General features: G+C 40.8%; 42 protein-coding genes and 2 pseudogenes (1 of these 44 only partly in view). 34 read left to right on the plus strand and 10 right to left on the minus strand.

Annotation, left to right across the window (positions count from 1 at the left end):
* Window positions 1–425, plus strand: partial view of a thiazole synthase gene (locus H9647_RS08955; protein WP_191799473.1) — the 3' portion only. Its footprint begins 343 nt before the window's first position; only the last 425 of its 768 coding nucleotides appear in the window; its start codon lies beyond the left edge, outside the window; the stop codon is at window positions 423–425.
* Window positions 422–1498, plus strand: a complete 1077-nt coding sequence (locus tag H9647_RS08960) for a thiazole biosynthesis adenylyltransferase ThiF (protein WP_191799377.1) — start codon at window positions 422–424, stop codon at window positions 1496–1498. Before H9647_RS08955 ends, H9647_RS08960 begins: the two co-directional genes overlap by 4 nt.
* Window positions 1499–1563: 65 nt before the next feature.
* Here the strand turns inward: H9647_RS08960 and H9647_RS08965 are convergent, their stop codons facing one another.
* Complete coding sequence (locus H9647_RS08965) at window positions 1564–2208, minus strand: thiamine diphosphokinase (RefSeq protein ID WP_191799378.1); 645 nt, start codon at window positions 2206–2208, stop codon at window positions 1564–1566.
* Window positions 2209–2354: 146 nt separating this feature from the next.
* Here H9647_RS08965 and H9647_RS08970 point away from each other — a divergent pair, with 146 nt between their 5' ends.
* Complete coding sequence (locus H9647_RS08970; protein WP_191799474.1) at window positions 2355–3014, plus strand: trimeric intracellular cation channel family protein; 660 nt, start codon at window positions 2355–2357, stop codon at window positions 3012–3014.
* 15 nt (window positions 3015–3029) lie between these two features.
* Window positions 3030–3490, plus strand: a pseudogene (locus tag H9647_RS08975) (low molecular weight protein-tyrosine-phosphatase).
* Between the two features lie 89 nt (window positions 3491–3579).
* Here H9647_RS08975 and H9647_RS08980 read toward each other — a convergent pair.
* Window positions 3580–4314 carry an alpha/beta hydrolase gene (locus tag H9647_RS08980; RefSeq protein WP_191799379.1) on the minus strand — a complete coding sequence of 245 codons (735 nt, stop codon included), beginning with the start codon at window positions 4312–4314 and terminating at the stop codon, window positions 3580–3582.
* Window positions 4315–4571: 257 nt separating this feature from the next.
* Here H9647_RS08980 and pdhA point away from each other — a divergent pair, with 257 nt between their 5' ends.
* The 8 genes from pdhA to H9647_RS09020 all read left to right on the plus strand — a co-directional run bounded on the left by pdhA (window position 4572) and on the right by H9647_RS09020 (window position 15460).
* Window positions 4572–5639 carry a pyruvate dehydrogenase (acetyl-transferring) E1 component subunit alpha gene (gene pdhA, locus H9647_RS08985; RefSeq protein ID WP_191799380.1) on the plus strand — a complete coding sequence of 356 codons (1068 nt, stop codon included), beginning with the start codon at window positions 4572–4574 and terminating at the stop codon, window positions 5637–5639.
* Window positions 5640–5790: 151 nt separating this feature from the next.
* Window positions 5791–6771, plus strand: coding sequence for an alpha-ketoacid dehydrogenase subunit beta (locus H9647_RS08990; protein WP_191799381.1), 981 nt, complete (start codon window positions 5791–5793; stop codon window positions 6769–6771).
* A gap of 30 nt (window positions 6772–6801) precedes the next feature.
* Window positions 6802–8103 (plus strand): dihydrolipoamide acetyltransferase family protein, encoded by a 1302-nt coding sequence (locus H9647_RS08995; RefSeq protein ID WP_191799382.1) that lies wholly within the window; start codon window positions 6802–6804, stop codon window positions 8101–8103.
* A gap of 4 nt (window positions 8104–8107) precedes the next feature.
* On the plus strand, window positions 8108–9523 hold the full coding sequence (gene lpdA, locus H9647_RS09000; RefSeq protein WP_191799383.1) for a dihydrolipoyl dehydrogenase: 1416 nt from the start codon (window positions 8108–8110) through the stop codon (window positions 9521–9523).
* Window positions 9524–9723: 200 nt separating this feature from the next.
* Window positions 9724–10518 carry a thymidylate synthase gene (locus tag H9647_RS09005; protein ID WP_191799384.1) on the plus strand — a complete coding sequence of 265 codons (795 nt, stop codon included), beginning with the start codon at window positions 9724–9726 and terminating at the stop codon, window positions 10516–10518.
* A gap of 25 nt (window positions 10519–10543) precedes the next feature.
* Complete coding sequence (locus H9647_RS09010; RefSeq protein WP_191799385.1) at window positions 10544–11029, plus strand: dihydrofolate reductase; 486 nt, start codon at window positions 10544–10546, stop codon at window positions 11027–11029.
* A 387-nt stretch (window positions 11030–11416) separates the two neighbouring features.
* Window positions 11417–12904 (plus strand): glutamate synthase subunit beta, encoded by a 1488-nt coding sequence (locus H9647_RS09015; RefSeq protein ID WP_191799386.1) that lies wholly within the window; start codon window positions 11417–11419, stop codon window positions 12902–12904.
* Between the two features lie 255 nt (window positions 12905–13159).
* Entirely contained in the window at window positions 13160–15460 is a 2301-nt protein-coding gene (locus tag H9647_RS09020; RefSeq protein WP_191799387.1) for a type IA DNA topoisomerase, read from the plus strand.
* A 62-nt stretch (window positions 15461–15522) separates the two neighbouring features.
* Here H9647_RS09020 and H9647_RS09025 read toward each other — a convergent pair whose 3' ends face one another.
* Window positions 15523–16278, minus strand: a complete 756-nt coding sequence (locus H9647_RS09025) for an HAD family hydrolase (RefSeq protein ID WP_191799388.1) — start codon at window positions 16276–16278, stop codon at window positions 15523–15525.
* Between the two features lie 36 nt (window positions 16279–16314).
* Window positions 16315–17232 (minus strand): winged helix-turn-helix domain-containing protein, encoded by a 918-nt coding sequence (locus H9647_RS09030; RefSeq protein ID WP_191799389.1) that lies wholly within the window; start codon window positions 17230–17232, stop codon window positions 16315–16317.
* Between the two features lie 217 nt (window positions 17233–17449).
* Here H9647_RS09030 and H9647_RS09035 point away from each other — a divergent pair, with 217 nt between their 5' ends.
* The 6 genes from H9647_RS09035 (at window position 17450) to H9647_RS09060 (ending at window position 23468) form a co-directional block, all read left to right on the plus strand.
* Complete coding sequence (locus H9647_RS09035) at window positions 17450–18622, plus strand: MFS transporter (protein ID WP_225229138.1); 1173 nt, start codon at window positions 17450–17452, stop codon at window positions 18620–18622.
* Between the two features lie 90 nt (window positions 18623–18712).
* A complete protein-coding gene (locus tag H9647_RS09040) occupies window positions 18713–19438 on the plus strand; it encodes a phosphonate ABC transporter ATP-binding protein (RefSeq protein WP_191799390.1) in 726 nt (241 codons plus the stop codon).
* Window positions 19438–20799 (plus strand): hypothetical protein, encoded by a 1362-nt coding sequence (locus tag H9647_RS09045; RefSeq protein ID WP_191799391.1) that lies wholly within the window; start codon window positions 19438–19440, stop codon window positions 20797–20799. The genes H9647_RS09040 and H9647_RS09045 overlap by 1 nt, the downstream gene beginning before the upstream one ends.
* A complete protein-coding gene (locus tag H9647_RS09050) occupies window positions 20796–21491 on the plus strand; it encodes a response regulator transcription factor (protein WP_191799392.1) in 696 nt (231 codons plus the stop codon). Before H9647_RS09045 ends, H9647_RS09050 begins: the two co-directional genes overlap by 4 nt.
* Window positions 21491–22921, plus strand: a complete 1431-nt coding sequence (locus H9647_RS09055) for a sensor histidine kinase (RefSeq protein WP_191799393.1) — start codon at window positions 21491–21493, stop codon at window positions 22919–22921. The genes H9647_RS09050 and H9647_RS09055 overlap by 1 nt, the downstream gene beginning before the upstream one ends.
* A gap of 19 nt (window positions 22922–22940) precedes the next feature.
* Window positions 22941–23468 carry a GNAT family N-acetyltransferase gene (locus H9647_RS09060; protein WP_191799394.1) on the plus strand — a complete coding sequence of 176 codons (528 nt, stop codon included), beginning with the start codon at window positions 22941–22943 and terminating at the stop codon, window positions 23466–23468.
* Window positions 23469–23562: 94 nt separating this feature from the next.
* Here H9647_RS09060 and H9647_RS09065 read toward each other — a convergent pair whose 3' ends face one another.
* The gene (locus H9647_RS09065) at window positions 23563–24771 is read right to left on the minus strand and encodes a glucose-1-phosphate adenylyltransferase (RefSeq protein ID WP_191799395.1); all 1209 of its coding nucleotides are present in this window, start codon (window positions 24769–24771) and stop codon (window positions 23563–23565) included.
* Window positions 24772–24969: 198 nt separating this feature from the next.
* Here H9647_RS09065 and glgB point away from each other — a divergent pair, with 198 nt between their 5' ends.
* Both glgB and glgA read left to right on the plus strand, forming a co-directional pair.
* Window positions 24970–27012, plus strand: a complete 2043-nt coding sequence (gene glgB, locus H9647_RS09070; RefSeq protein WP_404822605.1) for a 1,4-alpha-glucan branching protein GlgB — start codon at window positions 24970–24972, stop codon at window positions 27010–27012.
* Window positions 27013–27060: 48 nt separating this feature from the next.
* Window positions 27061–28494 carry a glycogen synthase GlgA gene (gene glgA / locus H9647_RS09075; protein ID WP_191799397.1) on the plus strand — a complete coding sequence of 478 codons (1434 nt, stop codon included), beginning with the start codon at window positions 27061–27063 and terminating at the stop codon, window positions 28492–28494.
* Between the two features lie 98 nt (window positions 28495–28592).
* Here the strand turns inward: glgA and H9647_RS09080 are convergent, their stop codons facing one another.
* Window positions 28593–29759 (minus strand): M20 family metallopeptidase, encoded by a 1167-nt coding sequence (locus H9647_RS09080; protein ID WP_191799398.1) that lies wholly within the window; start codon window positions 29757–29759, stop codon window positions 28593–28595.
* 218 nt (window positions 29760–29977) lie between these two features.
* On the opposite strand from H9647_RS09080, the gene H9647_RS09085 reads away from it, so the two are divergent.
* From H9647_RS09085 to H9647_RS09095, 3 genes are all read left to right on the plus strand, one after another.
* The gene (locus H9647_RS09085) at window positions 29978–31432 is read left to right on the plus strand and encodes an ABC transporter substrate-binding protein/permease (protein ID WP_404822601.1); all 1455 of its coding nucleotides are present in this window, start codon (window positions 29978–29980) and stop codon (window positions 31430–31432) included.
* A complete protein-coding gene (locus H9647_RS09090; protein WP_191799399.1) occupies window positions 31419–32141 on the plus strand; it encodes an amino acid ABC transporter ATP-binding protein in 723 nt (240 codons plus the stop codon). Before H9647_RS09085 ends, H9647_RS09090 begins: the two co-directional genes overlap by 14 nt.
* A gap of 207 nt (window positions 32142–32348) precedes the next feature.
* Entirely contained in the window at window positions 32349–32999 is a 651-nt protein-coding gene (locus H9647_RS09095; protein ID WP_191799400.1) for a 3D domain-containing protein, read from the plus strand.
* A gap of 54 nt (window positions 33000–33053) precedes the next feature.
* Here H9647_RS09095 and H9647_RS09100 read toward each other — a convergent pair whose 3' ends face one another.
* On the minus strand, window positions 33054–33929 hold the full coding sequence (locus H9647_RS09100; protein ID WP_191799401.1) for a polysaccharide deacetylase family protein: 876 nt from the start codon (window positions 33927–33929) through the stop codon (window positions 33054–33056).
* A 266-nt stretch (window positions 33930–34195) separates the two neighbouring features.
* Here H9647_RS09100 and H9647_RS09105 point away from each other — a divergent pair, with 266 nt between their 5' ends.
* From H9647_RS09105 to H9647_RS09120, 4 genes are all read left to right on the plus strand, one after another.
* Entirely contained in the window at window positions 34196–34864 is a 669-nt protein-coding gene (locus H9647_RS09105) for a PspA/IM30 family protein (RefSeq protein ID WP_191799402.1), read from the plus strand.
* A gap of 136 nt (window positions 34865–35000) precedes the next feature.
* Window positions 35001–35405 (plus strand): DUF350 domain-containing protein, encoded by a 405-nt coding sequence (locus H9647_RS09110; RefSeq protein WP_191799403.1) that lies wholly within the window; start codon window positions 35001–35003, stop codon window positions 35403–35405.
* A 38-nt stretch (window positions 35406–35443) separates the two neighbouring features.
* A complete protein-coding gene (locus H9647_RS09115; protein WP_191799477.1) occupies window positions 35444–35950 on the plus strand; it encodes a DUF4178 domain-containing protein in 507 nt (168 codons plus the stop codon).
* 12 nt (window positions 35951–35962) lie between these two features.
* Window positions 35963–36712 (plus strand): DUF4247 domain-containing protein, encoded by a 750-nt coding sequence (locus H9647_RS09120; protein WP_191799404.1) that lies wholly within the window; start codon window positions 35963–35965, stop codon window positions 36710–36712.
* A gap of 47 nt (window positions 36713–36759) precedes the next feature.
* On the opposite strand, the gene H9647_RS09125 is transcribed toward H9647_RS09120, so the two are convergent.
* Complete coding sequence (locus tag H9647_RS09125; protein WP_191799405.1) at window positions 36760–37068, minus strand: HNH endonuclease; 309 nt, start codon at window positions 37066–37068, stop codon at window positions 36760–36762.
* A gap of 167 nt (window positions 37069–37235) precedes the next feature.
* Here H9647_RS09125 and H9647_RS09130 point away from each other — a divergent pair, with 167 nt between their 5' ends.
* Window positions 37236–38498, plus strand: coding sequence for a molybdopterin molybdotransferase MoeA (locus H9647_RS09130; protein WP_191799406.1), 1263 nt, complete (start codon window positions 37236–37238; stop codon window positions 38496–38498).
* A 122-nt stretch (window positions 38499–38620) separates the two neighbouring features.
* Here H9647_RS09130 and xerS read toward each other — a convergent pair whose 3' ends face one another.
* Window positions 38621–39700 (minus strand): tyrosine recombinase XerS, encoded by a 1080-nt coding sequence (gene xerS / locus H9647_RS09135; RefSeq protein ID WP_191799407.1) that lies wholly within the window; start codon window positions 39698–39700, stop codon window positions 38621–38623.
* 166 nt (window positions 39701–39866) lie between these two features.
* On the opposite strand from xerS, the gene H9647_RS09140 reads away from it, so the two are divergent.
* From H9647_RS09140 to H9647_RS09150, 3 genes are all read left to right on the plus strand, one after another.
* Window positions 39867–40331: a GNAT family N-acetyltransferase gene (locus tag H9647_RS09140; RefSeq protein ID WP_225229139.1), complete on the plus strand. Its 465-nt coding sequence runs from the start codon at window positions 39867–39869 to the stop codon at window positions 40329–40331.
* A gap of 304 nt (window positions 40332–40635) precedes the next feature.
* Window positions 40636–41883 carry an MDR family MFS transporter gene (locus tag H9647_RS09145; RefSeq protein ID WP_191799409.1) on the plus strand — a complete coding sequence of 416 codons (1248 nt, stop codon included), beginning with the start codon at window positions 40636–40638 and terminating at the stop codon, window positions 41881–41883.
* On the plus strand, window positions 41884–42609 hold the full coding sequence (locus H9647_RS09150) for a Type 1 glutamine amidotransferase-like domain-containing protein (RefSeq protein WP_191799410.1): 726 nt from the start codon (window positions 41884–41886) through the stop codon (window positions 42607–42609).
* A 192-nt stretch (window positions 42610–42801) separates the two neighbouring features.
* Here the strand turns inward: H9647_RS09150 and H9647_RS09155 are convergent, their stop codons facing one another.
* On the minus strand, window positions 42802–43914 hold the full coding sequence (locus H9647_RS09155; protein ID WP_191799411.1) for a WG repeat-containing protein: 1113 nt from the start codon (window positions 43912–43914) through the stop codon (window positions 42802–42804).
* Between the two features lie 310 nt (window positions 43915–44224).
* On the opposite strand from H9647_RS09155, the gene H9647_RS25715 reads away from it, so the two are divergent.
* From H9647_RS25715 to H9647_RS26365, 3 genes and pseudogenes are all read left to right on the plus strand, one after another.
* Entirely contained in the window at window positions 44225–44572 is a 348-nt protein-coding gene (locus H9647_RS25715; protein WP_225229140.1) for a TetR/AcrR family transcriptional regulator, read from the plus strand.
* A gap of 60 nt (window positions 44573–44632) precedes the next feature.
* Window positions 44633–44884 (plus strand): hypothetical protein, encoded by a 252-nt coding sequence (locus H9647_RS25720; protein ID WP_225229141.1) that lies wholly within the window; start codon window positions 44633–44635, stop codon window positions 44882–44884.
* Between the two features lie 87 nt (window positions 44885–44971).
* Window positions 44972–45397 (plus strand): annotated as a pseudogene (locus H9647_RS26365) (DUF4097 family beta strand repeat-containing protein); the annotation flags it as partial.
* Between the last annotated feature and the right edge of the window lie 242 nt (window positions 45398–45639).

Below are 45639 nucleotides of genomic sequence, written 5' to 3' on the forward strand. Positions count from 1 at the left end.
AAGCATGTGAAATCTTGCTTGCGGAAGGCTTTATCGTCCTTCCGTATATATCGGATGATGTCATTCTTGCAAAAAGACTTGAAAGGATGGGTGTTCATGCGCTTATGCCTGGAGCGTCACCAATCGGTTCTGGACAAGGCATTAACAACCCAAGAGCACTCGAATTCATTATAGAACAAGCGGCTGTCCCTGTTATCATTGACGCAGGAATACGTTCACCTCGCGATGCAGCGTATGCCATGGAACTAGGTGCAGATGCGGTGCTTCTAAATTCAGCAGTATCTGGCGCAGGAAATCCGATCGTGATGGCAGAAGCAATGAAATATGCAGTCTGGGCAGGAAGGAAAGCATACGAGTCCGGGATGATTCCCGTGAAACGGTATGCTGCAGCAAGTAGTCCGCTGGAAGGGATGTTTGAAAATTGAACAAAGAAGTTTCTTCTACTCATAAAAACGAAGAAAAGATAGAAGCTCAGCATCATGAACGATACTCAAGGCAGGAGCTTTTTGCTCCGTTTGGAGCCGAAGGACAGAAGAAATTAATGGACAGTCATGTGCTTATTATCGGTGCGGGTGCACTAGGCACAGGGATCGCAGAGACGCTCGCAAGAGGAGGCGTAGGTCATCTTACGATCGTGGACCGCGATTATGTGGAGTGGTCTAATCTGCAAAGACAGCAGCTGTATAATGAAGATGACGTAAAGCAGAGGCTTCCAAAAGCGGTGGCCGCCCAGAAACGGCTGCAGGCGATTAACTCTGAAATTACCATTGATATTCATGTTATGGATGCAGGGATTGATGAACTAGATGAATTGATCGAGGCTGCAGACTTAGTTATGGATGCGACTGATAATTTTGATACAAGACTCATTATTAACGACCTGGCTGTGAAATATGGCACTCCATGGATTTATGGAGGCTGTGTTGGCAGTTACGGAATTACTTATACTTTTATTCCCGGCAAGACGCCGTGTCTAAATTGTCTGCTAGGGGAAGTTCCGCTTGGCGGGGATACATGTGATACTGCGGGGATCTTACCTCAGACAGTACAGATGGTAACGGCTAATCAGACAATGGAAGCCTTTAAATGGCTGAGTGGGAATGTTGATGCTATGCGTAAAAAGTTATTATCTTTTGATATGTGGCGTAATGAATATACATCGATTGGTGTAGATCGAGCTAAGAATCCAGCATGTCTTTCTTGCGGAGCGAAACGCCAGTATCCTTATTTAAATGCCGCTAATAACGATAGGTCTGAGGTGTTGTGCGGCCGGGATACGGTACAAATACGACCTGCTCGTAAATTAGAGTGGGATCTGGAGCAGGTTGCAGAGCGCCTTCGCAGACTGAATCAAGGCAAGGTAGAAGTTAATCCTTTCTTAATTTCTTTTCAACTTGATGCACAGCGAATGGTTATTTTTAAAGACGGGCGGGTTCTCGTACACGGTACAAAAGATAAGGCAGCAGCAAAAACGTTGTATCATCGCTATTTCGGCTAATTCTTATAAAAATCATTCATAAAAAAACCATTCACGAATGAAGTGAATGGTTTTTTGTTCTGTCATTACTCATCTCTACTCTCAATAACCAGGAGTAAACCTTCTTTTATGGTTATTGTTCCTGTTTCATGTAGCAGCCGATTACTGATCCCAAGAGATTCACCAATAGAGAGTACGGCATCATGAAGTGGATACATAAATCCTTCGAGCGTAATTCCGGTAACCTCATTCGACAGAGGGATGAGTGATACATAAGGAAAATCATTACACTGAACGATATAAACCGAATCGATTAGTGATATACGGTTATGTTGATTTCGGATAGAACATGAAATTTCACGTCTCAGTACCTTAGACATAATCTGAATATTAGCAAGCGTATGATCCATTCTTGTTCCGATTGCACCGTAAATAATAATTTCTTGAGGTTTCATTTTAATTGCATATTCTAAAGCCAATTCAGTATCAGATAAATTCTTGTTAATCGGGTCACAACTAACAAATTGTTTGCTGTTTTGCTGTATTTTACGAAGCTGGTCTTCTGTAACTGAATCAAAGTCCCCTGCAGAGAGATCCGGTGTAATTCCATGCTGGACTAGAAACCATGCACCATAATCAGCACCTATGACAGTATCTCCCGGCTGTATTTCTTTGATATCAGTTTCTTCGAGTGAGCCTCCTGTAAAAATAATTACTCTTTTTGTAGTCATTCTGACACCTTCTTGAATGTGAGTTCATTACTACCCTTGAGTATATATGACATTTTCTTGTTGCACAATCTGCCGAAAGTCTTCTACAATGTAAAAAGTGTGTTAATAAAATGACTTATAAGGTGAGGTTAGAAGCCGCAGTGGATATGAGTGTTTTTGAAGTGTTCAGTATTATAGGAACGATTGCTTTTGCGATGTCGGGAGCTTTTGTTGCCATGGAGGAAGATTACGATATCTTAGGAATTGTGGTACTCGGATTGGTGACGGCCTTTGGCGGGGGGGTAATCCGGAACGTTCTTATCGGAGTTCCTGTTACAACGCTCTGGAGTCAGGGCACCTTAATTATGCTTGCACTTATTTCTATTGCGATTGCTTTTGTGCTGCCTATTCCGTGGATTGGTCATTGGAAAAAAACAGAGATGTTTTTTGATGCCATTGGGTTATCTGCTTTTGCTATTCAGGGTGCGCTTTATGCTACAAAAATGAATCACCCGATCAGCGCGGTTATAGTGGCAGGGGTTCTGACTGGTATTGGCGGAGGTATTATTAGAGATTTGCTCGCAGGACGGAAACCGATGGTCTTAAGAGATGAAATTTATGCGGTGTGGGCAATCATGGCGGGACTTCTTATTGGTCTGGGTATGACGAACAGTACAACGAGTCTGCTCATTCTTTTTACAGTAGTTGTTATGCTGAGAATGCTATCTGTGCACTATAAATGGAAGTTGCCTAGAAGATCTCTAAGACCAAGTGAAGAAGTGATATTAGAGGCTGGTGCTAACAACCATCAAACGAAAAGTTTGTAAGGGGAGGAGAGAGATATGATACACGTTTTGTTTGTTTGTTTAGGTAACATATGCAGGTCGCCTATGGCGGAGGCGGTACTGCGGCATAAAATTGCAGCTCGTCATTTGGATGGTAAAATAGTAGTGGATTCTGCAGGCACGGGGATTGGCATATCGGTAAACCTCCTCACGAAGGAACAAGCTCATTACTAACTTCCAAAGGCATCACTTATGAAGGGATGACCGCGAGACAAGTGATAGAAGAAGACTTTGTTAATTTTGATTATATTATCTGTATGGATGATTCAAACGAACTCAATCTTCGCAAACTACGGGGCGCGGAAAATGCCAAGATTATTAAGTTTATGGATCTGCTTCCTGATGAGCAGGTTAGAGAAGTACCGGATCCTTATTACACGGGCAATTTCGATGAAGTGTACCGGCTTATTGATCTTGGGACGGAAGTATTGTTGAAGCAAATTATAGAAGAAAATTAGCATAAAAAAGCCGGCTCTGTGAGCCGGCTAATATTATAATTTTAATGAAAGCGATATCATTAGGTCGATATGAGTTGTTATACCTGTAATCAACCTTTATTGAGGAAGTGCATCAATGCATCCGGCAATTCATTTTGCCAGAAACCCCATTGATGCTTACCGTCTTTTTCAGCATAAGTTACCGCAGCACCGCGATCTTCTAGAAGTTTGCGAGTTTTTCGGTTGAGGTCTACAAAGTCATATACGCCTGTATCGGCTTCGAAATCTCTTTCTTGGAGTCCGACAATCATCCAAACTTCAAGTGAGGACAAGTCGGTTGCTTTCGCGTAAATGTCTTGGGATTCTTCATAAAAAGCACCAGACATACTGATGACTTTGCTAAATAGGTCTGGATACATCAAGGCCAAGTGCAGCGATACACTTCCACCAAGCGAATCGCCAGCCAGAATACGTTCGTCTTTAGAGCGGCGAACAGGATATTTTGCTTCGATAAAAGGAATAACCTCTTCTGCAAAAGCAGAAGTGTACTTATCAAACAGGTTGCCAAAGGGAGCGTATTCCTGCGTTCTAACTTTCACATTAACTTCGACGCCGACGATAATAAAAGGTTCAATGCCTTCATCGAGTATAAGACGGTTAGCCGTTGTAGCGATCCGACCGAAGTTAAAAAACTCTTCGCCGTCTTGACAGTAAACGACAGGATAACTTAATAATTCATTGTAACCAGGCGGGAGATAAATGCGAAGATTACGTGTTTCATTCAAAAATTGACTGAACATTTCTTCTTTTAAAATCGTTCTTTTTAAATAGCGAGAATCCGTCATGATTGGTCACCTTTTTCGTCTGTTTTTGCAATCATCTTAACAATAAGATAAGATTAAACGTAAGTGCTTACGTTGTACAAGCAATGGTTTTAGCATGAAGCTGTTATACCATTTTGTATCACCTGTTATACAAACAAAAAAAGACTGAAGTTAAAAAAATCAACGTTTATCTTTGACGTATGTACCAAGACAGGTGTATAATAATTCTATAACAGCGGAACTTGATATTCAAATTTTTTGTTGAGGTGAAGAAAAAAATGAGCAAGGTTCCTTACGAAGTATATACAGAGGAAGTAGAAGCTCTTACTGTATTGTCTCCAGACGGTGAAATCGTTAATAAAGAGATGATGCCAGAGCTTTCCGATGATCAATTGAAAGAAATTATGTACCGTATGGTATTTACGCGTACTTGGGATGATCGCGCAGTTAACCTGGGCCGCCAAGGACGTCTTGGATTCTACGCACCAGTATCTGGTCAAGAAGCTTCCATGATCGGTAGTGAGTTTGCACTTGAGAAAGAAGACTATGTAGTACCGGGTTACCGTGATATTCCGCAACTCGTATGGCACGGACTTCCACTTTATCAAGCATTCTTGTATTCCCGCGGACACCAACACGGTGGACAAATTCCAGAAGGCGTAAACGTAATGATGCCGCAAATCATCATTGGTGCACAAATTCTGCACGCAATGGGTATTGCAATGGGCTTCAAATTGAAAAACCAAAAGAATGTTGCAATCACTTATACAGGTGATGGCGGTTCTTCTGAAGGTGACTTCTACGAAGGTCTTAACTATGCAGGCCGTTTCAAACTGCCGGTTATTTTCTTTGTACAAAACAATGGTTATGCCATTACAACACCTTTCGCGAAACAAACAGCTGCTCTGTCTATCGCACATAAAGCAGTTGCTGCAGGTATCAAAGGCATTCAAGTTGATGGAATGGACGTTTTCGCAGTAATCGCCGCTGTTAGAGAAGCTGCTGAACGTGCTCGCAACGGAGAAGGCGCAACTTTGATCGAAGCTTTGACATATCGTTACCGTCCACACTCCTTGTCTGACGATGCTTCTAAATATCGTACAAAAGACGAAGAAGGCGAATGGAATGAAAAAGATCCAATCAATCGTCTTGCTAAGTACCTTGAGAAAAAAGGTCTTTGGACTGAAGAAGATACAGCTCGCGTGAAAGATGAAGCGAAAGCGAAAGTGAACGAAGAAATCAAACGCGCTGAGAAAACAGAAAAAATGACAATCTCTGGTCTGATCGACAGTATGTTCGAACACACACCAAAACATATGGAAGAACAAAAAGCAGATTTCGAATAATTTCGAAATTCGGTAAAGGCTTTTTATAGAAGTGTTTGCCACAGAATTTGTGGCTGAACCCTGATCCTTGTAACTGCTTGTACATATCAAGCTGACAAAGGTCGCTGGGTGGTCATAGGAACTGTTAAATGTTTAAGGAGGAAATGAAGCAATGGCACAAATGAACATGAAAGAAGCGATTCGCGATGCAATGCGCGTAGAGCTCAAACGCGACCCGAATGTCCTGGTTTTCGGTGAAGACGTGGGTAATGTTGGCGGTGTATTCCGTGCGACTGAAGGTCTTCAAAAAGAATTTGGCGAAGAGCGTGTATTCGATACACCGCTTGCTGAGTCTGCGATCGGCGGTCTTGCAGTAGGTCTTGGTGTTACAGGTTTCCGTCCTGTTGCTGAAATTCAATTTGTAGGATTTATCTTTGAGGCACTTGACCAAATTGCGGTTCAAGCTGCACGTATGCGTTTCCGTTCAGGCGGTCGTTACAACTCCCCAATCGTGTTCCGTACACCTTTTGGCGGCGGCGTAAAAGCAGCTGAACTTCACACAGATTCTCTGGAAGGTTTGCTAACGCAAACTCCGGGTATTAAAGTAGTAGTCCCTTCTAACCCTTATGATGCAAAAGGTCTTTTGATCGCATCTATTCGTGATAACGATCCTGTATTCTTTATGGAGCATTTGAACCTTTACCATGCGTTCCGTGCTGAAGTACCTGAAGAAGATTATGTGGTTGAACTTGGTAAAGCAAATGTTGTACGCGAAGGTTCTGATGTAACGATCATTACTTACGGTATGATGGTTCACACTTCTGTGAAAGCTGCAGAAGAACTGGAAAAAACAAAAGGTATTAAAGTAGAAGTTATCGATCTGCGTACAATTAGCCCAATCGATATCGATACGATCTTGGCATCTGTGAAGAAAACAAACCGCGCAATCGTGGTTCAAGAAGCACAAAAGAGTTCTGGCGTAGCTGCTGAAGTCATTGCACAAATCAATGAAAAAGCAATTCTACACTTGGAAGCTCCTGTTCTTCGTGTTGCGGGTCCAGATACAATATATCCATTTGCGCAAATCGAAGACGCTTGGCTTCCTACACCTAATCGCATCATTGCAGCTGTGAACAAAGTACTCGAATTTTAATTAGGGATTTAAACTAGGGAGGTAATACAAGTGGCTAAATTTAATTATAAATTCCCTGAACTTGGGGAAGGTCTTCACGAAGGCGAAATCATCAAAATGCACATCAAACCAGGTGATAAAGTTACTGACGACGATATCATCATGGAAGTTCAAAACGACAAGGCAGTCGTAGAAGTACCTTGCCCTGTTAACGGTACAGTTACAGAAGTATTCGCTAAAGACGGAGACATCTTTAACGTTGGCGCAATTGTAGCGGTAATTGATGCTGAAGGCGAAATTCCTGAGCAAGACGAAGAAGAAGCTTCTCAAGAAGCAAATGCAGCACAAGGTGGAGCCGACACTACAGATTCCCCTGCTAGCAGCAGCCCAAGTGAAGCAAAAGAAGGCGGAGAAAAAGGTGTTTCCACAGCTTCTAGCAAAGAAGTTTTGGCAACTCCTAGCGTTCGTAAATTTGCTCGTGAGCAAGGTGTGGATATCTCTGAAGTTACGGGAACTGGCAACAACGGTAAAGTAACGAAAGAAGATGTAGAAGCATTCAAAAATGGCGGCGGTAAAGCAGCAGCAGCTCCTGCCAAAGAAGAAACTGCACCAGCAAGTGCTCCTGCAGCAAGCGCTGGCGTTAGCACTCGTGCAGAAGAAGAGCGTGTTCCATTCAAAGGAATCCGTAAAGCTATTTCTAACGCAATGGTTAAATCTGCTTACACAGCACCTCACGTTACAATCATGGACGAAGTTGATGTAACTGAACTTGTTGCATTCCGTACTCGCATGAAACCGATCGCTGAGAAAAAAGGTACAAAAGTAACTTACTTGCCATTTATCGTGAAAGCACTCGTTGCAGCAACTCGTGAGTTCCCTGTAATGAACGCAATGATCGATGAGCAATCTAATGAAATTGTATACAAAAAATACTACAACATCGGTATCGCTACAGATACAGACAACGGACTTATTGTTCCAGTAATTCATGATGCAGATCGTAAGAGCATCTGGATGATTGCTGATAGCATCCGTGATCTAGCTGCACGTGGTCGTGAGGGTAAATTGTCTGCTAACGAAATGAAAGGCAGCACAATTTCTATCTCTAACATCGGTTCTGCAGGCGGTATGTTCTTCACTCCGATCATCAACTTCCCAGAAGTTGCTATCCTCGGAACTGGACGTATTAGTGAAAAAGCAATCATTAGAGATGGTGAAGTAGTAGCAGCTCCAGTAATGGCTCTGTCTCTAAGCTTTGACCACCGTATCATCGATGGTGCTACAGCACAAAACTTTATGAACTATATTAAATCCCTTCTCGCTAATCCCGAGTTGCTGGTAATGGAGGTATAATAATATGGTAGTAGGCGACGCTTCTCTCGATATTGACACTCTAGTCATTGGTGCAGGCCCTGGTGGTTATGTAGCAGCAATTCGTGCGGCTCAGCTTGGTCAACAAGTTTTGATCGTTGATAAATCAGAACTCGGCGGTGTTTGTTTGAACCGTGGTTGTATTCCTTCCAAAGCATTGATCTCAGCAGCTCATGCTTTCGAGAATGCAAAACACGCTGATCAATTCGGCGTAACTGCAGAAAACGTAAAAGTGGACTTTGCAAAAACTCAAGAATTCAAAAACGGTGTTGTTAAAAAGATGACTGGCGGCGTTAGCGCTCTTCTTAAAGGCAACAAAGTTGAAGTATTCAACGGTGAGTGCATGTTCATTAATGAAAACGAAGCGCGTGTATTCAACGATCATGAATCTCCGCGTTACCGTTTCAAAAATGCAATTATTGCTACAGGTTCCCGTCCAATTGAACTGAAACCTTTCCCATTTGGCGGACGCATTCTGTCTTCTACAGAAGCTTTGAACCTGCAAGAAGTACCAGCTAGCATGATCGTTATCGGCGGCGGCTATATCGGTGCTGAGCTTGGTCAAATGTACTCCAAATTCGGAACCAAAGTAACCATTATCGAAGGTATGGATACTGTTCTTCCTGGATTTGATAAAGACATGACTTCGCTAGTTGCGAAAAACATGAAGAAAACAGGCATCGAAATCGTAACAAACGCAAAAGCAGAATCTGCTGAGCAAACAGATAAAGATGTAACTGTTAAATATAGCGTTAACGGCGAAAGCAAAGAAGTTACTGCAGAATACCTGCTTGTAACGGTTGGACGTCGTCCTAACACAGATGGTGAGCTTGGTCTTGACCTGATCGGTGTTGAAACTGACGAGCGTGGTTTTGTTAAAGTTGATAACCAAGGCCGCACAAACCACAAACACATCTTCGCAATTGGTGATATCGTAGCAGGTCTTGCACTTGCACATAAAGCTTCTTACGAAGGTAAAGTAGCAGCTGAAGCGATTGCTGGAATGCCTTCCGTAGTGGATTACAAAGTAATGCCAGCGGTAGTATTTACAGATCCTGAATGCTCCAGCGTTGGTTACACTGAAAAAGAAGCGAAAGAAAAAGGATATAAAGTTAAATCCGGTAAATTCTCTTACGCAGGTAACGGTCGTGCCGTTTCCCTTGGACATCCTGAAGGTTTCGTGAAGCTTGTTGCTGAAGAAGACACAGGAATCGTACTGGGCGGACAAATCGTTGGTCTGGAAGCTTCTAACTTGATCGCTGAAATTGGTCTTGCTATCGAAATGGGTGCTACCCTTGAAGATATCGCATTGACAATTCATGCGCATCCAACACTTGGTGAAATCGTGGCAGAAGCATCCGAAGTGGTTTTGGGACATCCAATCCACACAATGGTTCGCTAATCTCTTACGAGTTTAAGTAATTCATTTAAACAGCATAGTTTGCTTTGGAGGCAAGAGGCGGTCATTCGTCTTCTTTGCCTCTTTTTTTTGCTGAAACGAAAGTGGTTCACGCGTTCACGTGGGAAAATTGTGATAATATGAAGAAGTAATCATTATGTTTTAAAGGAACAAGGTTATAAAGGAAAGGGGTTTGTCTTAAAGTGAAAGACTATCAGGAACTACTTCAAGATATTATGGAGAATGGTGTTAAAAAAGAAGATCGTACCGGTACAGGAACGATTTCTGTATTTGGCCGTCAAATGAGATTTGACCTATCAAAAGGATTTCCGCTCGTGACAACGAAGCGTATTCATTTAAAATCAGTCGTTCATGAACTGTTATGGTTCTTAAGCGGTGAGACGAATATAAGATATCTTAAAGAGAATGGTGTGCGTATTTGGGATGAATGGGCAGATGAGAACGGTGATTTGGGACCGGTCTATGGTTCTCAGTGGAGAACGTGGAAAACACCTGAGGGCACATTTATCGATCAAATCTCGAATGTTATTGATTCCATTAAAAATAACCCGGATTCACGGCGTCATATTGTAAGCGCGTGGAATGTGGCAGAAATCGATAACATGAAATTGCCTCCATGTCATTTTGTATTTCAGTTTTATGTAGCAGGAGGAAAGTTGTCCTGTATGCTAACGATGCGTTCCGTAGATACATTCCTAGGGTTGCCTTTTAATATTGCAAGCTATGCTTTATTAACTCATATGGTAGCTCAGCAGTGTGGTTTAGAGCCGGGTGACTTTGTTTGGTCCGGTGGAGATGTGCACATTTATATGAACCACTTGGAGCAGGTAGAGACACTTTTATCCCGCGAACCATATGATCTTCCTAAACTCGTAATCCACCGGAAGCCGGAGTCTATTTTTGATTATAAATATGAAGATTTCGAATTTGTAGATTATAAGTATCATCCGACGATTAAAGCACCGGTTTCTGTATAATTCTATTATTTATGGAGGTGAGCTAATGAGCATAAGCATGATCTGGGCCATGAGCAAAAACGGAGTAATCGGAAAAAATAACGGCATGCCTTGGCGACTTCCTAAGGATATGGCTTTTTTTAAGGAACAAACAACAGGACATACCGTCATCATGGGACGAAAAACATGGGAATCCTTTAACGGTAAACCGCTTCCTAACCGCAAGAATGTGATCCTCACTCGTAAAGAACAAACCTTTGATGGGGCTGATGTGATCCATTCCGTTGAGGAAGGGATAGAGATGGCGAAAGAACAGCCACTATTTATCATCGGAGGAGCAACCGTATATACCGCTTTTATGCCTTATGCTGATCGATTGATCGTTACCAAAATTAATGAGACTTTCGACGGAGACACTTTTATGGATGATGTGGATTTGGAACAATGGAAGCTGGTTGAAGAGATCCCTGGGGAAAAAGATGAGAAAAATCCATATGAATATACCTTTCAATTTTATGATAGACGTTCTTAATCTTGGCCTTTTAAGGTTCTTAGCCTTGTAGAGGTACAAAACACCCATTTTATTTTGTGTTTACCATTATAAAAACTATCTATCATGTTATGTGAACGAAATGCAGAATAATACAAATTATTATTCTCAAAATCCATTTAATATCTGTGATTCTGAATGCTAATATAGTTGAAATGTCAGCACTTGCAGGAATACTCAAGCCATTTATGATGGGTCTCTAGTGTGAATGCACTCGAATGTTGTATTACTTAAAGTACAAATTTTTATTTTTGTGATACAATAATCGAAAAATTATACATGAACTGTCAACTATAGTGCTATTGTTCGGATTTCAGCATGAATAGCTCGATAATGTTGGGCAGATGAAAATGGATGGGGGAACGTAACATGTCTACACCAACTGGATTTATGGAGTACAAAAGACAACTTCCGGCGGATAGACGGCCAGAGGATCGTATTAAAGATTGGGAAGAGTTTCATAAACATATGTCAGAGGAAGAGCTTAGAACTCAAGGTGCCCGCTGTATGGATTGTGGAACTCCCTATTGTCATGCCGGGATCGATATGATCGGCGGAACATCCGGTTGTCCGGTTCATAACTTAATTCCGGAGTGGAACAATTTGGTGTATCGTGGACTTTGGAGAGAAGCACTTGACAGGTTGCATAAAACGAACAATTTCCCTGAATTTACAGGCCGCGTTTGCCCAGCTCCTTGCGAAGGTTCATGTACAGTTGGCCTCATCAGCCAGCCGGTTACGATCAAGACGATTGAAGAAGCAATTATTGAAAAAGGTTTTGAGGAAGGATGGGTAGTTCCGAATCCTCCTGAAAAGCGTACAGATAAACGAATCGCTATAGTAGGCTCTGGGCCGGCTGGACTCGCAGCTGCCGCACAACTCAACAAAGCAGGTCATAATGTCACTGTCTATGAGCGTGCTGACCGTATCGGCGGTCTGCTAACGTACGGTATTCCTAGCATGAAACTGGACAAAGGAGTAGTCCAGCGCCGAGTAGATCTGCTTGCAGCAGAAGGAATTACCTTTGTAACGAATACAGAGATCGGTAAAGATATTTCATCGGAAGAACTGGTTAATCAGTATGATGCAGTTGTCCTTTGCGGCGGAGCAACAAAACCTCGTGAATTTAACATTGAAGGCAGTCAGCTGAACGGAGTTCACTATGCTATGGATTTTCTGAATGGAACGATCAAAAGCTTGCTGGATACAGGACTTGAAGATGGAAATTACATTTCGGCAGAAGGCAAAAAAGTGATCGTCATTGGCGGAGGAGATACCGGTTCTGACTGTGTTGCAACTTCGCTGCGTCATGGGGCAAAAAGTGTAACTCAATTTGGTACGCATGAAAAAGCACCATTGGAACGCGATCCCCTCATGAACCCTTGGCCGCAATTCCCGAATGTATATACACTCGATTATGCTCAGGAAGAAGCAAAAGCACTTTTTGGAAATGACCCTCGTGAATTCTCGATCATGACCACAAAATTTGTAGGTGACGAGGATGGAAATCTAAAGGAACTTCATACAATTCAAATTCAGCGGATTGTCGATGAGACCGGTCGCAAAATCTATAGACCGATCGAAGGAACCGAAAAAGTATTTGAAGCAGATATCGCACTCATCGCGATCGGTTTTGATGGACCAGAGCAAACGATTCCTCAGCAACTGGGTCTTGAAACAGATCGCCGTTCAAATGTGAAAGCGCGTTATGGCAAATACAACACAAATGTAGATAAAGTATTTGCAGCTGGCGATATGAGACGTGGTCAAAGCCTCGTTGTATGGGCAATTAATGAAGGACGCGAAGCGGCTCGGGAAGTGGATAAATATTTGATGGGATCCACCGTTCTTGTATAAGAAAAAAATTGTGATTGCACTTATATAGTTAAAAATAAAATATAGAGAGTCTCTTAGAGAAGTTCACTTTTCTAAGAGACTCTTTTTTATTACTATCGATTTAAAAGAATGGCTGAATCCAGCTACTGCGTGGTAGAACTTACGAAACCACAATTTTTCTGTTATAATGAGGTCTACTTAGAAGCAAGGAGCTTCCGTCATTACTTGAGGGGAGCTCCTTTTCGCTTCGCTAGGGCTACAGGGAGGAACGGACGCATGAAAACGCTGATTATCGCGGAAAAACCTGATATGGGACGCACTATAGCGGCGGTCGTTGAACCGCGTGCCAAAAACAATCGTACGTATCTTGAAGGCGAAAAATATATTATAACTTGGGCTATTGGTCATCTACTGGGGCTTGCACAGCCAGAAGCTTATGATAATAAATATAAACGGTGGAGTATTGATGATTTACCGATCATTCCAGACCGATTCAAGATTACACCTAATCCAAGAACAAAAGACCAACTGAAAACCATTGGAGAGCTTTCGCGCAAAGCAGATCTGATTATTAATGCTTGTGATGCGGGGAGAGAAGGACAGTACATTTTTGATCTGATCCAGCAACAATTGAAGCTGAGTCAACCTGTCAAACGATTATGGATTTCGGATTTGACTCCTGAGAGTATTAAAAAAGGGTTCGAACAGTTACATGATGCTTCGGAATTTGAACATTTAACAGAAGCTGCACGAGCACGCAGTGAAGCGGACTGGCTGATTGGCATGAATGCATCCAGAGCATTTACGACAAGACATAATACACTTCTTTCCGTAGGAAGAGTACAAACCCCTGTACTTGCTCTAATCTATGACCGGGAAAAAGAGATAGAAGCTTTCGATTCTCTGACTTATTTCGAGGTGTCCGCTTTATTTGAGCAGGAATCTACAGATTATCAGGGTATATGGCAAGGTGAGCGATTAACTTCTGCTGAGAAAGCGCAAGAGATTGCGGATAAAGTAAAGGGCAAAACAGGGAAAATCGCAAAATATGATGTGAAAAATTCGAAAGAGTATCCTTATAAATTGTATGATCTGACTCTATTACAAAGAGAAGCGAATGCGAAATTTGGATATCCAGCGAAGAAAACACTCGATATAGCACAAGCCTTATATGAAAAACATAAAGTCATTTCTTATCCAAGAACCAATTCAAACTATGTTACGGAACAGAATATAGATGGTATGCAAAAAACACTGCAGTTGTTAAAACATACACCTTATGCCGATTTAGCAGAGAAAGCAAATCCTTCCCTTGTACACAAGGGAAATAAAAGTGTATGCAATCCGCAGAGAGTGGAAGATCACCATGCGATTTTGCCAACGCTGAAGAAGCCAGGAACACTTAGCAAAGATGAAGGACAGATCTATGATTTGGTTGTGCGCCGGTTCTTATCACACTTTTATCCGCCTGCAGAATATAAACTGCATACCGTATATACCGAAGTGGAAGGTCATACATTTAAGACGAACGTCAAAGAACTGCTTTCTTTAGGTTGGAAAGTGGTGCAGCCTCCAGAAGACAATCAGGCGAAAAAACGCAAGATAAAAAAGGGTGGGGAAGAGGAAGAACCCGAAGAACTAATTTCGGTTCCTTTTCAGGTTAACCCCGATCTGCCTGTTCAGTGCACAAAGAGTGAGATGAAGGAGAAACAGACGAATCCGCCTAAAAGTTATACAGAAGGTACCTTGCTAAGGGCAATGGAAAGTGCGGGTAAGCAGATAGAGAATGAGGAGCTTCGAGATGCCATGAAAGATGCGGGCCTCGGAACACCAGCAACGCGAGCGGCTACGATTGAACGGCTTAAGCAAGTCGGTTATATTACGATGCAAGGCAAGAAGATGCTGGTTACTCAAAAAGGGAAAATGGCCATCGAACTCATTCGAAGTGCAGGTGTCGATTTGTTAGCTTCTCCGGAAATGACCGGACAATGGGAACGCAGACTGAGTCAGATCTCTAAAGGAGAAGCTGCACAAGATAAATTTATGGAGAACGTGAAGCGATTTACGATATCAATTATTGAAAAAGTTCGGGTTCAGAAACCAGCTCCAAAAGATGCGTTTGGTGATGAGGATACATCTAGTAAAGGGAAGAAGGCAGCGGGAACTCGGACGAAGAATCGGGCGAGCACACCAGCTGGGCAGCCTCGCTCTCAACATAGTACAAGCCCCGGTACTCGTACTGCGAATGGATCAGTAGCAACAACCAGTACAAACCGTACAGGAACTGCTACAAACGTGCGTACCGCACTGGGCTCTTGTCCTCGCTTAGGATGCGGAGGGCAGATTATTGAAGGACGTAAAGGATATGGATGCAGCCATTTCAAGCAAGGATGCGGTTTTGTCATATGGAAAGAATACGCTGGAAAACAAATCTCCCAAAAAATGCTAGAATCTTTACTGAATAAGGGGAAAACGCAGGTTTTATCTTTTAAAGATAGCAGGGGAACTGTAACCAAGGCGAAAATTACACTGAATGATCCGGTGACCGGCAAGTTATCACTTGAACCGCAAGAGTAAGTATACAATGATAAAAAGAAGGACTGACCTTGGTGGGATTCCATGGCAGCCCTTCTTTTTCATTATAAATGAGTTTGTTGCTTAATATACTCCGATATAATCTTCGGTACATGAGTAAGGTCTTTAATCGTATAAAGGGAATAGTTCTCTGGCTTATTTAATTCGATCAGATTATACTTCCACTCCATATCTTGCTCGATGTATATAGCATGAACACCTGCCGTGAGAGCAGGTTCAATATCTGTGCGAAGGGAGTTCCCGATCATCCACGTATTTTTACGATCCATTTGCCCTTCACTTACAATTTTTTCGAAAGCTTCGATGTTTTTGTGGCGAGTAATATAAATTCGATCTTCAAAATATTCCCCGAGCTTCATCTGATCAATTTTTCGTTGTTGAATCATTTGCTCGCCGCCAGTATAAAGGTGAAGCGTATGGCCTTGATCAACGAGACACTCTAAAGTTTCAACCATACCTGGATAAGCTTCAATCTCCTGATCATACACACTCATTCCCAGCTTTTGGAGTTGTGCTTGTTCATTCGTGTTTATTGGACGATTTACTTTTTTAGAAAAATAGACGTAGGTGTCAATTAATGACTGAGGGAAATGCTGACTTGCAAAACCAAATATTGCAACCCCGGACACATCAATCTCCATCTGCTTATTCCGAATATCCTCTACCGTAATTTGGTAATCACAGAACCATTCTTGCATTAGTTCGAGGAATGCTCCGAGTGTAAGGTTAAAATACTTGTTACAATGAATGAGCGTGTCATCAAGGTCAAATATGATTTGTTGTTTTACATTAGATTTCATAGAATCTCACTCCTTATTTCTCTAGTGATGTCGATGTCATAACCTGATATAAGATTCCAAATACATGTTCAGTTCCGATAATCCATCAGGACGCAAACAGTACTTCTCACTTTGTTCTTGACCCAGATGTGTTTGCAGGAGACCGGACACTCGAAGTGACATTAGATGAGGTCTGAGTGTGTCTTCTGTTTGTCCAAGTTCCTCTGAAATTTGTCTTAAGGATTTGGGCTTATTGGAGATATATCGTAAGAGCTGGAGCCGTTCGGGACTTGAAATCGCTTCGGTCAGACGAAGTAAACTGATAGGGGGCTCGTCCTCCCGTTGTTCAGGCACATCTACAGGGTATTGAATTAATAACATACCTTTATAAAAACAATACATATTAATAGGCCGATTATGAACAGTAGGGAAAAGTATGATTTTTTGAAGATCAGGCATCTCCTCGACCATTAACCCAGAAGTGGCATAATCAATCAATTGGTCCGGGCTCATTTTAGTAAGAAGGAGTTCTTTTTCTGAACTGTCTTCTTCAATTAATTTTCGATGTTCGGGATTCAGATGTTGAAAATAATGCTCATCCCATATTTTAAGTAAAGGTATGTAGTCATCACGAATGCGTAATGTTTCTGCAAGAGTTACATCCGGAAGGATAGGATGAACCTGTTTCCACAGCTGTTCAGCAGGCTTTAAGCCGAGTTCATTAAGAAAGGGTTCAACTTCACTCGTTGTCTCTCGTAGTGCAGTCCAGGCATACAAAACGTCATAATCGCTAAAGGGCCAGCTAGAAGCTTCTTTCAATGACTCACGAACTTCTTCCGTTAGTGTGCTATCTACGTTGTCAATCCATTCAGGCCCGATATCGAGGCTCTGAACCCATCTTCTAGTTACATAAACCATAAAGCTATTCAGCAGCTCGTATATGGGAGTAACGTCTATTTTCACCTGATAACCCATCTGTATGAACAGACCTCCTATCACAGGTATAAGCTTACTATACAAAAAGTAAGTATTCATTCCATTATCGCTTGTGTTTAGCTGTGTTGTCCACTATAATGTTGAATACTTTGTAACCCGTTTTTGAATGAATAAGCATATAATAGAAGATAGTTACAGGTCGTCAGAAATGGCGATTTTTTATTTTGTCATGCGAGCATAGGGGGGAAAGAATGTTTTGAGTAAGGCAGCTGGGGCAATACGACAGGAAGGTTCAAAGGCGCATTTTAGTATTCTCATTGCAATTATTATTGTAGCTGGACTAAGTCAAGGTTTGCTTTTACCTGTTCTCTCTATTTTTATAGAGCAGATGGGTGTCTCTTCAAGCATAAACGGATTGAATGCCGCAGTCATGTACATAGGTTCTTTTGCAATGACACTGGTAGCTGAGCGTATCTTAGGAGCGGTAGGTTTTAAGAAACTGATCGTTTCTGGTCTTATTATCGTTATGATTCCGCTCATGTTGTTTCCACTCATTCCTGATCTAAGACTCTGGTTCTTATTACGACTTTTGGTTGGGATCGGAGACAGCGCCCTCCATTATTCAACTCAGTTATGGGTACTGCTTGTCACTCCGGCAGCTTCCCGGGGCAGAAACATTTCTATATACGGAATGTCTTATGGAATTGGATTTAGTATAGGGCCCCTAGGAATTAAGCTCCTAGGATATGGACAGGTTGTACCGTTTGCTATTCTTTTTTTCTTAATGTTGATCGTTCTATTATTTGCTTTGAAATTACCGGATACCCGGCCTGAGAAAATAATGAATGAAGGAAGCGGAGCGGGGAGATACCGCCGTAGTTTTATTTTAGCTTGGTATGCACTCATTCCAGCATTCTTATATGGGTATATGGAAGCGGGCATGAACAGTAACTTCCCTATCTATGGTCTTCGTATCGGATTTAGCGAGAGTGATATCTCCACATTACTTCCTTTTGTAGGGATCGGGGGGCTGCTTCTTCAATTACCACTGGGAGCTTTAAGTGACCGGTTTGGAAGAAAACGAATTCTTATGATCTCGGGAGTCTTAGGCGGATTTTTATTTATGCTTATTCCATCGGCGGGCACGCAATTTTGGCCAACCTTATTACTATTAACGGTAGCTGGCGGGCTTGTTGGTTCGTTCTTTTCTCTGGGCCTTGCTTATGCAGCTGATATATTACCTAAAAATGTATTGCCGGCTGCAAACGTTGTGGCTTCGTTTCAGTTTAATATAGGGAGTATTCTCGGACCTAATCTCGGAGGAATTATGCTTGGACTTGGTGCTCCGGGTGGCATGTTCTGGCTGCTGGGTGCATGTTATCTCTTGTTTGGAATTGCCGGGTTTTTCTTTAAGCAGAACAATTCATAACGAGAGAACACTTGTTCGCATGGAAAATCTACTCTATTTCCAATAAACTAAAGATATACATTCTACGGATAAGAGGAGATATAAACGTAAATGATCAGAGTAGAGCAATTGGCAAAGGCCGTTGGTTCAGATAAGATTCCCGTGTTGAAAGAAATTAGCTTTGATATGCAGCAAGGCGAGTTTATTGGCATTGTCGGTGGAAGCGGAAGCGGTAAAAGCACTTTGCTACGATTGTTGGCTCTTAAAGAAAGTTGGGACCGTGGAAAATTTACCGTGCATGGTACAGATATTTTCAAAGCTGGCTATGCTGGTAAAAAACAAATTAAACGTGAGTGGGCTTATTTAGAGCAAAATCCAGAATTATTTACGAATAAAACGGTTCTCAAAAATGTACTCATCGGAAGATCAGGACAAACACCTTGGTGGCGAATGCTGACAGGTATGGTTCGATCTGATGATTACATGGGTGCTATGGATGTGATAGAGAGTGTCGGGCTGCTGGACAAAGCCCATATGAAAGCTGGACAACTTAGCGGCGGTGAGCGTCAGCGTGTTGCTGTTGCCAGGGCTCTAACCCACGGAGCGAAAGTGATTCTAGCCGATGAACCTGTTATCGGACTTGATCCGAAATCAGCAGATAGTGTACTTGAAAATTTCAAGCAGCTATGCGAGGAAGAGCATATGACTGTGATTGCAGTGCTGCCTATCGAACTTGCAGAACGTTATGCAACTCGAATATGGGGGCTTTCTGAAGGAAGGCTCGCGTTTGATATTCGCGGAAGACGACTTACATTACATGAGAAAAACAAGATTTAATGAATGAGAAGAGTGATCTGGTGCAAATCATAAGAAATTCACATAAACTTTTCTTTCTGGGTGCTATGCTGCTTTCTATATTTTTGATTAGTGGCTGCGGTAATGGACTGGATTCCTTTAATGATCCGAAATCGCTTATGAAGACTCCGCAAATGACGACAGAACGAGAAAATCTACTTAGTGTCATTCAAGGGGAACTTCCTGAAGGTTCTACGATTACTCAGCCCAGAGAGATGTCAAATAAGATTATTCAAAAAGATTTAAATAATGATGGCATCATGGAGGCGGTCGTTTTTTATGATCAACCTGATGATCCAGAGGTCAAAATCCGAGGCATGCTGCTTGAGAAGCAGGGAGATACATGGGTCAAGAAATTGACCTTTGATGGAATAGGTTCAGTCCTTAATTCCTTTCGTTTGCAAGAGATTACAGGCGATGAAGGACTCGAAATCATGGCTGGATTCTCAAGCGGGGTAGAACAAAATGCACAAAACTGGCTCGTTTCCTACACTTATAAAGGTGGTACTCTGCAGAAAATTTTGGAGATGCCCTATTCAAAATATGTAATTATGGATGAATTTCGTAACCCTATGGATTTAAATGGCGATGGTATTCATGATCTCACAATCATGAATATTTTACCAACGACAGGACAAGGGACAATAACGGTATATCAATATAATGATGGAAGTTTTGAAGTGCTCGACAAAATGACGATTGATACGAAAATGCGGGATTTCTATAATGTATCAGCAGGAAAGATATCGAAAAACAAGACAGGGATTATTCTGGATATCGCTCTAGATGCTTCGAATTCCTATTCTGATTTAATCTATATGGAAGATAATCAATTGGTTGAGGCTTTTAAAGGAACAGATATTACGTTTAAACCTAGACGGATATTAAGTGAAGATATCAACAACGATGGTATTGTAGAATTTGGTTTGCTTGAAGAACCGCCTGGCTGGGAACATTTTGTAGATAGTGAAAAATTGTATTTCTATTCCTTTTATCAATGGAATGGTGAAGAGGGTCTAACCTTTATAATGCAGCAATACCGAGATGATCAAGATCGTTTTTATTTCAACTTAAAGCCTGAACAATATGGAAATGTTACACTGGATACGAAATCAGTCAAAGATAAATACTTGCGTTTTAAATTGGCAGATACCGATGAAACGGTTGCTGAAATACAGTTTTTCTCACTCGACAGTTGGGAACGGGTAAAAGATGAATGGAAACAAATCGTTCGTTCTAGTAACCAGGTAATAGGATATAGATTGCCAAAACAAGCCGGTCAAAACACACCAAGTAATAATTTGCTTACAGATCCGGAACAGGAAGGAATGATTATAGAATGAGTAAAGTACTGATTATGGAAGATGAGGAGTCTATCCGCAGTTTTATCGTGCTTAATTTGAAAAGAAATGGATTTGACGTCCTGGAAGCGGCGGATGGTATGGAGGCAATGAAAATTATTAATGCCGTAAATGATATTGATATTGCGCTGCTTGACGTTATGGTACCCGGGATTGACGGGTTTGAAGTGTGCCGCCGTATTCGTGAAACCAATGAACGAATCGGGATTATCTTTTTAACAGCAAAAGTTCAGGAGCAGGATAAGGTATATGCTTTATCTGTTGGGGCTGACGATCATGTAAGTAAACCATTTAGTCCTACGGAGCTCATTGCACGTATACAGTCTTTATTGCGCCGAGTGAATGTACACCGGGAAACAGCGGCCAAAGTGACATTTGAATCAGGTCCATTCTCACTCGACCTAATCTCCAAGCAGTTTAAGAGAAATGGGCAAGCCATTGAACTAACACCGACTGAGTTTTCTTTAGTCCAATTCTTCCTTGAAAAAGAAAACACGCCTTTAAGCCGGGATGTACTGCTGGATCATGTCTGGGGTAAAGAGTACATGGGTGATCCTAAAATTGTAGATGTAAACATAAGACGACTTCGTCAAAAAATTGAAGGCAACCCTTCTGAACCGGAATTTCTCCAAACGGTTTGGGGGCATGGCTACAAGTGGAAAGGTAGAGCTTAATGATGAAAGGCATTCGCAGGCAAATTGTGCTGCAGTATTTTATTCTTGTTCTGCTTGCGCTGCTTTTGATTGAATCCATCTTTCTGGTTGCGATGCAGAAGTACTACTACGATAGTATATATAACTACATTGAGTCTAACTCTAAAAATGTAATCAGATATTACAATTCATCATTTATAGACAGCAGTAACGAGAGTTCGTTCATATCCAATCTGATGTACTATCTTAAACTTGAAAATACATCGCTTGAAATCCTGGATACGGAAGGGAGAGTTCTCGCTCTTTCCTCTGGTTTTGAATCGGATCGGGTAGTCCAGACAAGTGATGTACCACAGGCTCTCAAAGGCAGTACGGGACGTTGGATTGGAAAAGACGTGATCACAGGTGAGTCTGTTATGGCAGTATCCACCAAAATAGATTACGGTAACGATAATGTATATATAGCTCGGTATGTAACAAGCATGGAACGAGTGAATGATGCTCTAGTAGATATTTTAGTATGGTCAGGACTGATCGTTGTTGGGGTACTTGTGCTTGTCTTTACAATTAGTATTGGACTTGCGAATTCCATTGTAAGACCGATCAATATCATTACAGCCGCCTCGGCAGAGATGGCAAAAGGCCGGTTTGATGTACGAATTGAAGGAGATTATAAATATGAGATTGGTGAACTTTCTTCTACTTTGAATTATATGGCTGAGGAAATTGTGCGCAGCAATCAGGTGAAGGATGATTTCATTTCATCCATTTCTCACGAACTTCGAACTCCACTGACAAGTATTAAGGGATGGAACGAGACACTCGAATCAGGCGGCTATGATCCGGAAGAAACAAAAATGGGTCTTAAAATAATCTCAAAAGAAACCAATCGTCTCATTGGGCTTGTTGAAGAACTGCTTGATTTCTCTAAATTGCAACAAAATGAGATGAAGATGGTCAAAGACACGGTTAGTGTTCGTGAAGTTTTGCAAGAAATCATGCTGAATGTATGGGCTAAAGCAGAACAAAAACAAATAAAACTTAGACTCAGTGCAGAAGAAGAAGATTATTTAATTATTGGTGATGGCAACCGTTTAAAACAAGTATTTCTTAATGTCATTGACAACGCAATTAAATTTTCGCACATGAATACATGGATCGATATTACGATAAAACGTGAGCAAGACCAGGTAGTTGTCATTGTTCAAGATACTGGAATCGGGATCAGTGAAGAACATCTGGAGCGTGTAAAAGATCGATTCTATCAAGTTGATCATCAACATGGTGGAACAGGGCTGGGTCTAGCCATTAGTCAGCAACTTATCGAGCTTCATGGCGGTTCGCTCCTGATGGAAAGTGAACTTGGAAATGGAACTACGGTGACAGTAAAACTCCCTGCTTTAACCCAGGAAGAACACTTTGAATCGGATATAGATCCTGGGGTAGTCTAAAGGGAAGAGGTAGAGGTTAATGATTCAAGACCTGAAAGTAGTAAAAACAAGAAAAGAGCCAGATGGGATCATTAGACTGGTACAAGCGACGCCTGATCAATCGGAAGATATTAGAGCGCTGCTTGTTGAAGCGGCAGAGTGGATGGTTGATAATGAGCTTAAACATTGGACACCGGATCTGTTTACATTAGATTCTATTCACAAATATTTTGATGTTCGTGATGTTTATGTTGCGTACTTGAATGAGTCTCCAGCCGGATTATTCACCTTGCAAGGAGATGATCCTGCTTATTGGGGGGCGCTCAATGATGAGGCATACGGTTATCTTCATCGATTGACCGTGGGCAGAGCTTATCGAAAACGGGGACTAAGCAGCTGGATGATTGATGCAGCAGAAGAAATTGTTCTCGCTGCAGGAAAAAAGGGATTACGTCTGGATTGTATAACACATAGTTCGAAACTAAATGAATTTTATCAAGGACTCGGATTCATACATCAAGGTGTGACAGATATGGGTGATCGAAAGGTTAATTTATATCAAAGATAAAGGTACAAAAGGCGCTGTACATCACAAAAAGAGCATCCCAATCAGGGGATGCTCTTTTTGTTCAAAGATGGTATGATGAAGATAATCATTTTTTTTAGCTCGAAGTAGCTCGAAGTTGACCTGCTTTTTCGTAAACTTCTTTGAGTAGACGATTTGTTCGAACAGAAGGTTTGGCTACGACAGTTTCTCCTGGACCAATGACAACGATTTCGTCTAGACTGCCTTTAATTACAGCCCCATCTCTAATGATAGCTCCTTCACCAATGATGGCGCGGTCAATAGTAACATTACGTCCAATACGAGCATTAGGCATGATTACACTTTCTTTGATCGTGGAACCTTTACCAATTTCAACACCGTAGAAGACAACAGAATGATCAGAATTTCCTTCCATGTAACAATTATCATGGACCATTGAATTTCTGGATAGAGTTGCTTTTTGTCTATGAGCCGTAAATTTTGTACGTCCTTGACGTGAATACATAGGCCATGCCTGAAGTTCTTCTTTCGTCAAGTTCACTCCGTTTAATACATCCATATGGGCATCCCATAAGGATTGCACTGTACCAACGTCTTTCCAATATCCTTCAAAGTTATATACATAAAGCGGATCTTCACCCTTCAGCATGGAAGGAATGATATCCTTGCCAAAGTCATGACTAGACTCCGTAGAAGCGGCATCCTTAATCAAATGTTTTCTAAGGTGCTTCCAGTTAAACACATAGATACCCATAGAAGCCAAGTTGCTCTCTGGTTGTGCCGGTTTTTCAACAAACTCAGTCACACGCATGTCTTCATTGGTATTCAATACTCCAAAGCGATGAGCTTCATTCCAAGGTACTTCCATTACTGCAATGGTAGCTAATGCTTGTTTTTCCTCATGATACTTCAGAATTTCACGATAATCCATTTGATAAATATGGTCACCAGACAAAATAAGGACGTTCTCTGGATCTTGTGCATCGATATATTCTATATTTTTATAGATAGCATCTGCCGTTCCGCAGTACTCATCTGAACCTGTATTCCAAGAAGGAAGAAGTGTAACTCCCTTATCTTTAGTCGTATTTAATTTCCAAGGTTCACCTTTACCGATATGTGTATGCAAAGATTCTGCCTCATACTGTGTCAAGACTCCCACAGTGTCAATACCTGAATTTACGCAGTTACTGAGAGGAAAATCAATGATTCGATAATTACCGCCGAAGTGAACAGCTGGTTTTGCGATTTTAGATGTCAGTGGAGCCAGACGTTTCCCTTCTCCTCCTGCCAATAACATGGCGATGCATTCTTTTTTAGCCATTTGTATTTCCCTCCCATAGTATGTTTCCGTGATATGTTATTAAACGGAGCCCGACGTAGATGAATCATCATTTTCTGAAAAAAGCTAAAATTAAATTTATATTTTCCGTTAGCTATTTTTCATTTTCATAATGGAGAAAATGGGGTAATAATGTTTTTGTAGTGTTTATTCTATTTTAAAAAGAAGGTGATCTCTTTGATCGAAAACAATGTACCGAAAACATTTATTTCTTCGGAAGATATTTACTTGTTTCACGAAGGAACTTCACATTTTAGTTATCATTTTCTCGGAGCTCATCCAGTTCAGGAAGACGGAGTATCAGGCTATCGTTTCACAGTCTGGGCACCGAATGCTTCAAAAGTTGGCCTTGCTCTTGATCGCAACGGTTATCACGGTCTAGGAGAAGCGGATGTATTATATAAGATACCCGATTCTGGGCTTTGGAGTCGTTTTTTCCCTGACATCGATGAAGGAACATTTTACAAATATCATATTCTTACCTCTAATAATGAATCTCTGCTGAGAGCGGATCCTTATGCTTTCCACGCAGAAGTGAGACCAAACACAGCTTCCATTACCTCTAAGATTGAAGGTTATAAATGGAAGGATGCTTCCTGGAGACGTAAGCAAAAAGAGGTGTATCAAAAACCGCTTCATATCTATGAGATGCATTTTGGGACATGGAAACAAAAAGAGACAGGGGAGTTCTATACATATGCTGAAATGCCTGAGTTATTAATCCCTTATCTGAAAGAAATGTCCTACACTCATGTAGAGTTTATGCCAATAACTGAACATCCATACGATTTGTCATGGGGATATCAAAATACGGGCTATTACGCTCCGACAAGCCGATATGGGACGCCTCATGATTTTATGTATCTGATTGATCAGCTGCATCAGGCGGGTATCGGTGTTATTTTGGATTGGGTACCTGCACATTTCGCTAAAGATGCCCATGGACTTCGGATGTTTGATGGAACACCATTGTTTGAGTATGCAGATCCGCTTAAGGCGGAAAAACCTGGTTGGGGAACACTGAGTTTTGATTATTCCAAACCGGAGGTTCGCTCGTTCCTTATATCTAATGCGCTTTACTGGATGGATATGTACCATATCGATGGTCTGCGTATTGATGCAGTAACAAGTATGCTGAAGTTGGACTTTGAGAAAGCAGAAGGCCAATATCGTCTGAACGAAAAGGGTACGAATGAAAATGTGGAAGCCATCGATTTTATTAAACAATTAAATGAAACGATCTTTCATTATTACCCCGCAGCTTTAATGATGGCGGAAGAATCCAGTTCATGGTCTCAAGTAACAAGTCCTGTATATGCGGGTGGACTCGGCTTTAATTACAAGTGGAACATGGGATGGATGAATGATACGCTTGAATATTTTGAAACGGATTTTTCTGAGCGCCCTAGCAGACATAATTTATTAACTTTCCCTACGGTATATGCCTATAATGAGAACCATTTGCTGCCGCTGTCACATGATGAAGTAGTGCATGGCAAGAAATCACTCCTTAATAAAATGCCGGGAGATTACGAACAGAAATTTGCGGGCTTACGTGCTTTGTTAGGTTATTTTATTACTTCCCCAGGGAAAAAACTGTTCTTTATGGGTGGGGAGTTTGGTCAGTTTATTGAGTGGAAGGATGAAGAACCTTTAGATTGGTTTTTGCTTGACTATGAAAGTCACCGAAAGCTTCTCCATTTCTCCAAAACATTAAATGAGTTTTATTTACAAGAAAAAGGATTGTGGGAATTAGATCATAGTACCGAAGGATTTGAATGGATTTCGGCAGATGATCGCTCTCAAAGCGTACTTTCTTATGTAAGAAAAGGAAAAAAACCAGGTGACTCCCTAATCGTACTTATTAATCTGCAACCTGTATCCCGTTATCACTATAGAGTAGGAGTACATCGTTCTGGTTCATATACAGAAGTGTTAAATAGTGACCATGTTGATTTTGGCGGACAAGGTCTTCTAAATGAAGAAGTGCGCACCGAAAAGATCAGCTATCATGGACAGCCGAATAGTATTGAGGTTACCTTGCCACCTCTTAGTATCGTTATATTCAAGAAGACACCCAGAAGCAAACGTGCTTCAGTAAAGGATGATCCAGTCTTGAATACTTCTTCAAAACAGGGAAATAGAAAAAAAGCAGAATCCACCGAGACAAAGAAACCTAAAAGACAAACAAAAAAAATAAAAGATGGTGAACCGTCCTTATAGAAGGAAGTACATCCAATTAAGTAAGGCATAATAAGGAGGAAGCAAGTAATGAATGTATTATATGTCGCAGCAGAGGGTCATCCATTTATAAAAACAGGAGGACTTGCCGATGTGATTGGTGCTCTGCCCCAGGCACTCATTAAAGAGGGAGTAGATGTGCGGGTAATCTTACCCAAGTACAAAAATATCCCTGACCGGTATAAAGAACAAATGGAGCCTGTTGAAGTGACAGAAGTAAATGTAGGCTGGCGCAAGCAGTATTGCGGCGTTGAACAACTGGTTCATCAAGGCGTAACATTTTATTTTATTGATAATGAGTACTACTTTGGAAGAGACGGGATTTATGGTTATAACGATGACGGTGAACGATTTGCTTTCTTTAACCGGGCTGTTCTTGAAATCATTCCTTTCTTGAATTTTAATCCGGATGTAATCCACTGTCATGACTGGCATTCTGCCATGATTCCTTTGCTGAAGAAGGCGCATTTTGATCATATGGCAGCTTATCAGTCCATGAAGACGGTATTCACCATTCATAACCTGCTATACCAAGGGATATTCCCCTATGAAGTACACAGCGATCTGCTTGCACTGGATAGCCGGTACTTCACCACAGAAGGTGTAGAATATTATGGAAACCTGAATTTCATGAAAGCTGGATTAGTTTACTCTGATCATGTCACTACCGTTAGCCCAACCTATGCAGAAGAGATCAAAACATCTCATTATGGATATGGTTTGGATGGCCTCCTTCGTTCCATTGAAGGTAAATTGACAGGCATCGTTAACGGTATAGACACAGATAGTTATAATCCTGCGACTGATGATCAACTGGCTATAACCTATGATATGCAGCAGCTCGAGAAAAAAGTAGAAAACAAAATTGCGCTTCAAAAAGAACTCGGATTACCTGTCAAACCAGAAGTTCCTGTGATCGCAATGGTGACTCGCCTTGTGGAATCAAAAGGTCTTGACCTCGTAACCAGAGTACTTGATGAATTATTATATTATGATGATGTGCAGTTTATTCTTCTGGGAACAGGAGAAGGTGAATTTGAACATTGGTTCCGTGAAGCGGAGAAACGCCATCCTCTAAAAATGTCGGCCCAAATTCGTTTCAATGAGGGATTATCGAGAAGATTCTATGCAGGAAGTGATATGTTCCTGATGCCTTCTAGTTTTGAACCTTGCGGGATAAGCCAATTATTAGCTTTGCAATACGGAAGTATTCCCATTGTGAGGGAGACGGGCGGACTGAATGATACGGTCCAAGCTTATAATGAATTCACTGGTGAAGGAACCGGATTTACGTTTACCAACTTTAATGCTCATGACATGCTCTATACGATTCGGCGAGCAGAGTCATTCTACAGCCAAGCTGAACAGTGGAAGAAGATTATGAATAACGCCATGAGCGGTGATTATAGCTGGGAAGTTTCTGCAAGAGAATATTTAGATATTTACGAACAAATAACGGAATAAAGTATGGAAAATAAAGAAGGGTCCTTTTGCCATTATGGCAAGAGGACCCTTCTTCTGCTTATTTCTATTTTCATTCCAATAGAATTTACGACTACGTATTATGCATTGCTTCGAAATTCATCTTGAATAGAAGCCAGGAGATCCGGCTGTGATATGACATCATAAGCGGTACCTGCTAATGCTTTTGCACCTAGAATCATAGCGTCAAGAGCCTGTTCTTTCATGGCAAGGTCCCTAAATTCTATGGAATGCAGCGCATGTTTTTCATTAATGATTTTGATGTATGGATGGATGGCAGGAACACGTAGTGAGACATTACCCATATCCATTGAGCCATGATCGTCTCCTGTGACAATCTCTTTTTCATCGATACCGAGTTCTACAAGGTTTGATGAGAATACGTCAGACAAGGTTTCATTTGTATACATCTCATCATACGAAGTTTCATAATTGGAAGTTTTAAGTGTGCAGCCTGTTTGTAGAGCAGAACCTTCTGCAATTTGTATAACACGTTTCGTCAGTACATCAAGTTCTTTACGTGTAGCTGCACGAACATAAAATTGAGCAGAAGCATAATCAGGAATGATATTTGCTGCCTCTCCGCCATGGTTGATGACACCGTGGATCCGAACTGTGCTTTTCACTTGTTGACGGAAGGCATTGATTCCATTAAATGTTTGGATCACGGCATCTAGTGCATTAATCCCCTCGTGAGGAGTAGCCGCAGCATGGGATGATTTACCGAAAAATTCAAATTGAACAGCGTCGATCGCAAGTGATTTTCCTGACTTTTCAAAAGCATAGTACGGGTGAGTCATCATTGCAAAATCGCAATCATCAAATAGTCCGGCTGCAGCCATAGGAACTTTCGCCCCTTTTGTTTCTTCTGCTGGGGTACCAAATACTTTAATCGAGCCGCCAATCGTATCAATAACAGATTTTAGACCAACCGCTGCACCTAAACCCATCATGCAGATCAAGTGATGCCCGCAAGCATGTCCGATTTCTGGAAGAGCATCATATTCACATAACAAAGCAACTTTCGGGCCAGGTTTAGTGGATGTATAGGTACCAATAAATGCAGTATCTAGACCTAGCACAGGTGCTTCCACTTCGAAACCATGATAAATCAGTTCTTCTTTCAGGCGCTTGCTGGCAAGAAATTCTTCATTTCCGAGCTCAGGATTCGCACCGATATATAATGATATTTCTTTAAACCGGGAACTATAATGATCAATGGTGTCATTTATCATTTGTTTGTTCATAAGACTCTCCCTTTGATTATGATTTGTCGATTCATCGATGTATATTTAAAAATCGTATATACATTATAGCACTGGCTTTTAGAAACGTCTTGTAATTCAGGTGAATCAATGGAAAACTATGAAAATAGAAAGAAAACCCGTTGCATAATCATACATTTTCACTTATAATAGTTCAATCTTATAAAAATGATCTAGCTTCAGCTAAGGAGAGACAGAAGTTGAAAAAAACAGTTCGTATACTTATGTTATTAATGTGTATTGTCTTGTTGCTTCCAGCCGGAATGGCTACCGTTTATGCAGCCGACAATGTAAACAGCAAGGAAACGCTGGTTCTAGGGACGAGTGCTGATTTTCCGCCTTATGAATTTCATAAAACGATTGATGGACAAGACCAGATTGTCGGTTTTGACATTGAAATAGCAAAAGCCATTGCTGAAAAAATGGGCGCAGAACTTGTAATCGAAGATATGGGATTTGATAGTTTGCTGCCTGCCCTTCAGAGCGGCCGAGTTGACCTTGTCATATCGGGAATGACGCCTACGGAAGATCGTAGACAAAGTATCGATTTCTCTGATCATTACTACAAAGCAAGTCAGGTGATCTTAGTTCGCAGTGAGGATTCCGATAAGTACCAGTCAATGACGGATCTTGAAGGAGAAACAATCGGGATTCAAAAAGGTTCTATCCAGGAAGAGATTGCTCAAGGAATTAATAATGCGAAGCTAGTATCGCTTGATAAAATGGGTGATCTTGTTCTTCAACTCGAGACAGAGCGTGTTAATGCAATTATTGTTGAAGATACGGTTGCAAAAGGTTATCTAAACAATAAAATTGTGATTGCTAGTGCAAGTCCTGCAGAAACGGACTCGGCAGCAGCAATTGGGGTTGCTAAAGGGAATACAGAATTATTAGAAGTCATTAATGCTACAATTGCAGAACTAAAAGTTGATAATGGAATTGAGAAAATGGTAGAAGAAGCGAGCCTGCTCGCATCAGGTAACCAAAAAGACCGCAATATATTTACGATTGCTTATGAATTCCGTCATTATTATGCGAAGGGTATTGGTTATACCCTGTTATTATCTGCACTTGGCGTTATCTTTGGTTTTCTGATTGGCTTAATTATTACTTTAATGCGTATGTCCGCATTCAGAGTATTCAGATGGATCGGTACGGCATACGTAGAAGTGTTACGCGGTACACCAATGCTGGTGCAGTTAATGATTATGCATTATGGGCTCGCACTCGTATTTGGTCTTAATCTATCTCCGCTGCAATCGGGGGTTATCACCCTTTCGATCAACAGTTCAGCTTATTTGGCCGAGATATTTAGAGCAGGAATTCAAGGAGTGGATAAGGGGCAGATGGAAGCTGCACGTTCACTTGGAATGAAACGGAGTGCTGCACTTCGTCACATCATTCTTCCTCAAGCCTTAAAATCCGTTCTGCCTGCGATCGGTAACGAATTTATTACCATTATTAAAGAATCATCCATCATTTCGATTATCGGTATGGCTGACATTATGTACCAAGCTAACTCGATTAGAAATATCACTTATGCAGGTCTAAGTCCTTACATCATCGCAGCAGCTATTTATTTCGTTCTAACCTTCATGCTTTCCAAGCTGCTAAGTCTATTTGAAAGGAAGTTGAGTGCTAGTGATAAGCGTTAAAAATTTGCATAAATCATTTGGAAAACTAGATATTCTTAAAGGCATCGACATTGAGATTGCGAAGGGCGAAGTGGTTGTTGTCATTGGCCCATCCGGTTCAGGGAAAAGTACCTTTTTACGCTGCATCAATCTGCTGGAAGTACCGACAGATGGCGAAATTTTATTTGAAGGTGCATCGATTACGGACCCGAAACACGATATCAATTCAACTCGTGAGAAAATGGGGATGGTGTTCCAGCACTTTAATCTTTTTCCACATAAAACGGTAGGTCAGAACATTACACTTGCTCCTACTATCGTAAAAAATATATCTGCTGAAGAAGCAAATGCCATCGCCGATGATCTGCTGAGGACGGTAGGTTTAGCTGATAAGAAAGATATATATCCGAATCAGCTTTCTGGCGGACAAAAACAACGGATCGCCATCGCAAGAGCGCTTGCGATGCAGCCGCATGTAATGTTGTTTGATGAACCAACATCAGCACTGGATCCAGAAATGGTTGGGGAAGTACTTGATGTTATGAAAAAACTCGCCGAAGGCGGAATGACCATGGTTATTGTTACTCATGAAATGGGATTTGCCCGAGAAGTGGGAGACCGTATTGTATTTATGGATGGCGGTAAAATCGTAGAAGAGGGTACTCCAGACGAAGTATTTGGTAACCCGCAACATCCTCGTACTCAAGATTTTTTAAGTAAAGTACTATAATTAATTAATAGATTAGGTATGTAAAAGCACTCTTTGCATGAATTTTATTCATGCAAAGAGTGCTTTTTTTGTATATTTAATTCGAATTAATAACAAAATGGTAACTATTACATACGCACAGGTTACAAAATTGTGATATATTAGCTACATCTTACGACAAAACAACTAGAGAAGCTTCTATGAAGAAGCTAGCTATAGGAGGAAATTATGTTTAAACGTTTCAAAAAAACTTCTACACTAGCAGCTGCTTTGCTAGGTGTTACTTTAATGGCACAAAGTGTTCCTGCTCATGCAGAGCAAGTGTATGTAGCTAAAGAGGGAGATACATTTTATAAACTATCTCAAAGATACGACATTGACTTAGAGACTTTGATGAACGCAAATAAAAACATTTCACCATATAATATTTACGAAGGATTAAAATTGACTCTTCCAACAAAGAGTTCAGAGAGTTCTTCTAGTAATAATGCAGTGACAGCAAGCCTGAGTGTAGACAGCAGCAATAAAGTGGTAGAAGCGTGGGGTAAAACATTTAATTACAGCGAAACTCTGAATGTAAAAGCTACTGCATATTCTTCTGACCCCGCAGAAAATGGCGGATATGGAGCCGTTGACTATTTCGGTAACCCGCTGGAATTAGGTACAATTGCTGTTGATCCATCCGTCATTCCACTAGGAACAAAGGTTCTGGTTACAGGTCATTCTCACGATAACCTGCCAGATCAAGCTTTTGTTGCGACAGCTACCGATATCGGCGGAGCTATTAAAGGTAACAAGATTGATATCTTTATCCCAGGAAGTAAAAGTTCCGTTGCGAAGTTTGGTATCCAAGATGTCAAACTCTATATAATTGAATAAACTTTATAAAAGTAAAGGCACCTGTGTATTTGATTCAATTACACAGGTGCCTTTTTATTTTGATTTTTCAATGCCTAGCAGCTCAGGCACCGTGACCAATTCGTATCCTTGATTTTTCAAAGCTTTAATGACTTCAGGCAAAGCTTCAATTGTCCCTTGAAGTTTCGATCCATATCCACCACCGCCATGCTGAAGCACGATCGCACCAGGTCGAGTACCAGAGAGTATGTTCGCTAACACTTGCTCTTTGTTTAGTCCTTTCCAATCTAAAGAATCTACATTCCAATTTACAATTCGGTACTTGTGCTCAGCCGCCCATATGAGCTGTTCTTCTGTGATTTCACCGTATGGCGGACGAATTGTTTTTGGGATATATCCTGTGATTGGAAGAATGGCTTGCTCCGTTTTTTTAATCTCTGAAATAAAAGCAGACATTGAAATTTTATTGAAATCCGGATGAGTAAAACTGTGATTACCAATAACATGACCTTCATCATGAATTCGTTTAGCAAGTTCAGGATGATTAAGTACTCTTTGACCGTTCACAAAAAAAGTTGCTTTTACCCCGTACTCTTTCAAAACATCTAATATTTGCGGGGTGAATCTTGGGTCGGGTACATCATCAAATGTTAAGGCAATCCTTTTTACATTAGGTCCATTCGTAACGAATGTACTCTTATATTTTTTTCGAAGCTGGCCAAGTGTGAGTTTTGATTTCTCATCTACTTCCTTCTGCGGCTCTTTTACAGGAGAGGGTTCTTTCGTAATTGAATCCTGCTGAAAAAAAGGATCTTCTATGTTTATACTATCCTCCGGAGCGTAAATGTATGTACGATCCAGCACGTATGCCGTAGCGGTTTGCGAGAAACATAACAGGAGGATACTAAATAATAAAGTAAATGCAAGAAAAGAACAAATGATGCGTTTCATGTAAGCATAACTCCTTATATTTGTGATTTATCGTTACGAAAAACAATCGAACAGTACATCACGGGTATTCGTATGTTATTGCCTAGACGTAACAAAATTATTCTTATATCAGATACTGTAGTCTTCTGTTTAGCCCCATTTATTAAATAAATGAAACTTCATGAATTACTGAACCGTATAAGGTAATTAGATGCATAAGTAGTGATTCATTACCAAGCAAATGAGTATATTAAGTAAAAGAAAACATATACGGGAGGAATTTTATAATGTCTCTATTTAAAAGATTTCGTGATTTGACCATGTCCAATATTAATGCTCTGATTGATAAAGCGGAAGATCCAATTAAAATGACCGATCAATATATCCGTGACATGCAGAAGGATTTGGAAGATGCGGAGAAAGCGGTAGCTGCACAAATCGCCATTGAGAAGAAATTTAAAGCTTTATATGAAGAGCAGGAAGCGCTGGTGAAGAAAAGAGAAGAACAAGCGCATACGGCAGCTAAAGCACAGAATATTGATCTTGCTCGTCGTGCTCTTGAAGAAAAGAAAAATGCAGAAGCAAAACTTACGGAATACAAAACAAGTTTTGATCAAAATAAAGCTTCTGCAGACAACCTCCGTTCCAAACTGGAGCAAATGCGTAAACAGCTGACGGAAATGAAGAACAAGAGAGAAACACTGGTAGCTCGTTATAATGCAGCCAAAGCTCAGACGGAAATCAATAAAGCAATGAGTGGTTTTGGTTCCGATACGGCCGCATCTGGTATGAAGCGTATGGAAGAAAAAATGCTTCAAGCGGAAGCACATGCAGAAGCAAGTAACGAAATGAACAGCAAAGAAAAATCACTTGATGAAGAATTTGAAAACATGGGAAAAGACAAGGAAGTAGAAGACGAACTGGCAGCATTGCTGAAACAGTACGAGAATAAATAACAATCATGACTATGATAAACAATGAATAAAGTGAATTATATCAGCTTTATTCCATGTGACGGAGGGGAAACGACGCAGTTTCTCCTTCGTTTTTCATGAGGGAGCAATCTGACACTATTGGAGGATGTTATATCTAATGGAATTTATGGATATCGTACGCATGCTGGTATGGACAGGTTCAGGAGCAGTACTGCTGTTTATTCTCATGTATGTTGATTCATTATTTACGAAGTACAAAGACTTTACAGAAGTAAAAGCGGGCAACATGGCGGTTACTACAAGACTAATTATGAAGCTGTTTGCTCAGGGGTATATCTTATCCTCGTCTATTTCCGTATCTTATCATCTAGGAGATGCACTCATTGTATCCGTCGTATCTTTTATTATTCTGCTCGTGATCGAAGGGGTTGTGCACACCTTGATTCGCCGCTTTGCCGCTTTTGATATTGACGGGGGAATGCAGAAGGGAAAGATTGGATACGGGCTGTTCTCAGGTACACTTCACTTAGTAGGGGCGCTGATTATTTCAGCCTCTCTATAACCGAGTTATTCCAACTAGAAATAGGAGTTCGATGAATGATGAGTATATGGAAAAGAGTAACGAATTTATTATCAAAACCAAAACCTTCTGCTCCGGAGAAAAGTATGTTACAGCTGAATCCGGGTGATATATGCGAGGTTTCGCTTGTTACTTATGAAGTGACGGGTAAAGTCCAGAACCGAGGACGAAATGCGGCTCTGCTTACACTGAAAGACGGGAATACAATTGCATATTTATATATTGAGGAAAGGGAACGCCTCATCTATGCATTATATACTCCTATAGATGGACGACTGGATCATCCAGAAGAAGTACCGACAACGATCGAACTGGATGACAGAGAATATCATTTAGAGGAACAATATGCGGGACATGTAATGACAGTAGGGAAGACACCATTTTCTCAAAATGGGGAACAACATGTATGGCAGTTTCAGTCGGATGATAATCATCTCCTGCGCATCGAATGGCAGAACGGTCGATTTATGCTATATGAAGGAGAAGATATCCTCCCGGCAGATGTTAAAGTAATTCGGGCAACCTAGGAGAGGTTATTCATGAACAAGCGTTTTTGGCACATCTTAAAAATCACACTGGTCCTCAGTTTATTTGTCTCATTGTTATCAGGCTGCGGAGCACCTGCTGTGAAAGATACGTACCCGCTTGAATCGGTGAACAGCAGTGGTAATTCGACTTCCTATGTATACCGTGCGGAGAATCTTACTGTTCCAGAAGTAGCCGACGAACTAATGGAAGATCGAACTCCGGATGAAGTGTCTCCCGTTGATACAGAGCGAATGTTCCTCGTGTATCCGAATGAGCTGTACCATCTACAGCAAGATCCGGATCAGCCGGAAGATACACTGATCGAGGTTGATTCTAAAGAATATGTTCAGCGTAATTATAGTTCTTCTTTCTTACAGGGATATATTACTGCTTCTATTCTGGACAGCATCTTTGATGTAATGCGAGGATCGGGAAATTACAGGGGATACACTTCTTCTAAGACATATACACCGACTCAGGGGCAATACCGGACAGCGACAGACAATGATAAAAAAATTGCCCCCCCGCTAACTACGAAACGCAGTGGGTCCATTATTCGCAGGGGGCTTGGAGAATCAGCGAACACGAAAAAATCGGACAACGGCAGTATTCTTAATCGGGACACTTCTTCTTCAAGCTCGTCGACCAAAGGGAAGATTGAAAGAGGAAAAAGCAGTGGATCGAGCATTTTCAGCTCACCAAAGAAAAGCTCGAGACCGAAGACGAAGATTGGTTCAGGCCGAATATCTAGGCGAAGATAGAAGAATGTAGTAACCCGGACCTTACAGTGTCCGGGTTTTGTGTTTTATTATCTTGCTTTACGAACATGTCTAGATTTCTTAGATTTAGGAATGACGGTAGCTGGCTGTTTACGTATCCATTTCACGTAGGAGGCAATCTTTGGTGCTTGTAGAAGCGCTTCAATCGTAGTCAGTCCTAATACGACTAACTCTCGATTGGTAAATAAATTATGAATCTGTTTATGGCATGGAATACATAGATCTGCTGTAGGCTTGTCTTTTCCGCCTTCTTCCCGAGGAGTGAGATGATGCACGGTCGTAACAGGAACTTTTCTTTTGCAGAGAGCACAGGTATGTTTTTCATTCTGAGATGGCATAGCCTTCACCTCCTTTCGTAGCGTGAGATAAAAAAGCATACAATATGCATGCATAGCTTGATTAATCAAATAGGAAGAGGGATGTACTCACCACTTCCTCTCTTGCAACGAGGAAGAGATGGAGATACACTTTATTCAAAGTCAGATAAGAACAAGGAGAAAACCTTATGAGTAACTATAAAACAAATCCGAAATTCAACCGAAAAGCCATTCAGGTAGAAGCTGCGCAGCAGCTTATAGCAAATAAGGTAAAGTTAATAGATACAGAACAGGTAAGGCTAGAGGATGCGCATGATCGAATTATTGCGCAAGATGTTATTGCACCGCATCCCTATCCGTTCTTTAGAAGATCGGGTATGGATGGATATGCTGTCCGAAGCGCAGATCTTAGTATCGCTAGCAGCGATCAAAAGGTTCAGCTAGCGATCATTGATGAAATTCCCTGCGGATATTCCTCACAGAAGGAGATTGTAGAAGGAACTGCAGCGCGTATTATGACAGGTGCTGAGGTTCCGTTAGGAGCAGATGCCGTTGTTATGCTGGAAGCGACAGAACAGTGCGAGGTGGAAGGAAGACCATATGTCGTATTTAAGCGTCCAACATCACAGGGAGCAAACGTTACGCCGGTTGGCTTTGAAGTGTCAGAAGGGGATTTGCTGGTTAAAAAAGGAACCCTGTTGACCGCAGGAGAAATCTCGGTTCTCGCGACGTTTGGTATTCATCAACTGTCTGTTTTTAGAAAACCTCAAGTGGGGATTTTTGCAACAGGGACTGAACTGCTTGGGATTGAAGAAGAACTAGAGCCAGGAAAAATACGTAACAGCAACAGCTACATGCTTCAGTCTCAGGTAAAAGAAGCGGGGGGAGAACCCCACTTGCTTGGAGCAATTGTGGATGATCTGAAGCTGGCTGAGCAAAAGTTGCAGGAGGCTTTATCAACCTATGATGTGGTCATCACTACGGGTGGTGTATCCGTAGGAGATTATGATATTATGGGCGATCTAGTTCGTCAGGATGGCACGGAAATGTTATTTAACAAAGTAACAATGCGGCCAGGAAGTGTAACGACTGCTGCGTATATTCAGAATAAACTGCTTTTTGCCCTATCGGGTAATCCGGGAGCTTGCTTTGTTGGATTTGAACTTTTTGTACGACCTGCGCTGCAAGGAATGCAAGCTTCTGAACAACCTTATTTAGCGAGATGGACTGCAGTTTTAGGTGCGGATTATAGCAAAGTGAACAACTTCACGCGTTTTGTTCGGGGAAAATTGGAAGTGAAGAATGGACAAGTATTTGCTTTTCCTGCCAAAGTAGATGAATCAAGTGTTATGGTAACGATTAAAGACAGTGATTGTCTTATTATCATTCCTCCGGATAAGAAAGGGTTACAAGCGGGAGATGCTGTGGAAATCTTAAAGCTTGGCAGATGATGCTCGAATAGGGCATGCAGGAGTATCTGTAATACCGAATTGTAATGAGAATAATAAAAGCTGCCCGAAAGGGCAGCCTTAAATACGATATATGAAAAAGTATCAAGTGAGGGTAGAAAAGTTTAATCAACTCTTCGCTCAATCGCTTCCGACATCGTTTTATCCGTGAGGTGAGCGTAAACCTCGGTTGTTTCCGTAGAGGCATGTCCGAGTTGTTCCTTCGTTTTATAAATATCATTTTGCAGATAATAATCGGTGGCAAAAGAATGTCGTAATTTGTGGACCGTTAAGTACGGCTTGCCAAAGCCTTTTGCATACTTGATAATCATCGCTTGAATAGCACGTTTTGTCATGCGCTTCCCTTCTTTTTGACCATTGGGGACCGTGACAAAAAGTGCTTTTTCTTTTTTGGGAGTACGATAACGGAGTGTGCGAAGCTCCATGTATTTAAAGAGATCATCTTTAGCCTGCTCCCGGTAATAGACCGGATTCTTAAATGTCTCATCGTTATTTCCTTTTCGGTATACGTAGAGGACTTTATTATTCAAATCAAGATCATCAATGTTCAGATTTACGATCTCTGATACACGAAGTCCTGAATTCAGAATTAAACTAGCAATACAAGCATCACGTTCTTTGTTCATCTCATGGGAATATAGAGCTTGTTTATTTTTTTCCATATCCTTCGCATAACCTTCTAAAATATATCCGATGAACTCAAGAAGTTCATCTTCCTCTAGTATTTTGCCTTTCAGCTTTGCAGCAGTATCTTTTGGTTTGTGAACTCGTTTGATTTCGACTTTAGCCATAATATTTCGTTTTAGAAGAGGGTAAAATTCTTCATCTTCGGCAATTTGACTCAAATAGTGGAATAAAGACCGGAGTGAAGATAATTTACGGGATATGGTAATCCGAGAGTTTGCTCCTTCTCTTTTGGTCGTCAGATAAATACGATATCCCGTAATACTTTCCATGCGCAGCATCTCGAGTTCCTTTAAAGTCACTCCTGTATTTGATTCGGCTTCAGACAGGCCTTCAGCCCTTAACCAAGTGAAGAACATATCATAATCTCGAACATACTCCAGCAGCGTGGATGGAGATAGGTCTGGTAGTTTGTAATCAATGAATTGCTGAACATACCAGGGCATGGTGACTACACGTTCATCAAGTCTACGACGATCGGTTTCTTTTTGAATATTCATATTTCGTACGCCCCTTATATTTCTATTGTCTTCTTTAGGAGTAAGAACAAGTGTCCTTATTTTACCACATTCGCTAGGGTTATGACTTGCTCGGCTCAAGGCAAAGCTTTATAGTTATTTTATATGAAGAAAATAGAGGTGATATGATATGGAACTAAGCCTCATTATGGTACCACGTGAACAAAAGCAAGTGATTCGTCATCTTATGCAATTTTATCTATATGATTTTACGAAGTATCTTGATATTGATGTTGATCGTTATGGTGTTTTTCCTGACTATCCGAATCTTGATGATTACTGGAGTCATACGGACAAGTATCCTTTTCTCATTAAAAATGGCTCTTCTCCCGCAGGTTTTGCACTTGTGGACAAGCTTTCTGGTAAAAAGGATGGCGACTTTTATATGACTGAGTTTTTTGTCATGCAAAAATATCGCCGCAGCGGAGTAGGAACTTGGGCAGCAAATGAACTATTCAGCCGCTTTCAAGGGGAATGGAAGGTTTCACAGGTTAGGACGAATATGGTAGCCCAAGCCTTCTGGCGTAAAGTGATTGGTGGTTATACCAATGGGCAGTTTCGGGAGAAATTCCATCCAGAATCGGGCAACCCAAGTCAACATTTTGTAACCTAAAGATTAGTGCAAAATAAGGAGATTTTCTTTGACAGATAGGCTGTTGAAGAGAGTCTTTTTTTGTTGATATAAGATAACATCATAAAAATTAAACATACGAAAAATTCACATTAGTGAATGACCAATATAAAGTCCATTTCACATGAATCACAATATTTTTGCGTCTAATTCAGGTTTAAAAGCAGAGGAAAAATCAAAACGGTAATATTTATTGACACCTGTTTAAATATCTGGAATGATATGTATTATTTTCGAGAATTGCATATAGCGAGTAACCGTACGTTTCAAAGACACAGGAGGCAGCATGAATAAACATTTAAAAGAGATTCACCCGCTTGCTTGGACAATCATCATCGGCACGATTTTCGGTAGAATGGCAACCTCGATGAGTATCCCTTTTTTATCGATTTATTTAATTAAGACAATGGGGGCTTCACCAGTTGAAACCGGTATGGTGGTCGCTGTAAGTTCACTGATCGGCGTGTTTGCCAGTTTCTATGGAGGATACATATCTGATCGAATCGGACGAAGAAAAGTACTTATTTTTTCTATTTTCAGCTGGGCAATTGTGTTTATCGGATTTGCAGAAGCAAATCAAATTTGGATGTTTTTTGTAATGAATGCGTTAAACGGTTTATGCCGTGCTGTTTTTGAACCTACATCAAGAGCCATGTTATCTGATATTACAAAACCGGAAAATAAACTCCTCGTATTTAATCTGCGGTATGCTGCGATTAATCTCGGTGTTGTCATTGGACCGCTGATTGGATTACAGATGGGTTCAGCTGAATCGGGAGTTCCTTTTCTCATTGCTGGCGCAGTTTATATTTTGTATGGAATCGTACTTATCATTCAATTTGCATTACAATCTGAGCAAGTGAAGTTACCATCCGAGGACGGTGGATCCAAGGTATCTTTAAGAGAGGCGTTTACCGTTACAAGCAGGGATCGAACTTTCATCTATGTACTTATCGGTTCTATGTTTTGTGTACTTGGATTTGGGCATTTCAGTTCCACATTAGCACAGTACCTTGAACTCAGCCCACAATTTGAAGACGGAGCGCAGATGTTTACTTACATGCTGTCATTGAATGCCGTAGTCGTTCTAATCGTTCAATATCCTCTTGTTCGAACGTTCCGTAAACTGCCTCCTGCTGTGTCACTTATGGTAGGTAATGTTTTCGTTGCAGGAAGTTTTATATTGTTCGGAATGTGGGATTCTTGGTGGGCAATGTTAGCTGGTGTCGTTATATTTACCATTGGTGAAGTGTTGATGTTCACTTTAATGGACTTATTGGTGGATCGTATTGCAAAACCCGAGCTCAAGGGCACATATTTCGGAATGATGGGGTTCAATAATTTAGGAAATGTATTAGCACCACTGATTGGCGGAGCGTTACTTACTCATTTTACAGCAGAGCAGTCGCTATACATATTTATCCCAATAGTACTCATGACAGTATGCGGCATTCCGTTTTTACTATTAGCTCATGTCAGGCTCGAACATCAGGACAAGCACAAGGTTAATCATATAGTAAAGGAGGCTACATAGATGACATCTCAGATCATTGCAATGGGCGGTGGAGGTTTCTCCATGGAACCTGATAATCTGCTGCTAGATAAATATATTTTAGACCAATCTATTTCTGATAAGCCAAAAGTATGTTTTCTGCCTACGGCCAGCGGAGACGCAGAGGGGTATGTGAAGAGATTCTATGCTGCTTTTGATCAACATTGCTGTATCCCATCCCATTTATCCTTATCCTCTCCGCCAAACCAGAATCTGGAGGATTTTGTTCTGGACAAAGATATTATCTATGTAGGCGGAGGGAGTACTAAAAATTTACTTGCTTTATGGAAAGAGTTGGGGCTTGATCAGATTCTCACAACCGCTTGGAAACAAGGTATTGTCCTTGCAGGTCTTAGTGCGGGATCTCTCTGTTGGTACGAAGAAGGAATTACAGACTCCAATCAGGAAGGTTACTCCTCTATTCGTTGTCTTGGGTTACTTCCAGGAAGTCATAGCCCGCATTATGATGATATGGATAGCGGAGAGTATACTTATAAACCGGCTTATCGCAAGTTAGTGGAGGCAGGAGAACTGAAACAGGGTGTAGCTGCGGATAATGGGACAGCGCTTCATTACATAGGAACGGATCTGTATAAAGTAGTAAGCTCTAGACGGAATGCATTTGCCTATCAAGTATCGCGAACAGAGGATGGTTTATTAGAGAAAAAATTAGAACCTCATTTTCTTGGAAATGAAAAGAAAATCTGAAAATATGCGCAGCCTTCAGCATCGCGGATTTTGGATTTCATTAGTAACAAGAGCACCTTAAACGGGAAAGATTAACCTCTTAAGGTGCTCTTTGAATCTGTTCCTGTTGAAGACACGTTACCATGAGATACTTGTGATGTATTTTTCATCTTTCTGATCATATTCTTGCTGGTATCCAGAGCATTCTCTAGTTCATTTAGTAATTATCCGTTTTTTAAGAATAACCGACTTACTTGGGGATGTAACAGCTATAGCGTACCCTCCATTAAAGGAAGAAGATTCTGCTCTATACTCAAGTTTAGTTAATAAGTTGCCATAACGATCAATATAACCGAACTTACCATCTGAGTTTGTTCCGATTCCCACTAAAGCGATTCCTTCTTTGAAATTAGATGCGTTGTTGTATTCTTGGTAACCAATGACCAACTTCCCTTTTTTATTAATAAACCCGACTTTACCACTTGAGTTGTATACGACCGCTAGTCCCTCGCTAAAATCACTTGCATTGTCATATCGAAAAGGGATGATGACCTTACCCTTCTTATTAATAAATCCCCATTTACCTTTGTTGTTCTGCACGGATGCTAATCCTTCAGAGAAACTACCACCTGATTTATATTGAAAAGGAATAATAACTTTACCAGAAGTATCAATATACCCGTACTGTCCTTTATTATTTTGAACAAGGGAGAAACCTTCGGAAAACCCTCGAGCATAGGTGTAATCAAAAGGAATTGTCAATTCACCGAGTGTATTAATGAATCCATTTTTATTACTTTTCGGATCAGTTACCATAGCAAGACCATTGCTAAAATAAAAATCGGAATCATATTTTTTTAGGAAATGAGAGATGATTTTTCCTGTTCTGTCTATAAGTTCCTGTTGATTCGTATTTGCTAAGGTTACATGAGATACGCCCTCAGAAAAATAGCCAGCTTCGGTAAACTGACAAGGAATCGCTAATTTCCCCTTTGTATTAATATAGCCATAGAGTTTTGTTTCTTTATTTTGTACCAAAGCTCGTTGTTCGTAAAAATCACTCATCAGTTTGACATTATCTGGGAGATGAAAAGCTTTATTTCCTTTAGTGTTGTTGTATATTAGAGTTCCATCTGATTGTTCGGATAGTAACAAACCATTATGAAAGCTTCCATCACTTTGAGGCCTAGCGATATTGTGATCCAAGAATGTCTTTGAAACTTCGATTTTTGTTTTTATGATCTTGGTAGCTGCTGAACTCGGTGCTGAAAATGTGACATTCGTGAAGCTTAAGAGCAATAATGCTAAGCATAATTTTCTAATCATTTTGATAGCTCCTTAGTTTTATTTTAATAATATATAGATTTCAAAAATCACTTGTTGTAATACAAACACATCAAATGAAAAAAAGTTTATTTATTTGTAGGATTCATCACAGTTAAGTACAAGGGCGAAAAGGATAACCAAATTAAAATATATAACCTAGTTATATTCGACTCCTGAGTTTATTAAAAGAAAGTAAAAGAGCTGTATAGGTACAGTTCTTTTTTATGTTTATTTTTACTTTTATTTACATTATATGGTTCGTATTTTATTATAGATACCAACGGTCGGTATTAAAAAGAGGGAGGCTAATATGGCTAGAAATAAATATCCAGAACAGACATTGGAGCAAATCCTTGCAGTCTCATCCAAACTGTTTACGGAAAAAGGATTCGAGAAAACAAGCATACAAGATATAATTGATGAACTTGGAATGTCCAAAGGAGCTATTTATCATCATTTCAAATCTAAAGAAGACATTCTTGATGCGGTGATGAACAAACAATTCAGTTATGCTGCACAAATGCTAGATGATCTAATTCAAAATACACAAGCCTCAAATGCCCGCGAGAAATTAGTCATGATTTTAGAACAAATTGTAGCTGATCCAGACGCCCATTCCATGGACGGAGTACTGAGTACACAGATTAAGAACCCGTAATTTGTAGTTACAGGTATTCAGGAAGGCGTGAAAAAAGATGCCCCGATTATTGCAAGGATCATGATGGAGGGAAAAGAGGATGGATCCATCACCACGGATTTTCCAATAGAGTGTGCTGAGGTCTTTATGTTACTCGTGAATATCTGGATTAACCCACTATTGTTTGGACGGGGGCATGAAGAAACAGTGAATCGATTACATTTTTTACAACACATGATGAGGGTTTTGGGCGCAGATATTGTCAGCGATCAATTGCTTCATAAAATTACGGAACGTCATTCGGATATTGGAGGCTACTGTTCGGATGAATAGCTCCTAGTACCATGATTGAGGAGGGATCGGATGACGTTCATAAGAGAATTAATTATTCAAAAAGACATAACAATCAAAGATTCAATCATGAATGTAGTGATAGATTGGCTCTCAGATCAAGTCTTTATATTTACTACGGAGCTAGACGATATTCGGATTGTTCAAAAAGCCAGCAACAAATTTCCTGAGAGCAGGCTTTTCAATACTGACATCAGGTCTGATGAGCTGCGGATTGTTGATGGTAGAAAAGAAACGATAAGGATTGGAGTTCAATTTCACCGTACAATACTGGAAGTATATCTCCCTGGAAAAGTATGGAACTCGGTGAACTTAACAACGGTTGGCGGTAGGGTGTATTTCAAAGAAGTGAGTGCTATGAATTGTAAGTGCCAAATCACCTCCGGGAAAGCGGAGCTATCAGGGAATATTCAGGAATTGAATCTAGGCATTGTGGGTTCTAGTGTTACTGGAGAGAAGTTAATCGTTGATAAGCTGCATATCAATTCAACTTCATCCAAACTGGAACTGTTAGGTGATTTCTCAGTCATAAATTCTTCTAACAAGGGAAGAGGGATGGTGATTCGATCCGGCATTGTTCCCGAAAGAATATGTTCTGTAGGAACGGGTGCAAAGGTTATCATCTCTATTCCTGAAAATGACGGCTTTGTTTTTAAGTTCGACGGATTGTCAATCCAAGTGCGACACTTCTTCTTCAAATGATTCGTGAGCTGTTTTCCAACCTAAACATTTCCTTG

It is taken from the genome of Paenibacillus gallinarum (genome assembly GCF_014836635.1).
In the GTDB taxonomy this organism is placed as follows: Bacteria; Bacillota; Bacilli; order Paenibacillales; family Paenibacillaceae; genus Paenibacillus; species Paenibacillus gallinarum.

Bases quoted from the DNA above. Each gene is read 5' to 3' on its own strand.
- H9647_RS09055 (WP_191799393.1), top strand. From the start codon at position 21,491: ATGATGAAAGGCATTCGCAGGCAAATTGTGCTGCAGTATTTTATTCTT.
- H9647_RS08990 (WP_191799381.1), top strand. From the start codon at position 5,791: ATGGCACAAATGAACATGAAAGAAGCGATTCGCGATGCAATGCGCGTA.
- H9647_RS09010 (WP_191799385.1), top strand. From the start codon at position 10,544: ATGAGCATAAGCATGATCTGGGCCATGAGCAAAAACGGAGTAATCGGA.
- H9647_RS09045 (WP_191799391.1), top strand. From the start codon at position 19,438: ATGAATGAGAAGAGTGATCTGGTGCAAATCATAAGAAATTCACATAAA.
- pdhA (WP_191799380.1), top strand. From the start codon at position 4,572: ATGAGCAAGGTTCCTTACGAAGTATATACAGAGGAAGTAGAAGCTCTT.
- H9647_RS25715 (WP_225229140.1), top strand. From the start codon at position 44,225: ATGGCTAGAAATAAATATCCAGAACAGACATTGGAGCAAATCCTTGCA.
- H9647_RS09030 (WP_191799389.1), bottom strand. From the start codon at position 17,232: ATGGGTTATCAGGTGAAAATAGACGTTACTCCCATATACGAGCTGCTG.
- H9647_RS09060 (WP_191799394.1), top strand. From the start codon at position 22,941: ATGATTCAAGACCTGAAAGTAGTAAAAACAAGAAAAGAGCCAGATGGG.
- H9647_RS25720 (WP_225229141.1), top strand. From the start codon at position 44,633: ATGATGGAGGGAAAAGAGGATGGATCCATCACCACGGATTTTCCAATA.
- H9647_RS08965 (WP_191799378.1), bottom strand. From the start codon at position 2,208: ATGACTACAAAAAGAGTAATTATTTTTACAGGAGGCTCACTCGAAGAA.
- H9647_RS09020 (WP_191799387.1), top strand. From the start codon at position 13,160: ATGAAAACGCTGATTATCGCGGAAAAACCTGATATGGGACGCACTATA.
- H9647_RS09100 (WP_191799401.1), bottom strand. From the start codon at position 33,929: ATGAAACGCATCATTTGTTCTTTTCTTGCATTTACTTTATTATTTAGT.
- lpdA (WP_191799383.1), top strand. From the start codon at position 8,108: ATGGTAGTAGGCGACGCTTCTCTCGATATTGACACTCTAGTCATTGGT.
- H9647_RS08970 (WP_191799474.1), top strand. From the start codon at position 2,355: ATGAGTGTTTTTGAAGTGTTCAGTATTATAGGAACGATTGCTTTTGCG.
- H9647_RS09115 (WP_191799477.1), top strand. From the start codon at position 35,444: ATGAGTATATGGAAAAGAGTAACGAATTTATTATCAAAACCAAAACCT.
- H9647_RS09150 (WP_191799410.1), top strand. From the start codon at position 41,884: ATGACATCTCAGATCATTGCAATGGGCGGTGGAGGTTTCTCCATGGAA.
- H9647_RS09110 (WP_191799403.1), top strand. From the start codon at position 35,001: ATGGAATTTATGGATATCGTACGCATGCTGGTATGGACAGGTTCAGGA.
- H9647_RS09050 (WP_191799392.1), top strand. From the start codon at position 20,796: ATGAGTAAAGTACTGATTATGGAAGATGAGGAGTCTATCCGCAGTTTT.
- H9647_RS09015 (WP_191799386.1), top strand. From the start codon at position 11,417: ATGTCTACACCAACTGGATTTATGGAGTACAAAAGACAACTTCCGGCG.
- H9647_RS09145 (WP_191799409.1), top strand. From the start codon at position 40,636: ATGAATAAACATTTAAAAGAGATTCACCCGCTTGCTTGGACAATCATC.
- H9647_RS09095 (WP_191799400.1), top strand. From the start codon at position 32,349: ATGTTTAAACGTTTCAAAAAAACTTCTACACTAGCAGCTGCTTTGCTA.
- H9647_RS09120 (WP_191799404.1), top strand. From the start codon at position 35,963: ATGAACAAGCGTTTTTGGCACATCTTAAAAATCACACTGGTCCTCAGT.
- H9647_RS09130 (WP_191799406.1), top strand. From the start codon at position 37,236: ATGAGTAACTATAAAACAAATCCGAAATTCAACCGAAAAGCCATTCAG.
- xerS (WP_191799407.1), bottom strand. From the start codon at position 39,700: ATGAATATTCAAAAAGAAACCGATCGTCGTAGACTTGATGAACGTGTA.
- H9647_RS09025 (WP_191799388.1), bottom strand. From the start codon at position 16,278: ATGAAATCTAATGTAAAACAACAAATCATATTTGACCTTGATGACACG.
- H9647_RS09155 (WP_191799411.1), bottom strand. From the start codon at position 43,914: ATGATTAGAAAATTATGCTTAGCATTATTGCTCTTAAGCTTCACGAAT.
- H9647_RS09105 (WP_191799402.1), top strand. From the start codon at position 34,196: ATGTCTCTATTTAAAAGATTTCGTGATTTGACCATGTCCAATATTAAT.
- H9647_RS09040 (WP_191799390.1), top strand. From the start codon at position 18,713: ATGATCAGAGTAGAGCAATTGGCAAAGGCCGTTGGTTCAGATAAGATT.
- H9647_RS09125 (WP_191799405.1), bottom strand. From the start codon at position 37,068: ATGCCATCTCAGAATGAAAAACATACCTGTGCTCTCTGCAAAAGAAAA.
- H9647_RS09140 (WP_225229139.1), top strand. From the start codon at position 39,867: ATGGTACCACGTGAACAAAAGCAAGTGATTCGTCATCTTATGCAATTT.
- H9647_RS09080 (WP_191799398.1), bottom strand. From the start codon at position 29,759: ATGAACAAACAAATGATAAATGACACCATTGATCATTATAGTTCCCGG.
- glgA (WP_191799397.1), top strand. From the start codon at position 27,061: ATGAATGTATTATATGTCGCAGCAGAGGGTCATCCATTTATAAAAACA.
- H9647_RS08980 (WP_191799379.1), bottom strand. From the start codon at position 4,314: ATGACGGATTCTCGCTATTTAAAAAGAACGATTTTAAAAGAAGAAATG.
- H9647_RS09065 (WP_191799395.1), bottom strand. From the start codon at position 24,771: ATGGCTAAAAAAGAATGCATCGCCATGTTATTGGCAGGAGGAGAAGGG.